Source organism: Cryobacterium zongtaii (assembly GCF_002909375.1).
GTDB lineage: Bacteria > Actinomycetota > Actinomycetes > Actinomycetales > Microbacteriaceae > Cryobacterium > Cryobacterium zongtaii.
The window spans coordinates 508,998-563,207 of the sequence record NZ_PPXD01000026.1 but is presented as its reverse complement, the minus strand read 5'-3'; the positions used below and the strand labels follow the sequence as shown (position 1 = coordinate 563,207).

The window sequence follows — 54,210 nt, the reverse complement described above, 5'->3', positions numbered from 1 at the left end:
TCCGCCCGCGCCCCGCGCGCTGCAGCGGACGCCGATGCCGCTGCCGCCGGCCGTCGCGCGCCCGCCGGCGCCCGCGGCCAGCGTTTCGAGCCCGTGCATTTCGTCGACGAGGCCCCCGTCGTCCAGCCCAGCCCATGGACCCCGCAGCCGCTGCCCAAGCCCCTGCACCTGTCGCCGGGCTCGATCGCCCAGGCCGCGATGGCGTCGGTGGATGCCGCCGCCCAACTGCGCCAGGCCGCCGCCGAAGCCGAACTGCAGCGTCGCGCGCTGGCCATGGCCGAGGCGATCGCCCCGTCCGAGGTCACCCCGATCACCCGCCCGGTGGTCGCCCGTGGCACCGCCCCCGCCGCCAAGACCGCCCCGCAAGCGGCGCCGAGCCGGTTCGCCAAGATGGGCATCATCGGTGACACCGAACCCGGCATGACCGACCTCGACGCGGTGCTCCGCCGCCGCCGCGCCGTCGGCTGACGGTTAGAAAGCGCCGCACTCGCGTGATATTGTAAATACGCAGTCTGGGGCTATGGCGCAGTTGGTAGCGCGTCTCGTTCGCAATGAGAAGGTCAGGAGTTCGAATCTCCTTAGCTCCACCACTGAAACAGAAGGACCGCGGCCCCCGGGCTGCGGTCCTTCTGTGTTGGTGTCAACATCCGCGGCAGTGTGCCGCGCCGGTAGAATTGGGCACTGCCGGGACCGGCCGAGCCGCAGGGGCCCGGCGGTTCCTGTGTCTGAGACGACCGGAGACGACCATGACAGCCGAGCAGGACCAGCCGGCAACAGTGCCGCCCGCGGCCGTCGTCGAGGGTGTCTTCGAACTCGCCAGGGACGGTCGCACCCGCCCGCTGGGCGAGATGCTCGACGCCGGCGTGCCGCTGGACCTCGTCAACGGTCGCGGCGACAGCCTGCTGATTGTGGCCGCATACGGGCAGCACCGCGAGACCGTCCAGGAGCTGCTGCGCCGCGGTGCCGACACCGCCATCGTGAACGGCATGGGTCAGACGGCCCTGGCCTGCGCCGTGTTCCGGAACAACGAGCCGATCCTCGTCGACCTGCTGACAGCGGGCGCCGACCCGGATCTCGGCAGCCATTCGGGCATCCAGATCGCCGACCAGTTCGCACTGCCGCGGATGCGCGCGGTCATCGAAGCGCACACCGGCGCCTGACTCGGCCCCCACGATCCCGCAACTCACCGCGCCCCTCGCCTGGGGAGGCGCCGCCGCTGTCGGTCGTCGTTGCTACCGTGACGGTCAACGACACGAGAGCGGAAGCCGGGCAACGGGATGAATGAGGAAGCGACACCGGCGGGAACCACCGTGCGGTTCCGCTGCGGGCACGGCGCGGATGCGGCCGAGGCGCGCGTCACCCTGCAGCGGCAGTGCCCGCTGTGCATGCTGCTCGCGGAGACCCGGCGCTCCCGGGACCAGCTGCTGCGCCGGGTGGCCCCGAACGGACGGGCCGCCCTGGCGCGGGAAACCCGCATCGGGGCAAGCTACGAGTGGATCTGCAGCCGCGGGCACTCCCGGTACCAGGCCAGCGTGCGGGAGACCCTGACCGGCCCTGGCTGCCCCAAGTGCGCCCGGAATGCGCGGGCCCCGGCGGCCCGGTTCGAGGGCGGCGTGCCGTTCATGAAGCCCGGCCTGAAGACTCGCACCTCGCAGGCCGAACAGAGGCTGCGGATGCTGCTGGGTGAGCGCATCGCTCTGCCGCACCGGGTGAACGCGATTCGGATCAACCGCACCTTCTACGGCAAGCCGGAGGTGTGGCCGGACATCATCATCCCCGCCGTCAATGTCGCGATCGAGTACGACTCACCCGGCCGCGACAAGACCGCGCACCGCGGCCTCAAAGAGGTCTCCGACCGGGAGAAGGACGCGGCCCTGGAGGAGGTGGGCTGGGCGGTGATCCGGGTGCGTGCCGACGGCCTGGAGTCGCTCGGCCCGCACAGCATTGTCACGGCGGGGGTGACTGACGCCCTCGTCGACGAGATCCTCACTATGGTCGCAGAGATCCGTGGGGCGGCGGCCGTGGCGGCGCTGCTGAACCGCGACCCGGGCGACTAGCCCAGACCGGTCTGGGCGGCCCAGTAGCCGTCGAGCTCCCCGATGAGGCGGGTGGTCTCTTGCGCCTCATTGGTCCTGGTCACCTCCAAGCGGTTCGACCCGGGGTCCGCCGTCACCGTGAAGTCAACGAAATCGCCGAGGACCGCGATTTTCGTACTCGTCGTCTTCCAGAGCCCCCCGGCGATGACGGCGTCAACGATCGCCCGCCCCGCCTCCTCGTCGTAATTCATCGGATTGAAGTCCAAGGTGCCATGAGGCCGAGAGCCGAATGAGATCTGGTGGTCGGCGGCTCGTGCGGCGTTTGAGGCGAGGATGGATTCGGCGGTGGTGAACTGGGCAGCCAACGTGCCGTCACCGTTCAGGTAGACCGACACCTGGGCGTGACTGACCAGGGTCTCAGAGATGAACGAGGGGAGGGGTGTCGCTTCGATCATTGCCGCCACCGAGCGGAAGAGTGCGGGGTCGGAGACCTCGACGCTGAGCACCCAGTCCGTGCGGGAGTAAGAGGCCACTCCGGGGGTGGAGTCCAGCACGGTGAAAAAAGCGTCCATCTGGGGAGTCTCAGCGGTGATCGAGTAGGGAACGCCCTCTTCGGTAGCGACGCTGAACTCGATCGCCGAGTACTCCGGATTGGACGCCAAGAGCTGAACCTGGGCGACCATCGGGTCAACACTCGGTTCGTCGGTGACGGTCACCGCGAGTCTCGTGCACAGATCCAGCCTCAGTGAAGTGACCGCTGGATCACGAAGGAGCCTGTCGAATTCGGCGATCAGCGACTCAGAGGTATCGCACCGGTCAGAGTCCGTGCTGAGTGAGAAAGTGGTGTCGTGGTTGTCGTCCCCACTGTCAGACAGGACGCTGAGCGCGAAATCTTCGGTGCCCCCGTACTCCTGGAACATCGTCACGAGGTCGGCCTCCGGCCCCCACACCTGGCGGCCTGATCCATACGCGGACGCCGAGGACACCCGGCTGTCAGAGTACGCCGTGAGTGCAAAGTCGACCAGGGTGGCGGTTTCATCCCGCGTCCCCCCGATTTCGAAGCTCACCTTCCCGTACGTCAGGGTCATGCCCACCTCGTCGCCCCCGTGCGAGGACAGGTAGTCCGTCGCGGCCTCGCTCAGGTCACGAACCTGGGCGGGGGTGGCGGATTCACGGATGGTGCCCGCAACCTCCGGATCACACATCAGGGAGCACCCGGTCAGGGCCATCTCCGTGCTGTCGACGATCTGGCTCCTGCCGAGCCAACCCTCGGCCGCGATGCCCTGCGAGGAGCATCCGGTGAGGCCGGCGGCGGTGAGCGCCACCAGAGCGACCGTGGTTGTGAGTGTGGTGCGATTTCGAGTGCGGATGGAGCCCCCTTGTTCATGCGCGCGAGTCAACGGTATCGCCAGCGAGCGCAGTCCGCTGACACCCTTATGGGAAGTCAACCGAGTGGTTAGAGTGGCCGGAGAAGAGGCTCACGGTCGAGCGGGGGCGGCACGTGGGCACCCGGATCAAAGGAGCCCATTCGTGCTGCACACCGACATACCCACCCGAGACGACGTCGACACCCTCGCAACGGTGCGCAAACATCCGTGCGTCTCGATCTACCTCAGCACCAGCCCGCTGCCCCAGGAGTCCGAAAAGGCCAGGATGGAGCTGAAAAACCGGCTGACGGAGGCCGTGCAACAGCTGCGCGATGCCGGCACCGACAAGGGACCCATCGAGGAACTGCAGGAAACCCTCGACGACCTCATCCAGGACTCGGATTTCTGGCGGTCACTGTCGTACAGCCTGGCGATCTTCGCCACACCGGACAGCGTGCGGACCTTCCGGCTGCCAAACCGGCTCGGCGGGGCGCTGGAGGTCTCGGACCGGTTCTACCTCAAGCCGCTGCTGCGCGCGGTCACGTTCCCCCAGGCCGCTTTTGTGCTCGCCCTCGCGCAGAACTCCGTACGGTTGCTGGAGATCAGCGCGGAAAGCCCGGTCTACGCGGTTTCGGTGCCCGGGCTGCCCAGCGACGTCGCCGACGCGGTCGGCTTGCCCTCGATCAACGGCCGCACCCAGGACAGCCACATCATGGGCGGACGCATCCAGGGCGCCGAAGGGCAGAAGGTGCGGATGCGCCAATACGCGCGGGCGATCGACCGGGCTCTGCGGCCGGTGCTCAGCGGCGTGGACCTGCCATTGATCCTCGCCGCCGCCGAACCCCTGGCCGGCATCTACCGCTCGGTGAACAGCTACCCCAACCTCACCGAGGCGATCATCCCCGGCAACCCCGAAGAGACCCCGGACGAGGAGCTGGGGCGGGCGGCGCGCGGCATCCTGGACGAGCTCTACGCGGCGGAGCTGGACGGACTCAAGGACCGCATGGCCCGCCGGGCCGCGCACGGCCGGGCCGTCACCGACCTCAGCGACGTGGCGCGAGCCGCCACCTACGGCGCGGTCGACACCCTGTTCGTGGACATCGACCAGAGCGTGCCGGGGCTGGTCGACGAGGAAACCGGGGCGGTCACCCTGAGCGCGGAGGACGACGCCATCACCTACGGTGTCGTCGACGAGATCCTGCGGCGGGCGCTGCTGTCGGGGGCGGAGATCTTCGCGGTGCGGGCCGATGACATGCCCGGCGGCGGTGCTGTCGCCGCGGGGGTGCGTTTCATGGTCTGACGCACACGAAACCGGTGCCGCCTGCAGGCAGGCGACACCGGTGAGGTTCGTGCGCCGGGCGCGTTGCGCCCGGCCGGAGACGAGTTAGCGCTTGCGGGCTTTTTCGGTCTCAGCGGACTTGAGCTGCTTGTCGGCGCGCTTTTCCTTCAGGGACTTGCCGGCGACCTTCTTGGTCGCATCCTTCTTGGGTGATTTGTCAGCCATGTGTACTCCTTCGACCTGAACCTGGGCGGCACGGATGATCTGACCCTACGCGGGTTCGGCACAAAGGGCATCTTGAGACGAGGGCGTGCCTGAACGCCGCCCCCGACACGGCCCGATTGGGGGCCTCTGCGGGGCCTGTGCCTTTGGAGGGTGTCGACGTAGGCTGTCTGCGATGAGGCTCCTCGTCGCTGGGACGAGAAGTCGTACGGAGAGCCGGGAGATCATGAGCGCACAGGAAACGTACAAAGCAGTGCTATTCGGTCCGAACGTGATCGGGTCCGGCACCGAGATTGAACTGCATTTTGCCAACGGGGGATACCAGGACGTGGTGGTGCTCGAAGCCGTCGAAAACGGCCAGACGATCACCCGCACCTACCGCAAGGGCCGGGAGACCGAGGAACCCATCCCGTACCGATTCGTCGACGAAGACGTGTCTGATGAGACCGCGGTGGGGGATGTGCCCAACTAGCCGGTCGGACCTGCACACCGGGGGCAGCGCGGGAAGCACTGCCGCCGGTGTGCCGGGCTAGATGCGGGCGCCCGGCTTGGAGCTGCGGCTCAGCCGCACGGGCAGTGCCATCAGCGGACCCACGAAACGACGTTGCAGGCTGCGGCCGGGGCCCCACACGTACTGCACGATCAGCTGAGCCAGGATGGCGCTGGCCGCCAGGGCGACCGCGATCGCACCGGCGGTGAGCAGGTTGAGCAGCCCGTTGATATCGCCGTCGGCCATCTGCAGCAGCCCGCGGAACAACGCCAGGCCCGGCACTAGGGGAACCAGGGCGCAGACGACGATCACCAGGGGAGGGGTGCGCACGAGGCGTGCGCCGACGGCCGCCAGGAGCCCGGCACCCATCGCCGCCGCGCCGGAGGACCAGACCAGGCCGAACCCGGCATTGCTGGCGGCCAGGTAAACCGCCTCGGCCACGGCGCCGAGCAGGCAGACGACCCAGAACGCCCGCCACGGCACCTGCGTACCCAGGGCGAAGCCCGCCACGATGACCACCGCGGCGACCAACTGGATTGCCACGACACCCAGGGAGGCGGGCACATCCGCGCTGATCCCCAGGTCGAGCCCGAACCGGGCCAGGACCAGCGAGGAGCCGGCCACACCGGCGACCAGACCACCGGTGATGAGGAGGGCCTCGATGAGCCGCGCCGTGCCGGTGAGGTAGAACCCCGACAGGGTGTCGTGCACCGCGCCGAAGGTGGTCACCCCGGCCAGGAGCATGATGATGGTGGCGACCACGACGAGGGACGGACTGGCGCCGGGATCGATCAGGGGCACGATTGCGGCGAAGATCGGACCGATGGCCCCGCCGACGACGGTTTGGTAGAACAACGGCACCCGCCGTTTGTCGAGCGCGGTGGTGAGGAAGTCGATCACGAATCCGGCGACGAACGCGGCAATGATCACGACCGGGCTGCCACCGAAGAGCGCGGCGGCGCCGGCGCCGACGAGGCTCCAGCCGATCCGACGGTACAGCAGCGTCACCTGCGGCTTCGACGAGACGATCGTGGCCAGGCGTTTGCGGGCCTCCGGCACATCCGTGGGCTCTTCGATCAGGTCGGCGATGAGCTCCGACGTGGCGGTGAGCTTGGCGTAGTTGAGGGTGCGGTACTTGACGTCACGGCTGCGGGAGATGGATTCGTGGGTGGACTGGTCTTCGTGGGTGAGCGTGATGATCGTGTGGGTGATGTTCGCCTCGGTGCCGCGCAGCCCGTACGCGCGAGTCAGCGCGAGCATGGCCGCCGTGGCGTCTTCCGCTCCGGCGCCGGAGGCGAAGATCACCTCGGCCAGCCGCATGGTGAGGTCGAGCACCGACCGAGTGTACGCGGCGATGTCGATGACCGGGACCGCGACGGTGGAGGTGCTCGGCGCATCCTCGTAGGCGCGCACGGCGGCGATGCCCGTGGCATCGGCGCGCAGGATCGGGATGCTGGTGGTGACCGGGCGGGGGGTGGTGGGGTGCGGCGCCCGGTAGGGCTGCTTGGGGATGGGTGCGGTCGTCGCGGCGACGGGCACCGGTTTGGTGTTCGTGGGGGGAGAGGAGGGGGGCACGGCAGTCAACTGGACAACTTCAACACTTCGAGGATCGGTGATGCGGGGAGGGAACGTGCGCGGCTGCTCAGTCATCGAGCGGGCCGAGCCAGGCGGTGGCAACGGTGGCGTGGGCGGAATCGGCGGTGGAGGGGTGGAACAGCCCGGCCAGCACGTCGCGGTACAGCCGGCCGAGTTCGTCGCCGGTGAAGTAGCTGGCGCCGCCGTTTACCCGCAGCATCAGGTCCACGACCTCCTTGGCGCTCTCCACACTGCGGTGCTTGAGGCCGGCCAGCCTGGCGAACCAGAACGGGCCGTGGTCGACGAGGGTGTCGACGTCGCGGGCCAGCGTCTGAATCTGCGGGTATACGGCATCCAGCAGCAGGGCCGCCTCGGCGATGCGGCGACGGATGTCCGGATCCTGCGCGAGAGCTCGACCGTCGTTCTTGGCCGAGCGGCGCCGTTTCGCGGCCGCAACCCCGAGTTCCAGCGCCCGATGGGCGATGCCGGTGTACACGCTCGAGAGCAGAATCTCGAAGGTGGCGAAGATACCGAAAATCAGCGGGTCGTTGACCGGTCCGGGCGGGAGGGTGCGCACCACCCGGTCGGCAGGGGCGGAAGCCCCGTCCAGCAGGGTGGTCTGGCTCTGGCTGCCGCGCATGCCGAGGGTGTCCCAGTCGTCCTTCCGGGTGATGCCGGGGTCGGCGCGGTCGAGGAACGCCCACACGATCAGCGGCCGGGCCGGATCGGAGCTGTCCAGGCCCATGGTGCCCAGCTGGGTCCAGACCGGGGAGAGGGAGGTGAAGATTTTGGTGCCGGTGAACCTGTAGCCACCGCCTTGCTGCGGTGCGGCATCCGTCGACGAGCCGAACAGCACCAGGTCGTTGCCGGGTTCGCTGACCCCGAAGCCGAAGATCGCGCCCTGCGCGGCCTCGGTGAGGACGAACTCGAGGGCGGTGTCGCCCCTGTCGTGCATGGCCTTGGCGACACCGGTCCAGACCAGGTGCATGTTCACCGCGAGGGCGGTGGCCGGGGCGTGCGCGGCCAGCCGGGACTGCTCGGCAGCCAGCTGCGGCAGGGTGAGGCCCAGGCCGCCGAAGCGGGTGGGCACCAGGGCACGCAGGTAGCCGGCGGCGGCGAGTTCGGCGACGTCGTCGAACGGGAAGGTGTTGGCGGCGTCGTGCGCTGCGGCACGGGAGCGGATGCGGCCGAGGAGGGCGTCGTCGAGCACCGCGCCGGAGGCGGGGGAGGTCGGTGCGGGGCGGGAAGATTCGGTCACACCTGCAAGCCTACGTAGCCTTTTCCTTTCGCGTGGCCAGACGCACGATGAGAAACACGATCCCGCCGGCCACCGCCAGGATGGCGAGCCAGGGCAGGGCGAATCCGACGCCGACGAGGAGGGCGCCGAGCGCCGTCACCAGGGTGTTCCAGCCGGCCACGACGCCGGTCCAGAAATTATCGGGGGCGCCGGGGGCGACGGTGCCGGTGGAGTACAGCTCGAGGCCGATGGTGGAGTACTCGATCTGGTCGGTGAGGTAGTCGCGCTGGGACTGCATGCCCTCCAGCTCGGCCTGGCGGGAGGAGAGTTCGCTCTCGATGGCGATCAGGTCGGTGGTGGTCGTCGCCTGCGACATGAGGGCCAGCAGCCTGTCGACGGAGGTGCGCAGCGCCGTGATCCGGGCGTCCAGATCCTGGCTCTGCTGGGTGACGTCGGAGGAATTCAGGGACACGTAGTTCACGGTGCCGAGGGCCCGGAGCGCGTCGAGGGTGCGGTCGAGGTCGCCGACGGGGATGCGCAGCGACAGGTTCGCGCTGGCGGACTGGTTCTCCGTTTCGGGGGTTTCGGTGCGGCTGTCGACGCGGCCGCCGGCCTCTTCGACGATCATCGCGGCGTTCTCGGCCGACCGGATCGGGTCGGCCACGGTGAGCGACACCGATCCCGTCGTGATCACCGAGCGATCGGCGGTGGTGGCCTCGCCCGCGGCATCCTCCGCGACATCCCCTGCGACGATCTCGCCCGGCGCGGGCAGCTGGCCGGGCACGGTGCCGGAATCCATCGACTCGGAGCGGTAGCCGGAGTCGCTGGCGCTCTGCGAACCGAGGGAGGTGCAGCCGGCCAGGAATAACCCGATGATGGCCAGGCCGCCGGTCACGCCGACCCATGTTCTCAGGCGGCGGGGCCGCCGTGCCTGGACGCCCTGCGCCACACCCTGGGTCTCCGTGCTGTTGCTCATGGGCCAACTGTAGGGTCGGGCCGTATCCGCTATCTGGATGGTTTCTGGGAGTCGGATCACAATCGAGTCTCGACCTTGGGCCGCGTCGTACGCTCGAAGTGGCGCCGGTTTCTGCGGCGCCGTTGTACGAAAAGACTGTTCAGTTCTCGCTCTAGGAGGAACCATGGGATTCGCAGACGACGCCAAAGACGCCCTCGCGGCCACCGGCCAGAAGATCGGACGCGCGGCGGAAGACACCAAGGAGCGCGTCTCAGACAAGCTCGACGAAGCCAAGGCCGACGCCGAGGTGAAGAAGGCCGAGGCCGAGGTCAAGCACGCCGAGGCCGAGCGGGACTCCACCAAGGCCAAGAACGACTACAAGGAAGGCCTGCGCTAGCCGCGGCCGCCGGGGGCGGCGCCGTGGCCGCGGGCCGCGGACGCTGGGCGGCGCTGACGGATGCGCTCCGTCGGCGCCGCGCTCCGCACCTGTTCATCCAGACGGACACCGGCACCGGACCCGTCGTGATCCTGGTGCACGGCATCGCGTCCACCGCGGTGACCTTCCGCAAAGTCGTGCCGATGCTGGCCCCCGGGCACCGGGTCATCGCCGTGGACATCCTCGGCCACGGCGCCTCGCCGGCACCGCCGGACTGCGAGTACACCCTCGACGACCATGTCGCGGCGCTCGCCGCGACCATCCGGGCGCTGAACCTGCGGGAGCCCTTCGTGCTGGTCGGGCATTCGCTCGGCAGCTTGATCGCCACCCGGTACGCCGCCGAGCACCGCTGGTACACCCGACCAGGCCTGCGGGTCTCCCGCCTGGTGCTCGTCGGGCCGCCGATTTATCTCTCGCCCGCCGACATCGGCGACCCGTGGGTGCGCGCCAGGGTCACCGCGTACCTCCGCGCCTACGAGTTCCTGCGGTCGAACAAGGACTTCACCCTCGCCAACGCGGCGGTGCTCGGCCGGCTGCTGCCCAAGGGCATCCTGGAACTCACCGAGGACACCTGGACCCCGTTCGTGAAGTCGCTGGAGCACTGCATCGAATCGCAGACCATGGTGAGCGACATCGCCGGCCTGCGCATCCCCGTCGACCTGATCTACGGAGCGCTGGACGCCTTCGTGGCGCCGGGCAGCCTGCGGGTGGTGGAGCGGATGCGGCACGTCACCACCCACCGCGTGGAGGCAAACGATCACATCGTGCGCCGCCGCATCGCGAAGGTGCTGGTGAGGGTGATCGACGGTTTCGGTGCACCCGCGGCGGAACCGGCAGCAACCAGAGTGACGCGCTGACTTGCGGCCTCCCGGCAACGCCGAAGCGCGTGGTTAGGCTTGACATATGGATACACGAACACTGGGCAGAACCGGCCGTACCGTCTCCGTCATCGGACTGGGCACCTGGCAGCTGGGCGCCGACTGGGGCGACGTCACCGAGGCCGACGCCACCGCCGTGCTCGCCGCCTCCGTTGAGGCCGGCGTCACCTTCTTCGACACCGCGGACGTCTATGGCGACGGCCGGAGCGAGCAGATCATCGGGCACTTCCTCGAGCACGGCGCCCCCGGCGTTGACATCACCGTGGCCACCAAGATGGGCCGTCGGGCCGAGCAGCTGCCGGAGAACTACGTGCTCGCGAACTTCCGCGAGTGGACCGAGCGGTCCCGCCGAAACCTCGGCACCGAGACCCTCGACCTGGTGCAGCTGCACTGTCCGCCGAGCGCGGTCGTCGAATCCGGCGAGGTTTACGACGCCCTGGACACCCTCGTCGACGAGGGCGTGATCGCCAACTACGGCGTGAGCGTGGAAACCTGCGAGCAGGCGCTCGCAGCCATCGCCCGGCCCGGCATCGCCACCGTGCAGATCATCCTCAACGCGTTCAGGCTCAAGCCTCTCGACGAGGTTGTGCCGGCCGCCCGCGCCGCCGGGGTGGGCATCATCGCCCGGGTGCCGCTGGCCAGCGGGCTGCTCACCGGCAAGTACACCCGGGAGACCACCTTCGCCGAGAACGACCACCGCAACTACAACCGCGACGGCAGCGCCTTCGACGTGGGCGAGACCTTCTCCGGCGTCGACTACGAGACCGGCCTGATCGCCGCGACCGAGTTCGCCGCGCTGGTGCCGGAGGGCCTTACGCCCGCTCAGGCCGCGCTGGCCTGGGTGGCGCAGATCGACGGGGTGTCCTCGGTGATCCCCGGTGCCCGGTCGGTGGCGCAGGCGCAGGGCAATGCGGCCGCCGGCGCCGTGCCGCAGCTGCCCGACGAGTTCATGGTCGGCGTGCAGTCCATCTACGACCGCCTCCTTCGCGAGTCCATCCACGAGCGCTGGTAGGTCCCGTCTGCGAACTGTGAGCTAAGCACCTTCCCACGCGCTGGGAGGGTGCTTTTCTCACAGTTCGCGGGCTTAGCCGAGGTCGTCGGGGTCTTTGCCGGTGCGTTCGCCCGCGTCCAGGGCCGCGATGGCGGCGTGGTCGGCGGCATCCAGGGTGAAATCGAAGACGTCGAGGTTCTCGCGAATGCGCGACGGGGTCACCGATTTGGGGATCACCACGTCGCCGAGGTCGAGGTGCCAGCGCAGCACCACCTGCGCGGCGGACTTGCCGTGCCTGGCGCCGATGGCGTCGAGGGTGTTGTTGCCGATCGCGCGACCGCGGGCCAACGGCGACCAGTCTTCGGTGAGGATGCCGTGCGCGGCGTTGTACGCGCGCACCTCGGTCTGCTGCAGCCACGGATGCAGCTCCACCTGATTGACGGCCGGCACGATGTCGGTCTCGGCCAACAATCGGTCCAGGTGGTGGGTGTGGAAGTTCGACACCCCGATCGAGCGGGCGCGACCGTCGGCCTTGATCGTCTCCAGGGCGCGGTAGGTGTCGACGTAGCGGTCCTGCCGCGGCGCCGGCCAGTGGATCAGGTACAGGTCGACATAGTCCAGGCCGAGCTTGGCCAGGCTTTCATCGAACGCGCGCAGGGTCTCGTCGTAGCCGTGCCGGTCGTTCCAGACCTTGGTGGTGACGAAGACCTCGGCGCGAGGGAGGGCGACGCGGGCCAGTCCCTCGCCGACGCCGCGTTCGTTCTCGTACAACGCCGCGGTGTCGACGTGCCGGTATCCCGCTTCCAATGCGATCTGCACGGTGCCCGCCGCGAGGGCATCCGGGATCTTGTAGACCCCGAGCCCGAGTTGGGGGATGGTGTGGCCGTCGTTCAGCAGAAGCGTGTGGTCCATGCCTTTCATTAAACCCCGTGGCCCGCCCGGCCCGCCCCTCGCGAATTGTGAGCCGAGCCTCGAAAGTCTCGGAAACGTGGTGCTGGCTCACGGTTCGCGGGCCGGCGGGGCCTAGTCTCGGGGGATGGAACCCGCACTGCACGGTAGGACGGCGCTTGTGACCGGGGTGTCCCGGCGCAAGGGCATCGGCTACGCGGTGGCGGTGCGGCTTGCCGAGCTGGGCGCCAGCGTCTTCGTGCAACACTTCGCCCCGCACGACGACGCGCAGCCCTGGGGCGGTGACGACCTCGACGCGGTGCGGGCCGGCATCCGTTCGGCGCTGACCGAGGGCGCCGTGTTCGGTGACGCGAGCGCCGACCTGGCCGAGCCGGATGCCGCGACGCTGGTCATGCGCGCGGCCGTCGGCCTCACCGGGCGGGTCGACATCCTCGTGGCCAACCACGCCCGCAGCGGCGGCGACGGCTCCATCTTCGATATGACCGCCACGATGCTCGACGGGCACTGGCAGGTCAACGCTCGCTCCACGCTGCTGCTCACCCGTGCCTTCGCCGAGCAGTTCGGCCTCGCGGCCCGCCCGGATGCGGCCGGCTCGGATGCGGCCGGCCCGGTCGGTGCGGCGCAGACGCCGCGGCGTCCCGGCGAACGCGGCGATCCGGCCGCCGCCGCCATCGACGAGTTCGCCACGGGGCGGGTGATCTGGCTGACCTCCGGTCAGATCCACGGGCCGATGCCAGGCGAAGTCGCGTACGCGGCCAGCAAGGCGGTTCTGGCCGGGCTCACTCCCACCGTGGCCAGCGAGCTGCTGGACCGCGGCATCCTGCTCAACACCGTCAATCCCGGTCCGGTGAACACCGGCTATCTCGATCCGGAGACCACCGACCGTCCCCTGGACGGCATGCTCGAGTACCTGCGCACCCTCCCGTTCGGCCGGTTCGGCGAGCCCACCGATCCCGCCCGCCTGATCGCGTGGTTGTGCACCACGGAGGCCCGCTGGCTGGTCGGCCAGGTTCTCACCAGCGATGGCGGTTTCAGCCTCGCGAACTGAGACAAAAGCCCCAGGAACTCGAGTTTTTAGGGCTCAAATCACAGTTCGCGAGGGAGGGAGATGGAGTCAGGAAACCTGGATGCTGATCGGTTCGGTGTCGGGGATCGGGCTCGCGTCGCGTCCGCGCAGGTCAGGGTGCCAGCGGCGGCCGAGCGCGGGGATGATCGTACCCAGCGCCGCGAACCCGGCGGCCACGTAGATGGCCGCAGCCGCCCCGGAGTGGTCGATCGCGAACCCGGCCAGGGCCGAGCCGAGTGCCGCGCCGATGAGCTGGCCGGTGCCGATCCAGCCGTACGCCTCGGCGGTGTCGCTGAACTTCACGCTCGCCGAGACGATGCCGAACAGCACCGCGAACGCGGGCGCGATGCCGATGCCGGCCAGGACGAGGGCCCCGGAGAGCCACCAGAAGTTCATCCACAGGCTGGCCAGGGCCAGGCCGCAGGTGACGATGAGCATCCGCGATGCCAGCGCCCACGGTCCGATCGGCAGGTGGCCCAGGGCGAGACCGCCGATGAGCGACCCGATGGCGAAGATGCCGAGCACCCAGCCGGCGTTGGCGCTGCCGTGGCCGAAAACGGCCACCACCCCCGCCTCCAGGGCGGAGCAGGCCGCGAGGAGCATGAAGCCGACGATGGTGCTCAGCAGCACCGCCGGCTTCTTGAGCACAACGCCGAGCTTGCGCCGGCTGCGGGGGATGCGCACCCGTCCGACCTCGGGCAGGACCACGAACCAGATGCCCCCGGCCACGAGGAAGAACGCGGCCAGCAGGATGCCCGCTGTGCTGCTGACCTGGATGGACACGAAGGTGGCGATGACGGGGCCGAGCACCCAGATGATCTCCTGCGCGGAAGCGTCCAGGGAGAACAGCGGCGTGAGCTGGCGGGAGTTGACCACCTTGGGATAGATGGTGCGCACGGCGGGTTGGATGGGTGGCATCGACAGCCCGGCGATGAAGCCGACGATCATCAGCCCCACCACGGGCAGTGGCACCAGGGCCATCGTGACGATCGCGGCGGTGCAGATCACCATGGTGGTGATCAGGACCGGGCGCATGCCCAGGCGGCCCATCAGCCGGGACGTGAGCGGGCCGGCGATGCCCTGGCCGATGCTCATGGCGGCCAGAACCAGGCCGGCGGCGGCGTAGGAGTCGAAGAGTTTTTCGATGTGGATGAGGAACGCTAGCGAGAGCATCCCGAACGGGAATCGGGCGGTGAGCTGGGCTGCGATGAGTCGGGCCACGCCGGGGGTTTTCAGAAGGGTCCAGTAGCTGCTCACAACCGTCTAGTCTATGGCCGAGGCGAGCTTCCCAGCGCAGCGGGGGTTACCCGCCCGGCTAACGTGAACGGGTGCACACATTGATTTCGGCGGCCGATCTGGCCGCGTTCCTCGTCGTCGGCCCGGCTCCACGCATCCTCGACGTGCGGTGGAAGCTCGGCGGCCCTCCAGGCCGTGCCGAGTTCCGCCGTGGGCACCTGCCCGGCGCCGTGTACGTGGACCTGGACTCCGAGTTGGCGGGACACGGCGAGCCGGCCGACGGCCGGCATCCGCTGCCCGCACCGGCCGACCTGCAGGCCGCCGCGCGCGGCTGGGGTCTGAACGACGGCGACACCGTCGTGGTGTACGACGACCTGGGCAACATGTCGGCCGCCCGCGCCTGGTGGCTGCTGCGCCACGCCGGGGTGCGTGACGTGCGTCTGCTCGACGGCGGCCTGGCCGCCTGGCGCGCCGCCGGGCTACCGGTGGTAGAGGGGGAGGAGCCGGTGCCGGCCGGTTCGGTGACACTGACCCTCGGCGCCCTGCCCGTGCTCGACGCCGATGCCGCGGCCGCGCTCGCGCAGGACGGCGTGCTGCTGGACGCCCGGGCCGCCGAACGCTACCGGGGCGACATCGAACCGATCGACCCGCGCGCCGGCCACATCCCGGGCGCGGTGAGCGCTCCGACGGGCGCCAACCTGGATGCTGAGGGGCGGTTTCTGCCGGCGGCGGAGCTGCGGGCCCGGTTCGAGGCGCTCGGGGTGCCCGGCCGGGAGGCTGGCGGTGGACCGGAGACGCCCGGCTACGACGTGGGCGTGTACTGCGGCTCCGGCGTGACGGCCGCGCACGAGGCGGTGGCGCTCACCCTCGCCGGGTTCACCCCGGCGCTCTACCCCGGCTCCTGGTCGCAGTGGTCGAACCTGCCCGGCCGGCCGGTTGCGACCGGGGACGCGCCCGGCGGGGCATCCGCCCGCGGGTAGATCCCTCTCGCCGGTTCGGCAGCGTCGCGGCCCGGTTTGGTCCTGGCGGCCCGCAGTACCTCCGGCGGCACGTGTTACACCGCGTGCCGCCGGGGCTCACGCGTGCCGCCGGTGCTGGCGCGTGCCGCGAGGGCTGGCGCGTGCCGGGGCTGTCCCGCCGCGCGGCTAGGCGATCTGGGTCGCGGTACCGCTCACCACGATGCCGCCGGCGACGGGCACGTCCACGAGCAGCAGGCTTGGCCGGTTCACGTGCCGGCCCTGGTGGATGACCACCCGCGCCGGCGGCATCACCAGCCCGAGCTCGCGCAGGTAGCCGCCCACCGCGGCGGCGGCCGAGCCGGTGGCCGGGTCTTCGCTGAGAGTGCCGACCGGGAACAGGTTGCGTGCCTCGAACTCGCCGACGCCCAGAACCGACAGGGTGGTGACGGTGCCCGCCCAGCCTTGGGCATCCATCAGACGGCGCATGGCCGCCGGGTCGAAGGTGAAGGCGTCGAACCCGGCCTGATCGGCGAAGACCAGCACCGGATGCCAGTTGCCCGCGAAGGCCTGCAACGGCGGGTACTCCGGGTGCAGCGCCGCAACCGAGACACCGAGCAGCCCGAGTAGTTCGGTCAGCACCTCGGGCGCGATGGCCCGCACCTCGGGCTCAACGCTGGTGAAGGATGCGGACAGGCCGGCATCCGTGGTGCGGGTCTCGATGATGATGGTGCCGACGCTGGTATCGAACGTGAACGGGCCGACACCGTCCCGGCCGGCCAGCGCCACGGCCGTGGCGATGGTGGCGTGCCCGCAGAACGGCACCTCGGCGACGGGGGAGAAGTAGCGCAGCCGGCTTCTGCGCGGATCACTGTCCACCCCCGGCACCGTGATGAACGCGGTTTCGGCGTAGCCGACCTCGGCGGCGGCGGCCTGCATCGCCGCGTCGTCGAGGCCGCTCGCGTCGAGCACGATGCCGGCCGGATTTCCCCCGACCGCCGCATCGGTGAGGGTCGGATCGGTGAAGGCGGCGAAACGCAGCACGGGCACGGTCATGGGTTCATACTGCCAGCGCCGGTGACTGCCCAGGTCGAGGCTGTCATACTTAGGTAATGCTTACCTCAACGGCTCCGGGGACGGGCGCGCCCGCCCGCGGCTCGGTCGTGCCCGCGGCCGGGAACGAGCTGCGGGTGCCCCGCCGCCGTCAGCTCGTCGGACTGGGCATTGCCGTGCTCCTGTTGGCACTCGCCGTGGCCGCCTCCCTCGTGGTGGGCAGCCGGTCGATCCCGCTGGGCACCGTGCTCGAGGCGCTGCTGCGCCCCGACCTCGGCATCACCGACCACACCGTGGTGCTCGACCTGCGGGTGCCACGCACCGCCATCGGCCTGCTCGCCGGCCTCGCACTGGGCCTGGCCGGCGCCCTCATGCAGGGCATCACCCGCAACCCGCTCGCCGACCCCGGTCTGCTCGGCGTCAACGCCGGCGCCTCGCTCTTCGTCGTCGCCGGAATCGCCTGGTTCGGCGTCACCTCGGCGCTCGGCTACGTCTGGTTCGCCTTCGCCGGCGCGTTCGTGGCCGCCGTGATCGTCTACGTGGTCGGCTCGCTCGGCCGCGAGGGCGCCACCCCGGTCAAACTCGCGCTGGCCGGCACCGCGCTCACAGCCTCACTCACCTCGCTGATCACCATCGTGCTGCTCAGCGACCCGGCCGCCTTCGACAAGTACCGGTTCTGGTCGGCCGGCTCCCTCGTGGCCCGCGACCTCGGCTCCACCCTGCAGTTGGCCCCGTTCATCGGCCTCGGGGTGCTGCTCTGCCTGCTGGCCGGGCGGATGCTCAACGCGCTCGCCCTGGGCGACGACCTGGCCCGCGGGCTCGGCCAGAACCTCGTGGCGGCCCGCATCGTCTGCGCCGTCGCCGTGGTGCTGCTTTGCGGCTCCGCCACCGCCATGGCCGGACCGATCGTGTTCGTGGGCCTGGCCGTGCCGCACATCGCCCGCCGTTTCACCGGCCCGGACTACCGCTGGATCCTGCTCTACTCCGCGGTGCTCGGCCCGGTGCTGTTGCTAGCCGCCGATGTTCTCGGCCGGGTCATCGCCCGGCCCGGCGAGATCGAGGCCGGCCTGGTGGTCGCGTTCCTCGGCGCCCCGATGCTCATCGCCCTGGTGCGCCGCGTGAAGCTGGCCGGCCTGTGAGCGCCACCGTGACGACATCCACCCGGGCCGTAGCGGATGCCGCCCCGCTCGCGCTGGCCCGCACCCTGCGGCACCGCCGGGAACGCCGCATCGTGCTGGTCCTGGCCGTGCTGGTACTGCTGGTCGCCGCGATGAGCCTGATGGTGGGCGCATACAACCTCAGCGTGCCCGACCTGCTGCGCACCCTAGTGGGTCAGGGGTCCAGCAGCGAGAACTTCATAGTGTTCAAGCTGCGGCTGCCTCGGCTGACCCTGGCGGTCCTCGTCGGCGTGGCCTTCGCGATCTCCGGCGGGCTGTTCCAGACGGTTCTGCGCAACCCCCTGGCCAGCCCCGACATCATCGGCGTCACCGGTGGTGCCAGCGCCGCGGCCGTGTTCGGCATGCTCGTGCTGGGCCTGGGCAGTGTCGCCACCTCGTTCATGGCCTTCGCCGGCGCCATGGTCGTGGCCGCCGCAATCTACCTGCTCGCCTGGCGCGGCGGCGTCGTCGGCTACAGGTTCGTGCTCATCGGTGTGGGCGTCGCATTCATGGTGCAGGGCCTGCTCGGCTACCTGCTCTCCCGAGCCGACCTCCGCAACGCGAAGGACGCCCTCACCTGGCTGGTCGGCAGCGTCAGCGGCGCCCGCTGGTCCGAGATCGCGGTCCTCGCCGGGTTCCTGGCGGTGCTGCTGCCGGCCATCGGGCTGCTCGCCGGGCGGATGCGGATGCTGCAGCTGGGCGACGACACCGCCAGCAGCCTCGGCGTGCGCGCCGAACGCTCCCGGCTGGCCCTGCTCGTAACGGCCGTGGCCCTCGCGGCCCTCGCCACCGCGTTCGTGGGTCCGCTCGCGTTCATCGCCTTCGTCTCGGCACCCATCGCCCGACGCGTCGTCGGCACCGGCAGTCTGGCCCTGCTACCGGCGGCCCTGATCGGCGTGCTGATCACCACCGTCGCGGACTTCACCGCCCAGCACCTGCTGCCGGGGTCACTCGAACTGCCGGCCGGCATCATCACCGGCGCGATCGGCGCCCCCTACCTGCTCTGGCTGCTCGCCACCCAGAACCGAATCGGAAAGGGCGCCTGATGCCCCAGCCCACCGGCCAGACCACCGCTCAGCCCGCCGCCGAGTCCGCCGCATCCGCTCGCCACGCCCTCACCGCCACCGGCCTCAGCCTCGGCTACGACGGCACCCGCATCGTCGACAACCTCGACCTCGCCATCGAACCCGGCGCGATCACCGTGATCGTCGGCGCCAACGCGTCCGGCAAGTCCACGCTGCTGCGCGGCCTCGCCCGGCTGCTGCCGCCGCAGGCCGGCACCGTCACCCTCGACGGCCGGAACATCGCCGGCCTGCCCAGCCGTCAGGTCGCCACCGTCGTGGGCCTGCTGCCCCAGCAGCCCATCGCCCCGGAGGGCATCGGCGTGGCCGACCTCGTCGGCCGCGGCCGATACCCGCACCAGGGCTGGTTCCGGCACTGGTCGAGCACCGACGACGCCATCGTCGCCCAGGCCATGGCCGCCACCCAGACCCTCGAGCTGGCCTCCCGGCGCATGGAGGAACTCTCCGGCGGCCAGCGTCAACGCGTCTGGATCGCCATGGCGCTCGCGCAGAAACCCGACATCCTGCTGCTGGACGAACCCACCACCTTCCTCGACGTCACCCACCAGGTGGAGGTGCTCGACCTGCTGCACGAGCTCAACCACGAGCAGGGCACCACGGTGGTGATGGTGCTGCACGATCTGAACCTGGCCGCCCGATACGCCGACAGGCTTGTCGTCATGCGGCACGGGCGCGTCATCGCCGAGGGCCCCCCGGCCGAGGTGCTCACCGAGGCGGTCGTGCTCGAGGCCTTCGGGCTCACCGCCCGCGTCATCGCCGACCCGGTCTGCGGCTCACCCCTGGTCGTGCCCATCGGACGGTTCCACGGAAGCCCCTGACCCGCTATATTAGGTGAGGCTACCCTAAACATCGGCGGTCGTTTCCGCCCCTCAGAACCGGAGTTACCTGTGCCCAGACGTCTGACCACCGTGCTCGCCGCCACCGCGGCCATCGCCGCCCTCACGCTCAGCGGATGCTCCGCCTCCGACTCCGACGGCGACGCCGGCTCGGATGCCGCGGCCGGCGGCGCGTTCCCCGTCACCATCGAGCACGCCTTCGGTGAGACCACCATCGACGCCGAGCCCACCCGCGTGGTCACCTGGGGCTGGGGCAGCGCCGACGACGCCATCGCCCTGGGCGTCGTGCCCGTCGCCATCCCCTTCCAGGCCTACGGCGGCGACGAGAACGGTGTGCTGCCGTGGATCGCGGAAGCCCTGGACGAGCAGGGCGCAGACGTGCCCACCGTGCTCTCCGACTCCACCGAACCCCCCTACGAGGAGATCGCGGCCGCCGCGCCCGACGTGATCCTCGCCGCGTACTCCGGTGTCACCGAGGAGCAGTACGAACTGCTCAGCGACATCGCCCCCGTCGTGGCGTACCCCGACGAGCCCTGGTCCACCGACTGGCGCGAGCTGATCGAGATCACCGGCACGGCCCTGGGCAAGTCCGACGAGGCCACCACCCTGCTCGCCGACATCGACGACACGATCGCCGAGAAGGCCGCGGCGCATCCGGAGTTCGACGGCAAGACCGTGGCCCTGACCTCCGACACCGCCGGCGTGTTCTACGTCTACACGGATGCTGACCCGCGCGTGACCTTCGCCACCGAGCTTGGCTTTGAGAGCGCCCCCAGCGTCGCCGAACTCGCCAATGGCGAGTCCGACTTCTTCTACACGATCAGCTACGAGCAGCTCGACAAGCTCACCAGCGACGTGATCGTCAACTTCGCCGCCACCCAGGAGGAATCCGACGCGTTCCTGAACGCCGGCTACGCGCAGGTCATGCCGCAGGTGCAGAACAATGCAGTGGCGTCGCCGGTCGGCGCGGCCTTCGTCGCCTCGGTCTCCCCGCCCACCGGTCTCTCGCTCACCTGGGGCATCGACGACTACGTCGCGCAGCTCTCGGTGGCCGCGTTGGCCGCCGACGCCGCGAAGTAATCGCGGCCTGAAGCGAGGGCGACCGGGAGCGAGGGCAGCCTGGAGCACGGGCTGCCCTGAGCACGGTAACCTTGACATGCCTCCGTTTCGACTGATTTCGAAGCCGAGATCGTACGAGCCGTACCCCAGCGCAGGGGTGTTTCAGGTTCACTCCAGTCGTACAATCCGCGGAGCGCTCAGTCGACTCGATCCTGTGAAGCGTCGAGACCCAGGAAAAGGTTGTGCCATGCGCGCTAGATACGTATTCCCCGCCCTCGCTGCCGTGGCGGCTCTGATGCTCACCGGATGCGTCGACAATTCGACTCCGGCGGAGTCAGGGTCGCCCGAGAGCAGTGCCGCTGCGATCACGAAAGACGACGCGGCAGCGGCACTGGTCCCGGCTGAGGTGGCTGATCGTGGCACCCTGCTCATCGGAACCGAACCGACCTACGCGCCGAATGAGTTCAAGAACGAGGCCGGCGACCCGATCGGCTGGGACATCGAGCTCGCCGCCGGCGTCGCCGCCAAGCTCGGCCTGGCGCCGACGTTCCAGGTCGCGAAGTTCGACAACATCATCCCGAGCGTGGCCGGCGGCAAGGCCGACATCGGAGCATCCTCGTTCACCTACACCCCGGAGCGCGCGGAGCAGGTCGACTTCGTCAACTACTACAACGCCGGCATCCAGTGGGCGTCGGTGACGGGCACCGACGTTGACCCTGACAACGCCTGCGGCCTGAAGGTCGCCGTGCAGACCGCCACCTTCGAGGACACCGACGAGGTGCCCGCCAAGAGCGACGCCTGCGTGGCCGCCGGCAAGCCCCCGATCGACAAGCTCAAGTTCGACACCCAGGCCGACGTCGCCAACGCTGTCGTGCTCGGCCAGGCCGACGCACTCAGCGCCGACTCCCCGGTCACCCTGTACGCGATCGCCCAGACCGGCGACAAGTTGCAGCCGGCCGGCGACACCTTCGACGAGGCCCCGTACGGCATGGTCGTCGCCAAGGGCTCCGAACTCACCGCCGCCGTGCAGGCCGCCCTGCAGTCCATGGTCGACGACGGCAGCTACACGGCCATCCTCGATGCCTGGGGTGTCACGGACGGTGGCGTGGACGAGATCACGATCAACGCAGCCGCGAACGGCTGATCCCCTAAGTTCTCGCTGACCTGGGGCATCGACGACTCCGCTGGAGTGCCACTGCGCAGGACCCACTAGCCTTGACAGGCGTCGTTTGGGCTGTTCCCGAACCGATATCGCCAGGCCGTTCCCCCAGCGCAGGGGTGTATTAGGCTCACAGCAGTCGTACCGTCCACTGCCATTCAGTCGATCCGACACCTCGACGCCCCAATGAAGAAGGTCGTGCCATGCGCGCTAGATACGTACTTCCCGCCCTCGCCGCCGCCGCCGCGCTGATGCTGACCGGCTGCGTTGACAACTCGACGCCCGCGACCAGCGGCTCCGACGCAAGCAGCGCTCCCACGCTCGAGGTCGACGACGCGGCCGCAGCCCTGGTGCCCGCCGAGGTCGCCGACACCGGCACCCTCGTCATCGGCACCGACCCGACCTACGCGCCGAACGAGTTCAAGAACGAGGCCGGCGAGCCGATCGGCTGGGGTGTGGAAATCGCCAGTGGCATCGCCGCCAAGCTCGGCCTCGAGCCGGAGTTCCAGGTCGCCAAGTTCGACAACATCATCCCGAGCGTCACCGGCGGCAAGGCCGACATCGGTTCGTCCTCGTTCACCGACACCGTCGAGCGGCAGCAGCAGGTCGACTTCGTCAACTACTACACCGCGGGCATCCAGTGGGCCTCTGCGGCGGGTACGGATGTCGACCCCAACAACGCCTGCGGCCTGAAGGTCGCCGTGCAGGCCACCACCTTCGAGGACACCGACGAGGTGCCCGCCAAGAGCGACGCCTGCGTGGCCGCCGGCAAGCCCCCGATCGACAAGCTCAAGTTCGACACCCAGGATGCCGCGACCAACGCGGTCGTGCTCGGCCAGGCCGACGCGCTCAGCGCCGACTCCCCGGTCACCCTGTACGCGATCGCCCAGACCGACGGCAAGCTGCAGCTGGCCGGCGAGACCTTCGATGTGGCCCCATACGGCATGGTCGTGGCCAAGGGCTCCGAGCTCACCGTGGCCGTGCAGGCCGCGCTGCAGTCCATGGTCGACGACGGCAGCTACCAGGCGATCCTCGACGAGTGGGGCGTTGCCGACGGCGGCATCGACGAAATCACAATCAACGCAGGCGCGAACGGATAACCCATGAGTACCACGCACCCGTCCGGCCCGGCGGCGGGCTCGACCCCGCCGCCGCGAGACGCCGTATCCACCTCGGAGCCGATCAAGGCCATCCGGCTGCGACACCCGTGGCGTGTGGTGTTCGCCGTGTTGCTTATGGCGATCTTCGCTCTGTTCGTCATCGACGCGGCCTTCCGCCCGGCGTACGACTGGCCGGCGGTGGGCAAGTACCTCTTCGACCGGCGTATCTCGATGGCCGCCCTGGTGACGATCCAGCTGACGGTGTTCTCGATGGTGATCGCGATCATCCTCGGCGTGATCCTGGCCGTGATGCGGCTCTCACCCAACCCGGTGGTCAAGAGCGTGGCCTGGTTCTACCTGTGGATCTTCCGCGGCACCCCGGTTTACGTGCAGCTGACCATCTGGGGCCTGATCTCGTTGATCTACACGAGCATCGATATCGGCATTCCCTTCATGGACCCCTGGGTCTCGTTCAGCACCAACGCAGCACTGAACACCTTCACCCTGGCCATCATCGGGCTGGCGTTGAACGAAGCCGCGTACATGGCCGAGATCGTGCGCGCCGGCCTGCTCTCGGTTGACAAGGGCCAGGAAGAGGCCTCGATCGCCCTCGGTATGAGCTGGTCGCAGACGATGACCAGGGTCATCCTGCCGCAGTCGATGCGGGTGATCATTCCGCCGACCGGCAACGAGGTGATCTCGATGCTGAAGACCACCTCCCTGGTCACCGCGGTGCCGTTCAGTCTGGAGCTGTTCACGAGGTCGCGAGACATCTCGGCGGAGACCTTCAACCCGATCCCGCTGCTGATCGTCGCATCGATCTGGTACCTGTTCTTCACCTCGATCCTCATGGTCGGCCAGTACTTCCTCGAGAAGCGCTTCTCCCGCGGCGTGGGTGACCGGCAGACCGACAAGAGCGACCCGGCGCCCAGCACGGGTGCGATCACCGGTGTGGTGCCCGTGATCGGGTCGGGCCAGCCCACCGTGGTGCTGCCGCCGAAGACGGATGCGCCGGGCACGACCGGCGACGGAGGAGCACGATGAGCGCGACGACAGTGGGGCCCGCGACAACCGTTGACGTGCCGATGGTGCTGGCCGAGCAAGTCACCAAGAGCTTCGGATCGAATGAGGTGCTCAAGGGCATCACCCTCGAGGTCAAGCGCGGCGAGGTGATGTGCCTGGTCGGGCCGAGTGGTTCGGGCAAGTCCACGTTCCTGCGCTGCATCAACCACCTCGAGGTGCTTTCGGCCGGGCGGCTGAGCGTGGACGGTGAGCTGATCGGCTACCGCGAGTCCAACGGCAAGCTTTACGAGATGGCGCCCAAGGAAGCCTCGAAGCAGCGCCGGGACATCGGCATGGTGTTCCAGCGGTTCAACCTGTTCCCGCACATGACCGCGCTGCAGAACGTGATGGAAGCGCCGCTGCGGGTCAAGGGACTGCCCAAGGCAAAGGTGGAGTCGACCGCCCGCGACCTGCTGGCCCGGGTGGGCCTGGCCGACCGCGCCGACTACTACCCCGCGCACCTCTCCGGTGGCCAGCAGCAGCGGGTGGCGATCGCCAGGGCGCTGGCGATGGAGCCCAAGCTGATGCTCTTCGACGAGCCCACCAGCGCGCTGGACCCGGAGCTCGTCGGCGAGGTGCTCGACGTGATGAAGGGCCTGGCCAAGGAGGGCATGACCATGATCGTGGTGACCCACGAGATGGGCTTTGCCCGCGAGGTCGCCGACTCCCTGGTCTTCATGGACGCCGGTGTTGTGGTCGAGTCCGGTCTCCCGTCGGAGGTCCTGGCCAACCCGCGGCACGCCCGCACCCAGGCGTTCCTCTCCAAGGTGCTCTAGCCCTCCCCGAACCGTGAGAAAGGCCCCAGGATCTCGACGATTCTGGGGCCTTTGTCACAGGTCGCGGGCTAAAAAGCGTAGGGGCCGAAGCGGGTGATGGCCACGACGAGAGCGAGGATGCCGAGGATCACGCTGGGCATGGTCTCCTTGGCGCCGTCGCCGGCACGCACATGCCAAACCACGGCACCGATCATGATCACGGTCAGGCCGGCCGCGGCGATCGGCACCAGGATCGGGGCGATGCCGGTGACCGCGGGCAGGATCAGGCCGAGGCCGCCGAGCAGCTCGGCGAGACCGACGAGCTTGACGCCGGCATCCGAGTAGTCGTTGGTCCACGCCATGCCGTTGGCGGCCAGCTTGGCACGCGGTTGTGCGACCTTCATGAGGCCGGCGCCGATGAAGGCGACGGCGATGAGGACGGTGATGATCCAGATGGCGATATTCATGGGAACTCCAGGGTTGGCGTCGGGCCGGAAGCGCCGAACGACGGTTGTTGCGGGGGAAGTAGTTGCTGTGTCAAATAAACTAGCGTGAACTACTTTCGGCGTCAAGTAAATCTGGGTAGAGTGGGCGGATGGACGAACCGGAATGGTTGAACGCTGAGGAGCTGACCGCGTGGAAGGCCCTGGCGGAGGTGCTCTTCCTGCTGCCCGCGGCTTTGGAATCGCAGCTCCAGCGGGATGCTGACCTCGCGATGGCGGACTACATGGTGCTGGTGATGCTCTCGGAACGGGACGACCACTGCATGCGCATGAGCGAGCTCGCGGCATCGGCCAGCACCTCGCAATCGCGGCTGTCGCGCATCGTGGCTCGCCTGGAGGCGGCGGAGTTTGTCACCCGCGAGATGGCGCCGGATGACCGCCGCGCCGTGCTGGCCACCCTGACGGAGTCGGGTCTGGCAAAACTCGTGGCGGCCGCGCCCGGCCACGTGGCCCAGGTGCGCCGCCTGGTCTTCGACCGGCTGACGCCTGCCCAGGTGCTTTCGCTCACCGACATCGCCCGAGCCCTCGCCCACCCCGACGACCACGCGGCTTGCGACGGCCCGCCTCGCTGAACGAGCCTGTCTGTGGAACGCCCCGCCTCGCTGATCGAGCTTGTCGAGATCCCGTGAGCTGGAGTCTGAACGCAGGTATTGTCACCAGGTCTCGACAAGCTCGACCGGCGGTGGGGTGCGACTGCGAGACGGCGTTAGGAGGCGAGGACCTTCTGGATGCGCTGGAGGGAGACCGACTCTGCCGCGCGCAGCTCCTGGGCGAAGAGACTGATGCGCAACTCCTCCATCATCCATCTCGCCCGAACCAGGTTGGCCGCTGAGTCGGCGGGCAACGGGATGCGTCCGCCTGCGTCCGCGAAGCGGGCCGTGGCGGACTGCACCTCGTTCATCCAGACCCTGTCGCGGTTGGGGTTGTCCAGCAGCTTGTCGATGCGCGCGCTGATGCCGCCGAGGTAGCGCGGCAGGTGCCGCAGCTGGGCCAGGCCGGTTGCGCTGACAAAACCGGGGTAGACCAGCCCGTTCAGCTGCTCGCGGGCATCCGTGAGCGCGGCAAGCAGGGCCATGCTGGTGGAGGCCTTGAGCGCTTTGTCCGCGGCGCGGGACGCCGTGAGGATGCGGGCGACGAGCCCGACGGTCTCGAACATCGAGTCCATCACCACGCCGGAGACCCTGTCGCGGATGGTGTCGAACTCGGCCTTCATGAATACCTGGCCGTCGGGCCGCACCCTGTAGAGCACGTCGTCGACGGCGGCCGCGAGGCAGTCGTCGAACAGGGCCTGGGTGGAGCGGTAGGGGCTGGTGGCCAGCGAGAGCTTCTCGCCGCCCTTGAGGTGCTGCTGCACGTACGCCACCGGCGACGCGGTCGCCAGCAGCAGCAGCCGGCGCACCCCGCCGGGCAGGGTGCGGGCCTGCTCCTCGGCGGTGCTCATCATGCGGATGCTCACTGACGTGCCGTCGTCGATCAGGGTGGGGTAGCCGCGGATGGTGTTGTCACCCTGCTTGGTGTCGATGAACCGGGGCAGTTCGATGAAGTCCCAGGTGGTGAGGCCGCTGCGTTCGATGGCGTTCTTGGGTGTGGCGGCCGAGGCCTTGGCCACGGACTCGCGCACCTTGTTGCCCAGACGCCGCTGGAGCTCGGTGAGGTCCTTGCCGGAGGCGACGGAGCGGCCGCGCTCGTCGACGACCCTGAAGGTCATCCGCAGGTGCGCGGGCACCCTGGAGAGGTCGAAGTCGCGCACCGTGACGGGCACGTAGGTGAGGCGCTGGATGAGGGCGGCGAGGGTTTCGGCGAAGGAGGGGTCGGCGTCCTGGTCGCGATTCGAGGTATGTCCCGGGGTCTCGACAAGCTCGACCGACGATCGAACCACGCCGGGGGCGGGGGGCAGCTCGGCGAGGAGGCGCACGGCCCAGTCGGCGGCGGGCACCACATTGCGGCGGATGGCCTTGGGCAGCGACTTGATCAGTGAGGTGACCAGGTCGGCGCGGAGGCCCGGCACCTGCCAGTCGAAGCCGGTGGGGGAGACCCGGGCGAGGAGCGCGAGGGGTACCTGCACGGTCACGCCGTCGTCCTCCTCGCCGGGCTCGAACCGGTAACTCAATGCAAAACGCTGGTCACGCTGCTGCCAGGCCGGCGGGAAGAGCGATTCGTCGATCTCCGGCGCATCCTCGGGTACGAGCGCCTCGGCGGTCATGGTGAGCAGGTCCGGCGTCTCGGCGCGGGCGACGCGCCACCAGGTTTCGAAGGTGCGGGTGCTGTGCACGTCGGCGGGGATGCGGCGGTGGTAGAACTCGAAGACGGCCTCGTCGTCGAAGAGGATGTCGCGGCGCCGGGTGCGCTCCTCGAGCTCGGCGAGCTCCTTGCGGAGCGCGGTGTTGGCGCGGTCGAACGCGGTGACCCGCTGGTCGACCCGGTCCAGGTCCCACTCGCCGTCGACGAGGGCGTGCCGGATGAACAGCTCGCGGGCGTAGGCCGGGTCCACGCGGGAGAACTGCACGCGGCGGCGCGGCACAATCGGCACCCCGTACAGGGTGACCCGCTCGTAGGCGACCACGGCGCCCTGCTTCTTCTCCCAGTGCGGCTCGGAGTAGCTGCGCTTGCAGAGGTCGCCGGCGAGCTGTTCCGCCCAGGCCGGGTCGACGACGGCGTTCATCCGGGCGAACAGGCGGCTGGTCTCCACCAGCTCGGCGCTCATCACGGCGTTGGGCTGCTTCTTGGCCAGCGCAGAGCCGGGGAACAGCACGAAGCGCTGCTGCCGGGCGCCGATGTAATCCTTTTTCGCCACATCCTTGAGGCCGATGTGCGAGAGCAGGCCGGAGAGCATCGACCGGTGGATACCGTCCGGGTTCACACTGGGGTCGCCGATGTGCAGGCCGAGCGGCTTGGCCAGCTGGCGGAGCTGCTTGTAGACGTCCTGCCACTCGCGCACCCGCAGGTAGTTGAGGTACTCGTTCTTGCACAAACGCCGAAAAGCGCTTGAGCCGAGCTCCTTCTGCTGGTTCTCCAGGTAGTTCCAGAGGTTCAGCAGCGACAGGAAATCGCTGGTGGGGTCCGCGAACCGTGCGTGCTTCTCGTCGGCGGACCCGCGGCGCTCCAGCGGTCGCTCGCGCACGTCCTGGATGGTGAGGCCGGCGACGATGGCCATCACCTCGCGGCTGGTGCCCTGCACCTTGGACTCGATCACCATGCGGCCGAACCGCGGGTCGATGGGCAGCTGGGCGAGCTGCTGGCCCACCCGGGTGAGGGTGTGCGTTCCGGCCGTGACGGCCATCCGCCCGCCCTGCGGCCCACGACCGCCGCGCCCGCGGCCACCATCGCGGCCACTGGAGCGGCCGCCGGCCTGGCTCGGGTCTTCGGTGGGGGTGCCCGTGGGCGCCACGGTGGCCTTGACCGCGCCGAGCTCGGTGAGCAGGTCGAGGCCGTCTTTGATGTTGCGGGAGTCCGGCGGCGTGAGGAACGGGAACTGCGCGATGTCGCCCAGGCCCAGCGAGATCATCTGCAGGATCACCGCGGCGAGGTTGGTGCGCAGGATCTCCGGCTCGGTGTACTCCGGGCGCCGGGTGAAGTCCTCTTCGCTGTACAGCCGGATGGCGATGCCGTCGCTGGTGCGGCCGCTGCGGCCCGACCGCTGATTGGCGGAGGCCTGCGCGATGGCCTCGATCGGCAGCCGCTGCACCTTCGAGCGCACGCTGTACCGGCTGATCCGGGCGGTGCCGGCGTCGATGACGTAGCGGATGCCCGGCACGGTGAGGCTGGTCTCGGCCACGTTGGTGGCCAGCACGATGCGGCGCCGCACGCCGGCCACTGTGGAGGGCTGGAACACCTTGTGCTGGTCGGCGGAGGAGAGCCGGCCGTACAGCGGCAGCACCTCGGTGGGGCTGGTGCGGTCGCGGGAAGCGAACTTGCCCTGCAGGGCGTCGGCCGCGTCGCGGATCTCGGTCTCGCCGGAGAGGAACACCAGCACGTCGCCGTTGGACTCCTGCTCGAGCTCGTCGAGCGCGGCGGAGATGCCCTCGATGTAGTCGCGGTCCACGCTGGGTGCGGCATCGGTGATCTCGTCGTCGTCGTCGATCGCGGCCTCGGCCACCAGCGGGCGATAGCGGATCTCGACAGGGTAGGTGCGGCCGGATACCTCGATGATGGGCGCCGGGGTGCCGTCGGCGGCCGCGAAATGCTTGGCGAAGCTGGCCGGGTCGATGGTGGCGCTGGTGATGATCAGCTTGAGCTCGGGGCGCTGGGGGAGCAGCTGCTGCAGATAGCCGAGCAGGAAGTCGATGTTGAGGCTGCGCTCGTGCGCCTCGTCGATGATGATGGTGTCGTACTTGCGCAGCATCCGGTCGCGGTGAATCTCGTTGAGCAGGATGCCGTCGGTCATCAGCTTGATGCGGGTGTCCGCGCCGACCCGGTCGGTGAACCGCACCTGGTAGCCGACGAGTTCGCCGACCTCCTGGCCGAGCTCCTCGGCGATGCGCTCGGCGATGGTGCGCGCGGCGAGCCGGCGCGGCTGGGTGTGGCCGATCGACTCCCGGCCCAGCTCCAGGCAGATCTTGGGCAGCTGGGTGGTCTTGCCCGATCCGGTCGACCCCGCCACGATCACGACCTGGTTGTCGCGGATGGCGCGCGAGATGTCGTCGCGGCGCTGGCTGATCGGCAACTCGGGCGGGAAGGTGATTTTCACGGGAATCATTAGCCCTCCATAGTATTGCGTCGCGGGGGTACCCCACTTCGGGTCGAACCGTTGTGGAGCAAACTACTTTGTGTTACAAAGTAGACATGGATGACAACAGGACGCCCGCCACCGCCCTCGATGAGCCCCTGGGGGACCCGCGCGAGATGCTCGCGATGCTCGAAGAACAACAGCGGCGGGTGGCGGATTCACAGATTGCGCCCGTCGTCTGGCTGTACTTCATCTGGGGGGTCGCCTGGTTCGTTGGCTTCCTTGCCCTCTGGTCGGGCGATGTGGATGGCAACCCGTGGTTCACGATTCCCGCGGGCGTGGCCACGCCGCTGTTCATCGTGCTGCTGGTGATCTCGATCGTGTCCTCCGCCGTGATCGGCCTGCGCATCAACCGCGGCGTTCGCGGCATGTCCAGCTTCTCCGGCGCCGTCTACGGGCTGTCCTGGTCGGTCTGCGGCACCGCCTTCGGGCTGCTCGGCACCGCCCTGATCAGCCACGGCATGTCCACCGACCTCGCCAACCTGTTCTTCCCGTCAGGCTTCGCGCTGATGTGCGGCACCATTTATCTCGGTGGCGCCGCGCTCTGGCGGGACAAATCGCAGCTGGTCCTCGGTCTGGTCATGCTGGTCGTCGGTGCGGCGGCCCCCTTCGCCGGGTCGCCCGGCAACGACCTGGTCTTCGCGCTCGTCGGTGGTGGCGCCTTCCTCGTCACGGCCGCCGTCATGGCCGCGCGCCTGCGCCGGAACCGCTGATGGACGAACTCGACCCGGTGATCCACGCATCCGCCCGGCTGAAGATCACCGCCACCCTGGCTACCCTCGAGGTGGGCGACCAGATCGCCTTTCCCCGGCTGCAGGAGCTGCTCGGTATGACCGCCGGCAACCTGTCCACCCACCTGCGGAAGCTCGAGGACGCGGGCTATGTTGACGTCGTCAAGTCTCACCAGGGCCGCAGCCCGGTCACCTACCTGGCCCTGTCGCGCACCGGCCGGCGCGCGTTCGAAGACTACCGAGAAGCCCTGCGCGGGCTGTTAGGGGAATCCTCATGAGCGTTCTCGCCCGGCTCGATCACGTGACGCGGCGTTTCGGCGACGTGCTCGCCGTCGACGACGTGAGCCTGGACATCCACTCGGGCAGCATCCTGGGCCTGCTCGGGCCCAATGGCGCCGGCAAATCCACCGTGCTCACCATGCTGCAGGGGCTGCGAAGGCCCAGCAGCGGCACGGTGTCGCTGTTCGGTGGGTCACCGGGCGACTACCGGATGCGCCAGAAGCTCGGTGGCACCCCGCAGGAGACCGCGCTGCCGCCCACGCTGCGGGTGGGTGAGGTGATCGACTTCGTGGGCCGGCACTTCGAGACCCCGCTGTCCACCGCGGCCGTGGCCGAGGAGTTCGGGTTGGCGGAGCTGCTGAAACGGCAGACCGGCGCCCTGTCCGGCGGCCAGAAGCGCCGGCTCAGTGTGGCCCTCGCGTTTGTGGGGCAGCCGCGCCTGGTGCTGCTGGACGAACCGACCACGGGCCTGGACGTGGATGCCCGCCGCACCCTGTGGGATGCCGTGCGACGTCAGCACGAGCGCGGCGCCACCGTGGTGGTGACCAGCCACTACCTCGAGGAGATCGAGGCGCTCGCCGAACGGGTGGTGGTGATGGGGCACGGCCGGGTGATCGCCGACGACACCGTGACCGCCGTGATCAACCAGGTCTCGCTGCGTCAGGTGCGCCTGGTCACCGACCAGCCAGACCGGGTCAACGGGCTGCCCGGAGTGGTGGGCCACGAGCAGGCCGACGACGGCGCGACCACCTTCTACGCCAGCGACAGCGACCGGCTGATCGGGGAACTCGTGCGCTCCGGCATTCCGTTCTCCGGCCTCACCGTTCGTGGCGCCACCCTCGAAGAGGCGTTCCTCACCCTCACCGGGGCGACGGATGCCCCCACCGCCCAGAAGGAGATGAACCGATGAGCACCCACATCCCCGCTCCGGTCGGCGCCGCTCCCGGCACGCCCGGCCGCACCCCGGTTCTGGGCGGCCGTACGGGCATCCTTGCCCTCACGCTGCTGCACGCCCGGATCATCCTCGTCGAGACGTTCCGCATCCCGGCCGCCCTGATCGGGTCACTCGTGTTTCCCGGGCTGTCGCTGCTGTTCTTCGTGGTGCCGCAACGCGCCATCGCCGACAACCCGGAATTCGCCACCCAGGCGGTGATCGCGCTGAGCGTGTTCGCCTTGATGTCGAACTCGCTCTTCAGCTTCGGCCTGAACATCTCGGCCAACCGGGAGCAGCCGTGGGACCCGTACCTGCGCGCCTTGCCGGTACCGGGCGTCTCCCGCGTGCTCGGGCAGATCTGCTCGACCGGGCTGATGGGCCTTGCGTCGATCCTGCCGGTGATCGCGATCGGCGCTCTGTTCACCGCGGCGGAGGCATCCGTACTGGGCGTTCTCGCGGGGATCGTGGCGCTGGGCATCTCGGCGCTGCCGTTCATGTTCATCGGCATCTCGATCGGCTACTCGATGTCGTCCAAGGCCGCAATCGCCGTGGTGCAGATCGTGATGTTCGGCCTGGCGTTCGCGGGTGGGTTGTTCCTGCCGCCGTACCTCTTCGCGGACTGGCTCGACACCCTGTCGATGTTCCTGCCGTCGCGGCAGGCCCGGGAGTTCGTGATCTGGGCCGTGCAGGGCGGCGAGCTGGAGCCGTGGGTGTGGATCGGCATCCTGGTCTGGACCGCGGGCACCTTCGCCCTGGCCCTGCTGCTCTTCCGCCGCGACGAAGGCCGCCGCTACCACTGAGTCAGTCAGCCCCGGAGAGCGCGCTGATTACGCTCTCGGCGTGCGTGACGTGCGCGGGCAGTGGCGGTTCCCTAGGCTCAGTGGATGACGAATTCCGTACCCACCATCACCCTGAACGACGGCCACACCATCCCGCAGCTCGGCTTCGGGGTCTTCAAGGTCGATCCGACCGAGACCACCCGCATCGTCACCGACGCCCTCGAGGTGGGCTACCGGCACATCGACACCGCCGCCGTCTACGGCAACGAGGAAGGTGTCGGGCAGGCGCTGGCGTCGTCTGGCATCGACCGTTCGGAACTGTTCGTGACCACGAAGCTGTGGAACGACAAGCAGGGCACCCAGTCGGCGCTGGATGCGTTCGATGAGAGCCTGGAGAAGCTCGGCCTGGACTACGTCGACCTGTACCTCATCCACTGGCCGGCACCGGCGAACGACAAGTTCGTGGAGAGCTGGAAGACGCTCGCGAAGATCCGCGAGTCCGGCCGGGCCCGCTCCATCGGCGTCTCGAACTTCCTCGTGCCGCACCTGGAGCGACTGCTCACCGAGACCGACGTCGTGCCGGCGGTCAACCAGATCGAGCTGCACCCCGCCTACCAGCAGACCGAGATCACGGCGTTCGCCCGCGAGCACGGCATCCACATCGAGGCCTGGGGCCCGCTCGGCCAGGGCAAGTACCCGTTGCTCGATGAGGGCGTGGTCACTACCGCGGCCGAGGCGCACGGCAAGACTCCCGCCCAGGTGATCATCCGCTGGCACCTGCAGACCGGCAACATCGTCTTCCCCAAGTCCAACCGCCGCGAGCGGATGGCGGAGAACTTCGACGTCTTCGACTTCGAACTCAGCCACACCGAGCTCGCCACCATCTCGGCGCTCGAGCGCGGCGGCCGCGTCAGCGCGCACCCCAACGAGGTCAACTAGCCTCACCGGGCTCCGCTGACGTGCCGCAAACGGCCCCTTCCGCTCGTCGGAGGGGGCCGTTTGCGGCCTCTCAGCGGATGACCCTGCGCCCACTTGCGAGAAAGTGCCCCTGTGCAGCGTCCGAAGGGGCACTTTGCGGCAACTCGGCACGCACGCGTTGCTTCGCGGGCGGCGGATGCGCACCGGCTCGCGTCTTACGCCGTGTGTCGGCGCGGCTGGCGGCATCCGGCGGCGGCATTTAGCGTCGGAACATGTCGTACACCTTGAACGTCGTCGCCGTTTCCGGCAGCCTGCACGCTCCCTCGAAGACCACCGCCCTGGTGCGGGCGATCCTCGACGCCCTCGAACGCGAGCTCTCGATCCACGTGCACCTGATCGAGCTGAGCCGGGTCGGCCGCGAGTTCAGCGGGGCGCTTCGCCGGGATGAGCTCTCCGCCGCGGCCGAGGACGACCTGCGACGCATCGAGGGCGCCGACCTGCTCATCGTGGCGTCGCCGGTGTACCGGGCCTCCTTCACCGGACTCTTCAAGCACGTCTTCGACTTCGTCGAGCAGTACTCGCTCGTGGACAAGCCGGTGCTGTTGGCCGCGACCGGTGGCAGCGACCGGCACGCGCTGATCCTCGAGCACCAGTTCCGGCCGTTGTTCAGCTTCTTCCAGGCGCTCACCCTGCCGTTGGGGGTGTACGCCAAGGACTCCGACTTCACCGACTACCGGGTGACCAACGCCGAGCTCAACGAGCGCATCGATCAGGCGATCCGCCGCGGGCTGCCGCTGGTGCGGGCCAGCCTGCCGGCCAACCTCTCGGCCGATTCGGCCGCCATCGTCTGGTGACGCTCCGGGCGGCCGCGGAATAGACCCGCGCGCAAACGCCTTACATTGGGACGTGCACGGATGCGACCCATCCGGGAGAGAAGTGTCCTGTGTCCCTGATCGATTGGCTCTTTGACGCCCAGCTGCAGATCGGCAGCCAGACCATTCTCTGGCGCGAGATCATCGGCAACGTCTTCGGCATCGCCAGTGCCGTCGGCGGGATGCGCCGCAAGATCTGGGCCTGGCCGGTGGGCATCGTCGGCAACGCCCTGCTGTTCACGGTGTTCCTCGGCGCCGTCTTCGGCACACCCAACCCGGTGAACTTGCTCGGTCAAGCCGGTCGGCAGGTGATGTTCATCATCGTCTCGATCTACGGCTGGGTGCAGTGGTCGCGCAGCCGCTCGGTCGGCACCGTCGCCGTCGCCCCGCACTGGGCCGGCACCCGGGCGCGGGTGGGCCTGGGCATCGGCCTCGTCGCCGGCACGCTGGTGCTCACCCCGATCTTCCGGGCGCTGGGCTCGTTCGAACCGGTCTGGGCCGACGCCTGGATCTTCACCGGCTCGCTGCTGGCCACCTACGGCATGGCCCGCGGTTGGACGGAATTCTGGCTGATCTGGGTGGCCGTGGACATCGTCGGCGTGCCCCTGCTGATCAGCGCCGGCTACTACGCCTCCGCGATCCTGTACCTCTTTTATGGCGCATTCACCATCACCGGCTTCGTGATCTGGACCCGGGTGCAACGCCGCCGCGCGCTCGTGGAGCGGGCCCTGGCCTGATCTCACCCTGCAGCGCCCGCGAGAGCGGCCCTGTGGTTGCCTGGATCGGCTGAGGTAGCCAGAACGCCGCTTTCGCGAGGTCGACCTTCCGCGAAAGCGGCCGTGTGGTTGCCTCGGCCGGAGCGAAGTGACCACGTGGCCGCTTTCGCGAGGTCGTCCTTCGAGCGCACGCGGGTGCTTGGGGGCCGTCGGGACGGTCAGCCGGCGGGGCGGGGCGGGGCAGACGACCGGCGCCGGAGCTGCTTGGGCCGGCCGAGGGCCACCAGGCCCAGCACCGGCGCGATGAGCAGCTGCAGCGCCACGAGGGGACCGAACGAGGCGAACACCACGGTGAGCACCGCCGTCGCGGTGCCCAGGATCAACACGATCACCAAAAAGACGGTGCGTCCGGTGCGGGCGAAGGCGACGGATGCCAGCCCCAGCGGCACCAACCGCAGCCACAGGTCCGCCTGGGATTGGGGCAGCGGCCCGCCGATGACCGAGATCGTGGCAGCCAGCGCGTACAGTGCCGTCCACACCCAGAACAGCCATGGACCGGCGGGCTGCACCGGCTGGTACGGCTCGTCGGCCGCCCAGCCCGGCGGCGTACCCGTGGCAGGTTCCCGGCCGGTCCCGGCCCACGGCCCGCCCGAGCCGAAACTCGAGCCGGAGCCCGCCCCTTCGCCGGTCGGCCGGGGTCCGGCGGATCCGGGGGAGCGGCGCATCCGCTCGGCCTCGACCTCACGCAGCACGGCCCGGGCCTGAGTGAACCTGTCGAACCGGGCGGCCGCGGCGGCCAACTCGGCGGGAGTTGCGGCGGTCAACCGGTCGGGATGCGAGCGCTGGGCCTGGTACCGGAACGCCCGCTCCACCTGCTCCAGCTCGGCATCGACCGCAACCTCGAGGAGTGCCGCCGCCTCGACGGGGGTCATCGTGCGTTCGGTCATGCGCACAGTCCGCTCACGCGGTCGAGTTTATCCCGACCGATCTGCATGCTGTCGAGACGTCGCAACAGCGGTTGCCGATGGAAGGTCGGTTGCCACATCCGCGAAGCCGGTCTGGTCGCGGTCCAGCACGACAGCGGGAGGCAGGCCGTCGGCGGTGGCGTGCATGCTCTCGGCGCCGCGCACCCGACCGAGGGTCAGGGTCACGGCGGGCTGGACCGGGTGGACCGAGGAGGCGGCCAGAAGGGCCATGAACTGCGGCCCGGGGATGGGACGGCTGAACAGGTAGCCCTGCGCCCCGTCGCACAGGTGTTCCTTGAGGAAGGCAAGCTCATCCACATTTTCGACGCCCTCGGCGATCACGCGCAGTTTGAGGCTGCGGGCCATGTGGATAACGGCGGTCACTAGGGTGGTGTCCCGGCCCTCCGTGGTGATCTGTCGAATGAAGGACTGGTCGATCTTCAGCGCGTCAACCGGGAACTTGCGCAGATAGCTCAGGCTGGAATAGCCGGTCCCGAAATCGTCGACCGCCACACGCACGCCACGCTCACGCAACGATTGGAGTACTTCGGCAGTGGCCTCGACGCGCCTCATGAGGACGCTCTCCGTCAGCTCGATCACGAGCCGACGGGGATCAAGCCCGGTGTCGGCCAGGATCCCCAGAACGCCCGTCAGGAAGCCGTGATCCTGGAACTCCATGGCCGAAACGTTCACGGCTATCGTGATCGGTCCGAGACCGGCATCGGTCCACCGCTGGGCCTCGCTGCACGCCTCTCGCATGACCCATCGTCCAATCGGGATGATGAGACCGCTGTCCTCGGCGATCGGGATGAAGTCGTCCGGGGCAATCGGGCCTCGCGCGGGATGCGTCCAGCGGGTGAGCGCCTCAGCGCCGGTGATTTCTCCCGTACGCACGTCGATCACCGGCTGGTAGTGCAACGACAGCTCATCCTTTGCGATGGCTCTGCGCAGGCCCTCCGCGATGAACTGTCGTTCGACGGCCCGGACGTTCATGGTCGGCGTGAAGAACTGGTAGCCCTGGCGTCCGTTCTCCTTGGCCTGATACATGGCGGTGTCGGCGTTTTTGATCAACGTCTCTGCATCCTGGCCGTCCTCGGGGTAGACGCTGATCCCGATGCTCGTCGTGATGTGGAGGTCCGTCCCGTCGATCGAGTGGGCGGCGGCGATCACGCGCAGCATGCGAGTGGCGCTGATCGCGGCCGCTTCCGCGCTGGAGATATCGGAGAGCAGAACGACGAACTCATCGCCACCCTGCCGGCTGACCGTGTCGGTGTCGCGGACGCATCCGTCGAGCCGGATCGCGACGGACTGGAGTACCCGGTCACCCGTCGAATGACCGAGCGAGTCGTTGATGTGTTTGAAACCATCGAGGTCGAGAAACAGCACCGCGACGCGACTCTCGTGGCGGGCAGCGATGGCCAGGGCCTGGGTGATCCGTTCGGTGAGCAGGCCCCGGTTCGGGAGTTGGGTCAGGAAGTCATGCTGGGCGGCGCGGGCCATTTCCTGGCTCATGGCGCGGGCAGTCGTGACATCGCGGAACACCACGACGGCGCCGGCCGGGTGGCCCATCCGATCATGAATGACTGCGGCGGATCCCTCGATGGGCATCTCCAGCCCGTCGCGGCGGACGAGGATGCCTAGGCGGGGCAAGACCGAGGGATCCGTCGGCAGCTGGAAGTGGGTGAGCAGCGGTTGGCGGGTGGACGCATCGAGAATCGGGAGAACCTCGTGAAGGGGTCGCCCGGCAGCCTGCGGGAGCGGCCATCCGGTCATCGTCTCGGCGACGAGGTTGAGGAACGTGATGTTCCCCTGCGTGTCCGTGCACACCACGCCCTCACCGATCGATTTGAGCGACACCAGCGCCCGCTCCTTCTCGGTGAATAGCGCCTCCTCCATCGCGTTGCGCTCGATGGCATAGCGCAGGGCACGGAGCAGGCTCTTCGCGTCGATCTCGCCCTTGATCAGATAGTCCTGGGCGCCCTCCTTGAGTGCCAGCGCCGCCAGCGCTTCGTCGTCGAAGCCCGTGAGCACCACGAGCGGCACGCGCGGCGCGGCGGAGCGGACACGTCGGAGGGCGTCCAGGCCCTGGGCGTCGGGGAGCCCGAGGTCGAGGAGGATGACATCGACCCCGTGCGCGGCCAGGTGGGCCTCTGCCTCCCGCGCTGTGCCAACCTGGCTGAGTGAGCGGTCCGAGGGCTTCTCGTTGAACATCTCCCGCAGGAGCCGGGCATCACCGGGATTGTCCTCGATCACGAGGATCCGGGTGAGGTCCGCACCGCTCATTCGGTGTCCCGCTGATTCGGGAGTTTGGCCTTCGTCAGCCAGAAGTCATTGATGCTCTTCACGAGGGTCTCGAAGCGATCCAGCTGCACGGGCTTGCTCAGGTAGCTGTTGGCCTGCAGCTGATAGCTCGTCACGATGTCGTCCTCCGCCTCTGAGGTGGTGAGGATGATCGTGGGGATCGTTTTCAGATCCGGGTCCGCCTTGATCCAGGCGAGCACTTCCCGTCCGTCCATGCGCGGGAGGTTGAGGTCGAGGAGGATCAAGTCCGGGCGCGGGGCGCCGGCGTAGGCATCCTCGCGCCGGAGAAACGCGAGCGCCTCGACGCCGTCGGAGGCGACGTGGAGCTGGATGGCGACGTTCGCGTCGTGGAGAGCCTCGCGGGTGAGCCGGACGTCGCCAGGGCTGTCCTCCACGAGTAGTACCTGGATATTCATGTGCGGCCTTCTTGTAACAGGGCGGGGGGCCCAGTGGCGCCCCCCGCTGGGAGGTCAAAGCGGAAAGTGGAGCCCTGTCCGGGCTCCGACTCAACTGAAATCGTGCCGCCGTGACGTTCGACGATCTTTTTGCAGATGGCCAGGCCGATGCCGGTGCCGGCGTATTCGTCACGTCCGTGCAGTCGCTGGAACATGCCGAAGATGCGGTCAAAGTACTGGGACTCGATCCCGATCCCGTTGTCGCGCACCGAGAATTCCCACCGGTCCTGGTGGGTTCGCGTGCAACCCAGGTGAATCCGAGCCACGGTGTCGCCCTGCTGGTAGCGGATGCTGTTGCCGATGAGGTTCTGGAAGAGCTGGACGAGTTGGACCTCGTCGGCGACGACCACGGGAAGCGGGTCGGAGGTCACCGTCGCGCCGGATTCCTCGATGGCAGCCTGCAAGTTCACCAGGGCCCGGTCCAGCGCGCGCCCGCTCGGGGTCTCGGTGACGTTGTTGGCCTTGGTGCCCACCCGCGAGTACGCGAGGAGGTCCTGGATGAGTTGCTGCATTCGTGTGGCGCCGTCCACCGCGAACCGGATGAAATCATCCGCGTCGGAATCGAGCTTGCCCACGTACCGGCGCGCCAGGAGCTGGGTGTAGCTGGAGACCATCCGCAGCGGTTCCTGTAGATCGTGGGAGGCCACGTACGCGAAATGCTCCAACTCCTGGTTGGAGCGGCGGAGTTCATCCAGGGTGGTGGCGAGCTGCAGCGCCGCGGCGTTGCGCACGCTGATGTCACGGATGGCGGCGGTGATCAGGATTCCCTCGCTGCTCTCCAACGGGCTGAGCATGATCTCGATCGCGAAGTCGGTGCCGTCCTTGCGGCGTGCGACGAGTTCGATGCCGGTGCCGATCTGCTGTGCCAGCGCGTCGGCGGCCGAGCGGGCGCCGTCGGCGATCAGGCGTTCGGCGAAGCCTTCCGGGATGATGTTGGTGACCGGTTGGCCGATCAGCTCGTCCCGCCGGTAGCCCAGCTGCTTTTCCGCCCGCACGTTGAGCAGCACGATGTCGCCGGCCTCATTGACGACGACCATCGCATCCGGCGCCGCCTCCAGCAGGCCCCGGTAGCGCGCCTCCAGCTGGACCAGCTGCAGCGCCGCGGCGTTGCGCACGCTGATGTCACGGATGGCGGCGGTGATGAGGGTGCCCTCGCTGCTCTCCAAGGGGCTGAGCATGATCTCGATCGCGAAGTCGGTGCCGTCCTTGCGTCGTGCGACGAGTTCGATGCCGGTGCCGATCTGCTGTGCCAGCGCATCAGCGGCCGAGCGGGTGCCGTCGGCGATCAGGCGTTCGGCGAAGCCTTCCGGGATGATGTTGGTGACCGGTTGGCCGATCAGCTCGTCTCGCCGGTAGCCCAGCTGTTTTTCCGCTTGCACGTTGAGCAGCACGATGTCGCCGGCCTCGTTGACGACCACCATCGCGTCCGGCGCCGCCTCCAGCAGCCCCCGGTAGCGGACCTCCGACGCGCGGCTCTCGGTCAGGTCGTGGCTGAACTCCGCGAACCCTCGCAGTGTGCCGTCGGTGTTCCGCAGGGCAGTGAAGGTGAGGTCGGCGAGGAACTGCGAACCCCCCTGGCGAACGCGCATGCTCTGTTCCCGATGGAGGCCCGTCTGAGCCGCCAGCCGGAGGATCTCCGCGGGCCGGCCGGCCGCGATCGCCGCCTCCGGAAAAAAGCAAGAGAAGTTGCGACCGATGATCTCGTCGGCGGCGTAGCCCGTGTGCCGCTGGGCCCCGGCATTCCAGGTGGCGACTTTGCCCTGCGGGTCGATCAGGTAGATCGCATAGTTGTCGACAGCGTCGACCAACGACCGGTAGTCTGCCTCGCTGTCGGCCAGGGCTCGCTCGGCGAGGCCGGGAGTGGAGACATCGCTGGTGGCTGCCGTTGTCACGCGGACTGAACGGTGCACACAGAGTGCGTGGCCGCGGCCGGAGTCGCCAGGGACTGAAGCGGAACGGTCAGTGCGGTCATGATCGAAGATTACCGCACGCTCCCCAGCCGTCCAACGAAACCGCCCACGCACTTCTGCGTCAACCGAGGCTGCGGCCGGTTGCCGGGTCACAATGGAGCCATGCCGAATCGCCTCGCCGACGCCATCAGCCCGTATCTGCGCTCGCACGCCGAGAACCCGGTCGACTGGCACCCGTGGGGTGCGGCCGCCTTCGCCGAGGCCCGCCGGCGCGACGTGCCGGTCCTGGTGTCGATCGGCTACGCCACTTGCCACTGGTGCCATGTGATGGCCCGCGAGAGCTTCAGCGATCCGGCGCTGGCCGCCTATCTCAACGAGCAATTCGTGAGCGTCAAGGTCGACCGGGAGGAGCATCCGGATGTCGATGCCAGCTACCTCGCCGCGGCCGGCGCGTTCACCCAGAACCTCGGCTGGCCGCTGAATGTGTTCGTCACCCCGGCCGGCCGGCCCTTCTTCGCCGGCACCTATTCGCCGCCCACGCCGATGCCAGGGCATCCGGCGTTCCGTGAGGTGCTGAACGCCGTCACGGATGCCTGGACCAACCGCCGGGCCGCCGTCGAAGACAGTGCAGCGGGCCTGGCCGAGGCGCTCGCCCAGGCGGCGCCCGCGGCGGTGGGGGAGTTGCCGGACCAGTCCAGACTCGCCGACACCGTCGCCCGGCTGGCCACGGCGGAGGATCCCGTCTACGGCGGTTTCGGCGGTGCCCCCAAGTTTCCCGCCGCGCCGACCCTGGGCCTGCTGCTCGACCGGGCCGACGGCCGGGAGCTGGCGCTGCGCACCCTCAAGCGGATGGGTGCGTCGCCGCTCCGCGACCCCGTCGAAGGCGGTTTCTTCCGCTACGCCGTCAACCGCGATTGGAGCGACCCGCACTACGAACGGATGCTTTACGACAACGCGCAACTTCTCGAGCTGTACTCCCGGGCGTGGATGCTCACCGGTGAACGCTGGGCCCGCATCGTGGCCGAGGGCCTCGTCGGGTTTCTCGGCGCGGTGCTGCAGCTGCCCGACGGCGGTTTCGCCAGCGCCCAGGACTCGGAGAGCACCGTCGACGGGGTGCGGGTGGAGGGCGGCTACTACGCCCTCGACGAAGACGCCCGCCGCGTCCAGGCCCCGCCGGCCCTGGACGCCAAGGTGCTCACCGGCTGGAACGGCCTGGCGATCGGGGCTCTCGCCCTGGCCGGGCACGCGTTCGCCGACGATGCCGCGCTGCATCTGGCCCGCCGTGCGGCCGACAGGCTGCTCCAGGCGCACCGCCGCGCCGACGGCGCCCTGGTGCGGGCCTCCATCGACGGTCGTCTCTCGGCCGCGGTCGCGACACTGGAGGACTACGGCATGTTCGCCGGCGGCCTGCTCGAGCTCGCCACCGCCACCGGAGAGGTGCGGTACGCGGTCGTGGCCCGGGAACTCATCGACAGGGCCATGCCCGGCGACGGTTCGACGGCCGGCCGTGAGCCCGGAATGACCTTCGCAGCCCCGGAGGGCGCCGATCCGGTGCTCACGGCGCAGGGACTCGACCTCGCCACCGACCCCTCCGAGGGCGCCTACCCGTCCGGACTCACGGCCATCGCCAGCGCGGCCTGGCGGCTGCACCTGCTCACCGGCGCCGGCCGCTACCGCGACGCGGCCACGGCCGGGATGGTGCGGCTGGTCGGATCCGGCGACATCAACCCGCTCGCGTTCGGCGCCGCTCTTCGGCTGGTCAACGGGCTCACCACGCCGGTGGAGCAACTCGTCGTCGTCACCCCTGACGGAGCCTCGGGACGGCCCGTCGCCGCCATGGCCGGTTCGGCTCTGTTGGACGCGGCCCGGCGTCGCACCGGGGTCGTCGCCGTGGTCACCGAACGGCAGGGCGCCGCCTTCGCCGCCGCCGGCTTCGAGCTGTTCGCCGACCGCACCACCCGCGACGGCCTGCCCACCGCATACCTCTGCCGCGACTTCGTCTGCCGCCTGCCCAGCACGGATGCCGCCGCGCTCGGCTGACCCGCCCCATCCGCCGCCCCGCCCCGTGCAACTGTTGCCCGTGCGGACAACTGCGCCCGGCGCACCGGGCACTGTTGTCCGGAACGGGAATAGTTGCCGGCCGGGCGGGCACACCGACGAGACCAGGCAAGCCGGTGCCACCCTGGCCACCGCTTCCCGGATGATCACCCACGACGCGTTCGATCGCCGGCACTACGGCCTGACCACGCCGCCGCCGTCCGGGGCGCCGGTCACGCCCCGGCCGCCCCGGCAACGTACACTAGAGCAACGTCACTGTTCCCAGCGGGCCTCTTGCCCGGCCTGGACCGGTGCGTGGATGCCCGGGAGACCCGGGCGCATACTCCGGGGCCTGGCGCATCGATGCCCGCCCTGAGCAGATCGCCCGTCGCTTTTCCCGCACAACCGCTTGGCACCCCGCAGTCAGCCCTGCATCCGTTACCGCTCCACGTATTTTTCTCCAAGGAGGACCATGGCACGCTTTGACCGCACCGATTCCACCCGACACTCTCACATCGCTGCCGGAACTGGCTTCTCTGAGGCCCCGGCGAACCCGGTCGATGAACCGGCTCCGGACACCGCGTCCATTCCCCTCCTCTCGCTGAGCAGCGAACCCGAGCTGGTGCTGCGCACCCTCGACGACCGCACCCGCCGTTTCGACCGCGAAGACGTTGTCGTGCGGAAGGGTGAGATCGCCCTGATCAACGGGCACTTCACCCCGCACGAGTCCAGGGTCAGCGACCTGCTCGCCCTGGCCGACGCCCTCGACACCGCCGGGATCGACTATCTGCTGGTGCGCGGCGACCACGACCGTCCGGTCATCGCCGTGAACCGAAAGCGTCGCAAGAAGATCAGCCGCGTCCTGGCCCAGGCCTTCGCGAACACGCCCTTCTACCTCAAGCCCCTCGACGGCGACCTCGGCCGCCCGGCTCTCGCCGCCGACGGCGCCCTCGCCGCCCTGGGCACCTCGGACGTCTTCAGGGTCTACCAGCCGCGCATCGAACCCATCGGCCGGCTCCGCTACGGTGCGGAGACCGCGTTCCAGCTCGAGCTGTGGCGGTTCGGCGAAGACGAGATCGTCGCTCCCGTCGAGAATGCCCTCATGCGCCGCCGGCTGCCCCGGTCCGAGGCCCGCGAGACCACCGTCGAGCTCTTCGGCCGCACCTGGCGCACCCTGCAGAACATGTTCGACGACCTCGTCAGCGACATCAGCTTCGACATCGACCTGGTCTTCTCCTGGGTTGACGGGTCCTCCAGCGACTTCCAGAAGGCCCGCGCCCTGCGCATGAACGGTTACGTCGCCGGCGCCGGCGACGATTCGGATGCCCGTTTCCGGCAGATCGATGAACTCAAGTACGCGTTGCGGAGTGTCTACATGTTCGCGCCGTGGGTGCGCCGCATCTTCATCGCCACCGACTCGCCCGCTCCCGAATGGCTGGTGGACCACCCGCGGGTGACCATCATGAACAGCGAGGACTTCTTCCCCGACGTCTCCGTGCTGCCCACCCACAACTCGCACGCCGTGGAGAGCCAGCTGCACCACATCCCGGGTATCGCCGAGCACTTCATCTACTCGAACGACGACATGTTCTTCGGCCGTCCGGTGGGACCTGAGCTGTTCTACTCACCCGGCGGAATCACCAAGTTCGTCGAGGCGGCGACCCGGATCGGCCTGGGCGACAACGACCCCAGCCGAAGCGGGTTCGAAAACGCCGCGCGGGTGAACCGGGCGCTGCTGCGCGAACGGTTCGGCAAGGTCACCACCCGGCACCTCGAGCACACCCCGGCACCGCTGCGCAAGAGCGTCATGGCCGAGCTCGAGGCCGAATTCCCCGAGGACTTCCGACGCACCATGGCCAGCCGGTTCCGCTCGGCCACCGACATCTCGGTCACCAACTCGCTGTACCACTACTACGCGCTGGCCACCGGCCGGGCCGTCGAGCAGACCCAGGTTCGGTCGCTGTATGTCGAAACGACGCTCAAGCTGGCGCTGCGCCAGATGAACAAGCTGCTCAAGCGCCGCGACCAGGACATGTTCTGCCTCAACGACGGCAGCTTTCCCGAGATCAGCGACGAGGTGCGCACCGAGGCAGTCACCGACTTCCTCGAGCGCTACTTCCCGATCGTGGCCCCGTGGGAACGCGAAAGCGTCATCGCGGCCAGCCAGCACGGCGAGGACACCCTCATCGAGAGTGCCCTGGGCCTGGGAAACGGCGACGTCAGCGCAGAACCTGGATCGGCCTGGTCATTGGCGGCTCCCGGTATGCGGGCAGACTCCCCGCAGGCATGATCTCGATGCCGGAGGCGGCCAGGCGGCGGGCGCTTTCGGCGGCGTCGATGTAGTCCAGCGGCTCGAAGTCGCCCAGCGGTACCACCGAGTGCAGCACGGTGTCGGCGTAGACGTGCACGAGGTTGAACGCTCGCGCGCCGTCGCGGCCACGGGTGCCGCCGACGGGAACGTTGAGGTCCTGGGTGTAGCAGGTGGCCGACGCCACCGACACCGGGATGCCGGCGAACGTGGCGGTGGACGAGTAGTGCAGGTGCCCGGCCAGGATGCTGCGCACATCCGTGCCGCGCAGCACTTGAGCGAGGCTGGCCTGATCGCGCAGCTCCACCGCAACCGACAGGTCGAGCATGCTCGGCACCGGCGGGTGGTGCATGGCCAGGATGGTGCCGTCCGGCGCGGGGACGCTCAACTGCAGGCTGAGCCACTCGAGCTGATTCTCGGTGATCTCGCCGTAGTGGCTGCCGGGCACCGAGGTGTCCAGGGTGATGATGCGCAGCCCGCCGATGAAGTCGACGTGGTCGATCGGCGCCTGACTGGGTTCCTCACCGAGCAGCTCGGTACGGAAGTTCGCCCGATTGTCGTGGTTCCCCATCACCCAGATGACCCTGGCGCCGAGGCGCTCCGCGGCGGGTTCGACGATGCCGCGCAGCTGCGCGTAGGCGTGCGGCTCACCCTTGTCGGCGAGGTCACCGGTGATGATGATCGCATCGGGTCTGCCGCCGGATGCCTCGACATCCGCGACCAACCGCTGCACGTGTGCGGCACTGTCCACGCTGCCGTAGAGACGATTGCCGTCTGCGAGCAGGTGCGTGTCGCTGAGGTGGAGAAGGAAATAATCCGGCCTCGGGTATTCGGCCGTTCGAACGCTCACGGAGCTTCCATTCGTTTGGTACTTAGGCACTTTACGGGGATTACGCTGCGGATGCTACAAGACCAGTCGATCAGAGAATCATGAACATAGCGTGTCCAACACGCGAAAAGACGGGACCCTGAGGATAAATCCTCAGGATCCCGTCTCGTGACCTGTCTCAGGGATGCGTGAGCCCGGGCTCCGTGACCGGCAGCACCGCTACGGCGCCCTCGTCGTGCTCGTACGGTTCGATGGTGTCGTGGTCCGCGGCCGCCGCCCGGCGCCGCTCCGACTCGAAGTCGCCCTCCAGGCCCGGGTACCCACCGCGGTCGAGTGAGCGATCCGCGCCGCGCGTGGACCGTTCCCGCCTTGTCTGCCTACCGAACATAGTTCGACGCTACGCCGCAGAATCACCATGTCAAGAGGCAACCTGAGCGTGTCTCAGCACCTGACGCACATGTGTTGTGCACCAGGCTTTCACGGTTCACCCATGCTGCCGTGGGAAGCTAGAGAGTGCCCTCGATCTCCCGCCTCACCCCCACCCGTTACATCGGCGCCGCGTTGCTCTGCGTCGTCGCGTTTGTGGCGTTGTACCTCTTTTTCGTGCGGGATGTCGCCGGGCAGGCCATCGATCAGCTGGCCTTCAACGGGGCCGAGGACGGTTCAACGGGCACCACGGTCACCCGGCAGCTGCTCGACCTGATCCCCTCGGTGATGGTCGCCATCGGAGCCATCGTGAGCCTGATCATCGCGACGGTGCGACGCGCCTGGTTCCCGCTCGTGGTCGCCGTGAGCGCCGCGATGGCGGCCGTCGTGACCACTCAGCTGCTCAAGAACGTGATCCTCACCCGCCCGGAGCTCGGTGTGGACGGCTACGTCCCCAACTCATTCCCCTCCGGGCATACAACGGTGGCGGCGGCATCCGCGTTGGTGGTGTTCCTCGTCGCCAGCCCGCACACACGGTGGCTGGCCGGCACCATCGGGGCGGCATTCGCGGTCGCGGCGGGGGTATCCACGCTGGTGAGCCTGTGGCACCGGCCGAGCGACGTGATCGCGGCGCTGCTCGTCGTGGCGTTCTGGGGCTGCGTCGCCGGGGCCGTGCTCACCCGGTCCGGCGGCCGACAGCGCACCGCACGCACCCCCACCCCGGCCAGGGTGGGCCTGAAGCTGCAGACCGGGATCGCGGTGCTCGCCGGCATCGTCACCGCGGTGGCCGCGGGTATCGGCGCCACCGGGGCGTTCGGCATCTCGGATGCGCCGGTGGCCTATCTCGGCGCGGTCACCGCGATCGTCGCGGTCGGTTTTGTGCTGGCCATCACCGCCACCCGCCTCTTCGACCGCCTGCCGTAGCGGTCGCGGGCGGGAGCCCACGGCCGGGAGCCCATCTGCCGCCGCATCCGCCGTGCGCCTCGCCGCGCAGGGGGATGTGCCTACGGCGCGGTGCGTGTAACACTGGGGCATGGCCGTCACGCTGAGAGCGCTCCAGACCGTTGTTCCGCCCACCGTCCTTGTGCAGGAGCAGGTCAGGGACATCTTCGCCGCCCAACCTGGCCTCAGCCGGCTGGCGCAGCGGTTGGTGACCGCATCCTTCAACCTGTCGGGGATCGACACCCGGCATACCGTGATCGAGGAACTCACCCTCGACTCGCAGGCGCCCGAGCCGCAGTTCTTCGACGCCACCACCCAGCGGCTGCTCGTGCCCGGCACCCGGGTGCGCAACGAGCTGTACATCGAGCAGGCCACGAAGCTGTTCGTGGAGGCCGGCCGGCGTGCGCTGGCCGCCTGCCCGGGGCTGGACGCCAGTGACATCACCCACGTCGTGACGGTCTCCTGCACGGGCTTCTACGCGCCGGGCCCTGACTACATGCTGGTGCGCGAGTTGGGCCTGGCGCCGTCCACCCAGCGGTACCACCTCGGATTCATGGGCTGCTACGCGGCCATGCCGGCGCTGCGCACCGCGAAGCAGTTCGTGCTGGCCGATCCGTCCGCCGTGGTGCTCGTGGTCAGCGCCGAGCTGTGCTCGCTGCACCTGCGCACCTCCAGCGACCCCGACACCATCGTGGCGTCGTCGCTGTTCTCGGATGGCGCGGCCGCCGGCATCGTGAGCAGCCGTGCGCCGGTCGCCGGCGAGACCGCCCTCAACCTGGACCACTTCGAGACCGTGATCACGCCCGTCGGCGAGGGCGACATGGCTTGGAAGATCGGCGACGAGGGCTTCGAGATGGTTTTGAGCTCGTACGTGCCGCACATCATCGACGAGCACATCGAGTCGGCCCTGGCGCCGCTGTTCGGCCGGGACGAGTCGCTGACCCTGGCGCTGGCGGCGGGTGTGGTGGCCGAGGCCGACGCCGTGACCGTGCAGGCACAGGAGCAGCAATCGCAGTCGGTGGACGGCGGGGGGAGTCCCGGCCAGGTGCTCACGGCCGCGACCCCCGGTTCGGCTCTGAGCACCGCCATCGCGCACTGGGCGATCCACCCCGGCGGGCGCAGCATCCTCGATAAAACCGAGGCCAAACTCGGCCTCACCGAGGCGCAGCTGGTGCCGTCGCGGGAAACCCTGCGCACCAACGGCAACATGTCCAGCGCCACCATCCTCTTCGTCATGAAGGAGATCCTCGAGGGCGCGGCCACCGCCGACGGGGACAGGGTCTGCGCGATGGCGTTCGGGCCGGGTCTGACCGTGGAGTCGGGCCTGATGACAGTGCAGCGCGGCTGACCCGTGCTCCCGAGGCTCCGCGAACGGGCGGTCGACGCCGTCGAGATCATGGACGATCCGCACTGCGACGCCGAGACGCTGCGGCGCACCTACGCGAACTTCCGGTACGTCAACGCCGTCGTCTCCGGGCTTCGGCACACCTACCGCCGCGACATCCGACCGCGCCTGTCGGCCGGCACCGAGACCAGCCTGCTCGACATCGGCTCCGGCGGCGGCGATGTGGCCCGGTCACTGGCCCGCTGGGCCGTGCGCGACGGGCTGCGCCTGAGTGTGACCGCGATCGACCCGGATGCCCGCGCGCACGCCTACGCGGCCGGCCGGCCGCCGTTGCCCGGGCTGGAGTTTCGCCGGGCGCTCAGCAGCGACCTCGTGGCAGCGGGGGAGCGGTTCGACATCGTGCTCTCCAACCACGTGCTGCACCACCTCAATGGCGTCGAGCTCGGCGCGTTGCTCGTGGACTCGGAACGGCTCAGCCGCGGCCTGGTCCTGCACGGCGACATCGAGCGCTCCCCGCTGGCCTACCTCGGCTTCGGGCTGGGCACGTGGCCGTTCTTTCGCCGCTCCTACATTCGCGCCGACGGCCTCACCTCGATCCGGCGCAGCTTCACCTGGCGCGAGCTGGCGGCCGTGGCGCCGCCGGGCTGGAGCGTGCGCCGGGAGGTGCCGTACCGGCTGATGCTGCGTTGGCAGGCCCCCGCGGTGACCGAACCGCGGCGGGCCGTTTCGACTGATTCGGCCGCACCGGCGGCTGGAAGGCGGGCGAATGCGTGACGTGATCGTGGTCGGCGGCGGCCCGGTGGGTATCCTGCTGGCCTGTCTGCTGGCCGAGCGCGGCGTGGACGTGGAGGTGCTCGAACGGCGTACCGAGCCGTCGATGCTCGCGCGGGCCATCGGCATCCACCCGCCGTCGATGCGGGTCCTGCGCCAGGCCGGCGTGGCCGAGGAGGTGCTGGCCCGGGCAGTGCGCATCGAGACCGGCAGCGTGCAGAGCGGCGGCCGCACGCTGGGGCGGCTGTCGTTCGCGCAGACGACGGGGCGGTTCCCGTTTGTCGTGGCGCTGCCGCAGTACGAAACCGAAGCTGTGCTGCGGGCGCGATTCCGACAGTTGCGGCCGGACGGTCTGCGCTCCGGCGTGGCTGTGGGCATGCTGCACGATCGCGGCTACCACGTGGACCTGATCGCCGAGCCGAGTGCCGACAGGGCCGGGGATACCGGCGACAACGGGCTCGAGATCGTGGGGACGGCGCGGTACGTGGTGGTGGCCGACGGCGCCCGCGGACAGCTGCGCGACGCCGTCGGCATCGCCTCCCGGCCGCTGGGCGGCGGGGAAACCTACCTGATGGCCGACTATCCGGACACCGGCGAACACGGCAGCGAGGCCGTTTTGTTCTTCGAACGGGGCGGCGTCGTCGAGTCGTTCCCACTGCCGGGCGGCCGGCGCCGCTGGGTGGCGCTGACGCCGACCCTGATGGAGGATGCCTCGCTCGAGGATCTGACGGCCCTGGTCCTCGGTCGCACCGGGGTGCTGCTGCCGGCCTCCGACGCCGTGCCGAGCTCGTTCTCGGTGCGGCAGCGGCTGGCCGCCACGATGGTGCAGGGCCGGGTGCTGCTGGTGGGGGATGCGGCGCACGAGATCAGCCCGATCGGCGGGCAGGGAATGAACCTGGGGTGGCTCGACGCGGTGGCGTTAGCGCCTGCGCTCACGCACGCTCTCGCGCAGCCGATCGAGGCCCGGGTGACGCTCGCCGGCTACGACCGCCGCCGGCGGCGCAGCGCCCGCATTGCCGCCAGGCAGGCCGGCTTCAACATGGCCATGGGCCGTCCGGCGCGCGGACTGCGGCTGCGGCTGCGCAACGTGATCGTGCGAGTCCTGGCGACACCGCCGTTGAACGGCCTGCTCACGCGGGCGTTCACGATGCGCTGGCTCTAGCCGGCCTCCCCGTCCAAGGGTCGCGTCCACGTCGTTGGTCGAGCTTGTCGAGACCTGGTGACCCGATCCCTGGGTCGCGCCCACGGTTGGTTGCGTCGCGTAGGCCGGGCCCGGCGTGCAGTTGAATAGAGGGGTGACTGCACCTCTGATCGACCTGCTCCGCGCCGACCTCGGCGCCGCCAACTTCTCGGTGACCGCCCTGACCGGGCTGTGGGGCATCGAAGCGGATGCCGCCCTGCGCCGCAATCAGCGGGTGCCGGCCCTGCGGGCGCTCGCCAAGCTGCGCGCCACCCTCTCCGTGCCCGAACCCAACGTGGTGCTCGCCCAGATCTTCGTGCTCGGGCTACCCGTCGAACGGGCCGAGCTCGCGGCGGCCCTGCCGTCCCTCGGCGTGGACGGCGCCGAGCAGCTCGGCCTTGTCGCCGCCCGCCCCGACGAGGCCGCAACGCAGCCAGGCCCCCTCGCCGACCGCGCCGCCCCGGCGGACCCGGCACAGGTGGCGCCGCTGGTGGACCTGCGGCCGTACAGCTTCGTGGACGCGCACGGCGCCGGCAGCTGGTGGATCACCTCGGACCTGGGCGAACTGGCGCTGGGCCATCCGCTCGGCGAAGACCACGTGCTCGGCGTCGGCGGCGCGTCGCTCACCCTGAGCGCCCTGATGATCCCCACCGCGGTCGACAGCGCGCTGGACCTCGGCACCGGCTGCGGCATCCAGGCCCTGCACGCCGCCAGACACGCCACCCGGGTGGTGGCCACCGACATCTCCGAGCGCGCCCTCGAGCTCGCGGCGCTCAACGCCCGGCTGAACGGCGTCGAGAACATCGAGTTCCGGCTCGGCAGCCTGTTCGACCCCGTCGCGGGGGAGCGGTTCGACCACATCATCTCCAACCCGCCGTTCGTCATCACCCCACGGGTGGAGGGTGTGCCCAGCTACGAGTACCGCGACGGCGGCATGGTCGGCGACGCCCTCGTGGAGGCCGTGGTGCGTGGCGCCGCCGACCACCTCACCCCCGGCGGGGTGGCCCAGCTGCTCGGCAACTGGGAGTATCACGACGACGACGCCTTCCACAGGCTCACCGGCTGGCTGGAGAGCCCGGCGGAGACCGCTCTGGACGCCTGGATCATCGAGCGCGAGGTGCAGCCGCCCACGGGCTACGCCGAAACCTGGATCCGCGACGGCGGCACCCGCCCGGACACCCCCGACTTCGACCGGCTCTACGGTGCCTGGCTCGACGACTTCGAGGCCCGCGGGGTGCGTCAGGTGGGGTTCGGCTACATGCTGCTGCGCCGCCCGACGGATGGCCGACGCCGGCCCGCCGCGCCTGCCCGCCCCCGCCTGCTCCGGCTCGAACGCCTGCCGGAGGCCCTGGGGCACAACCCGGCCGGCATCGGCCACCACCTTGCCGAGTGCCTGGCCGCGCACGACTGGCAAGCCGGGCTGGATGACGACGCGCTGTCCCGCAGCACGCTCACCGTGGCATCCGACGTCACCGAGGAACGGCACTTCTGGCCCGGCCAGGAGGATCCGACGCTGATGACCCTGCACCAGGGCGGCGGCTTCGGCCGGTCGGTGCCGCTGGATACCGCCCAGGCCGCCCTGATCGGCGCCTGCGACGGCGAGCTTCCGGTGGGGGCCATCATCGACGCGATCGCCCAGCTGCTCGACGCCGACGCGGCCGCCTTGCGGGCCGAGCTGCTGCCCCGGGTGCGCGGCCTGCTCGACGACGCCTTCCTCCAGCCGCCCGCCGCCTAGCCACGGGCGCCCGCCGGCCCCGCCGCGCCCGGCCACAGCTGCCCGCCCCAGCGGCGCTAACTGTTGCCGAAGCGGACATTTGCGCCCGGTGCGCCGGGACCATTTGTCCGGAACGGGAACAGTTGCTGCCGAGGGGCCCCACCCGGCGCGCCCGACCGCGGCCGAACCGGGCGGCCACGGCCTGAGGTAGCGTGAGGGGTACCACTTCGAGGGGCCGAGAGGAGTGCGTCACCTGACGCGAACACAGCGATGCAACGTCGGACCTTCCTGATCAGCTCCCTTTCCGGGCTCTCCCTGCTCGCGCTCAGCGGATGCGTGCCGCCCAAGCCCACGCCGACGGGCTCGCCCACTCCCTCCGCCACGCCGGCGCCGTCCCTGGTGCCGCAGCCCCAGGACATGCTGCGCAGCTCCTGGTCCGATGACCCGTTCGCCCGCGGCTCCTACAGCTTCGCGGCGGTCTCCTCAACGCCTCAGCAGCGCGAGGACCTGGCCGAACCCATCCTCGACAGGCTCTTCCTCGCAGGGGAGGCGCTCTCAGACACCGCCCCCGGCACCGTGCAGGGCGCCCGCGGCTCCGGCCAGCGCGCCGCCAGGGCCCTGGCGGACGTCGCCGAACCCGGCGAGCGGGTGGCCGTGATCGGCGCCGGAGCTGCCGGCGTCGCCGCCGCCCGGCTGCTCACCGACGCCGGTTTCACCGTGCTCGTGATCGAGGCCCGCGACAGGCTCGGCGGCCGCATCCACACCGTCGCCAGTGACTCCTGGCCGATGCCCGTCGAACTCGGCCCGTCGTTCATCGTCGCCGGCAGCACCAACTCCCTCGACGAGGAGTTCACCGGCCTCGAGGTCTCGCACGCGCCCTTCACGCCGACCCCGGAGGCGCGCACCCCGGCCGGCACCGTCACCCCGGTCTCTCCGGTCGGCGCCGACGCCGTCACCGCGGCGCTGGCCTGGGCCGCCGCGCAGGCCGAAGACACCTCCCTGGCCAAGGCCCTCATCGCCAACGGCTCCGCCACACTGTCGATGGCGGATGGCGAAGCCGGGGTCTCCGACGCCGACTGGCTGGACTACCAGCTCGCCACCTCCACCACCCTGGAGTCCGGTGCCCCGGCCGAGGAGATGTCCGGCTGGTATGCCCCCACCCCGGCGACGACCGCCGCGGACGACATCCGCATCGTGCTCGGCGGCTACGGCGCGCTGCTCGACGAAGACGCGGCCGACCTGGACGTGCTCTTCTCCAGCGTGGTGACCCGGGTGGCGTACACCGACACCTCCGTCAGCCTGCGCCTGGGCACCGGCGAGTCGCTCACCGTGGACCGCGCGATCGTGACCGTGCCGCTGGGCGTGCTCAAGAGCGATGTCATCGAATTCGACCCGCCCCTGCCGTTCGCGCACCGGGGCGCGATCGCCGCGCTCGGGATGGGCGCTCTCGACAAGATCTGGCTTCGCTTCGAGGAGCCGTTCTGGGACACCGACGCCGCCCTGTGGACCACCGTCGGAGACGACACCCTCGACTTCAGGGTCTGGGTGAACATGATGCCGATTACCAACGAGCCGATCCTGGTGGGTTTTGTCAGCGGCGAGCGCGCGTTGGGGCTCGCGAAGTCCGACAACACGGAGTTCACCGACGCCGCGTTGCGCAGCCTCGAGCCGTT

The 54,210-nt window shown here is 69.4% G+C and carries 48 protein-coding genes, 1 tRNA gene and 1 pseudogene (1 of these 50 cut by a window edge); 35 read left to right on the top strand and 15 right to left on the bottom strand.

All coding sequences use genetic code 11. The annotated features are described in order from the left end of the window. The 4 genes and pseudogenes from C3B61_RS19805 to C3B61_RS19800 all read left to right on the top strand — a co-directional run. Nucleotides 1–468 (top strand): annotated as a pseudogene (locus C3B61_RS19805) (hypothetical protein); the annotation flags it as partial. A gap of 46 nt (nt 469–514) precedes the next feature. Further along, nucleotides 515–590 (top strand) — tRNA-Ala (locus C3B61_RS18035). A gap of 156 nt (nt 591–746) precedes the next feature. Beyond that, entirely contained in the window at nt 747–1,160 is a 414-nt protein-coding gene (locus tag C3B61_RS18030; RefSeq protein ID WP_103461835.1) for an ankyrin repeat domain-containing protein, read from the top strand. A gap of 117 nt (nt 1,161–1,277) precedes the next feature. Beyond that, nucleotides 1,278–2,057 carry a zinc-ribbon domain-containing protein gene (locus tag C3B61_RS19800; protein WP_165791217.1) on the top strand — a complete coding sequence of 260 codons (780 nt, stop codon included), beginning with the start codon at nt 1,278–1,280 and terminating at the stop codon, nt 2,055–2,057. Here the strand turns inward: C3B61_RS19800 and C3B61_RS18015 are convergent. Next, a complete protein-coding gene (locus C3B61_RS18015; RefSeq protein WP_103461832.1) occupies nt 2,054–3,361 on the bottom strand; it encodes a hypothetical protein in 1,308 nt (435 codons plus the stop codon). The genes C3B61_RS19800 and C3B61_RS18015 overlap by 4 nt on opposite strands. A gap of 205 nt (nt 3,362–3,566) precedes the next feature. On the opposite strand from C3B61_RS18015, the gene C3B61_RS18010 reads away from it, so the two are divergent. Together C3B61_RS18010 and C3B61_RS18005 are read left to right on the top strand one after the other, a co-directional pair. Then, nucleotides 3,567–4,703 (top strand): baeRF11 domain-containing protein, encoded by a 1,137-nt coding sequence (locus C3B61_RS18010; protein ID WP_103461831.1) that lies wholly within the window; start codon nt 3,567–3,569, stop codon nt 4,701–4,703. Between the two features lie 427 nt (nt 4,704–5,130). Beyond that, a complete protein-coding gene (locus C3B61_RS18005; protein ID WP_133159699.1) occupies nt 5,131–5,376 on the top strand; it encodes a hypothetical protein in 246 nt (81 codons plus the stop codon). Between the two features lie 57 nt (nt 5,377–5,433). Here C3B61_RS18005 and C3B61_RS18000 read toward each other — a convergent pair whose 3' ends face one another. From C3B61_RS18000 to C3B61_RS17990, 3 genes are all read right to left on the bottom strand, one after another. Further along, nucleotides 5,434–6,969, bottom strand: a complete 1,536-nt coding sequence (locus C3B61_RS18000; protein WP_133160357.1) for a threonine/serine exporter family protein — start codon at nt 6,967–6,969, stop codon at nt 5,434–5,436. 67 nt (nt 6,970–7,036) lie between these two features. After that, a complete protein-coding gene (locus C3B61_RS17995; protein WP_103461830.1) occupies nt 7,037–8,227 on the bottom strand; it encodes an acyl-CoA dehydrogenase family protein in 1,191 nt (396 codons plus the stop codon). A 10-nt stretch (nt 8,228–8,237) separates the two neighbouring features. Beyond that, nucleotides 8,238–9,182, bottom strand: coding sequence for a DUF4349 domain-containing protein (locus C3B61_RS17990; RefSeq protein WP_165791216.1), 945 nt, complete (start codon nt 9,180–9,182; stop codon nt 8,238–8,240). A 163-nt stretch (nt 9,183–9,345) separates the two neighbouring features. On the opposite strand from C3B61_RS17990, the gene C3B61_RS17985 reads away from it, so the two are divergent. From C3B61_RS17985 to C3B61_RS17975, 3 genes are read left to right on the top strand one after another with little or no spacing between them, the layout of a single operon-like run. After that, complete coding sequence (locus C3B61_RS17985) at nt 9,346–9,558, top strand: hypothetical protein (RefSeq protein ID WP_088456986.1); 213 nt, start codon at nt 9,346–9,348, stop codon at nt 9,556–9,558. 23 nt (nt 9,559–9,581) lie between these two features. Beyond that, nucleotides 9,582–10,454 (top strand): alpha/beta fold hydrolase, encoded by an 873-nt coding sequence (locus C3B61_RS17980; RefSeq protein WP_198416843.1) that lies wholly within the window; start codon nt 9,582–9,584, stop codon nt 10,452–10,454. A gap of 46 nt (nt 10,455–10,500) precedes the next feature. Then, complete coding sequence (locus C3B61_RS17975; protein ID WP_103461828.1) at nt 10,501–11,487, top strand: aldo/keto reductase; 987 nt, start codon at nt 10,501–10,503, stop codon at nt 11,485–11,487. Nucleotides 11,488–11,559: 72 nt separating this feature from the next. On the opposite strand, the gene C3B61_RS17970 is transcribed toward C3B61_RS17975, so the two are convergent. Further along, on the bottom strand, nt 11,560–12,378 hold the full coding sequence (locus tag C3B61_RS17970; protein WP_279628330.1) for an aldo/keto reductase: 819 nt from the start codon (nt 12,376–12,378) through the stop codon (nt 11,560–11,562). Between the two features lie 124 nt (nt 12,379–12,502). Between C3B61_RS17970 and C3B61_RS17965 the strand changes: the two genes are divergently transcribed. Further along, nucleotides 12,503–13,423, top strand: a complete 921-nt coding sequence (locus tag C3B61_RS17965; RefSeq protein WP_103461826.1) for an SDR family oxidoreductase — start codon at nt 12,503–12,505, stop codon at nt 13,421–13,423. 66 nt (nt 13,424–13,489) lie between these two features. Here C3B61_RS17965 and C3B61_RS17960 read toward each other — a convergent pair whose 3' ends face one another. After that, entirely contained in the window at nt 13,490–14,698 is a 1,209-nt protein-coding gene (locus tag C3B61_RS17960) for an MFS transporter (RefSeq protein ID WP_088456982.1), read from the bottom strand. A 71-nt stretch (nt 14,699–14,769) separates the two neighbouring features. Between C3B61_RS17960 and C3B61_RS17955 the strand changes: the two genes are divergently transcribed. After that, entirely contained in the window at nt 14,770–15,657 is an 888-nt protein-coding gene (locus C3B61_RS17955) for a sulfurtransferase (RefSeq protein ID WP_103461825.1), read from the top strand. Between the two features lie 165 nt (nt 15,658–15,822). Here C3B61_RS17955 and C3B61_RS17950 read toward each other — a convergent pair whose 3' ends face one another. After that, nucleotides 15,823–16,689, bottom strand: coding sequence for a PhzF family phenazine biosynthesis protein (locus C3B61_RS17950; RefSeq protein WP_103461824.1), 867 nt, complete (start codon nt 16,687–16,689; stop codon nt 15,823–15,825). Nucleotides 16,690–16,745: 56 nt separating this feature from the next. On the opposite strand from C3B61_RS17950, the gene C3B61_RS17945 reads away from it, so the two are divergent. The 8 genes from C3B61_RS17945 to C3B61_RS17910 all read left to right on the top strand — a co-directional run bounded on the left by C3B61_RS17945 (nt 16,746) and on the right by C3B61_RS17910 (nt 24,917). Continuing rightward, entirely contained in the window at nt 16,746–17,825 is a 1,080-nt protein-coding gene (locus tag C3B61_RS17945; RefSeq protein WP_103461823.1) for a FecCD family ABC transporter permease, read from the top strand. After that, complete coding sequence (locus C3B61_RS17940; RefSeq protein WP_244285996.1) at nt 17,822–18,889, top strand: FecCD family ABC transporter permease; 1,068 nt, start codon at nt 17,822–17,824, stop codon at nt 18,887–18,889. The genes C3B61_RS17945 and C3B61_RS17940 overlap by 4 nt, the downstream gene beginning before the upstream one ends. Beyond that, the gene (locus C3B61_RS17935) at nt 18,889–19,743 is read left to right on the top strand and encodes an ABC transporter ATP-binding protein (RefSeq protein WP_103461822.1); all 855 of its coding nucleotides are present in this window, start codon (nt 18,889–18,891) and stop codon (nt 19,741–19,743) included. The genes C3B61_RS17940 and C3B61_RS17935 overlap by 1 nt, the downstream gene beginning before the upstream one ends. A gap of 69 nt (nt 19,744–19,812) precedes the next feature. Next, nucleotides 19,813–20,841, top strand: a complete 1,029-nt coding sequence (locus C3B61_RS17930; RefSeq protein WP_103461821.1) for an iron-siderophore ABC transporter substrate-binding protein — start codon at nt 19,813–19,815, stop codon at nt 20,839–20,841. 226 nt (nt 20,842–21,067) lie between these two features. Then, nucleotides 21,068–21,964: an ABC transporter substrate-binding protein gene (locus tag C3B61_RS17925; RefSeq protein ID WP_103461820.1), complete on the top strand. Its 897-nt coding sequence runs from the start codon at nt 21,068–21,070 to the stop codon at nt 21,962–21,964. 218 nt (nt 21,965–22,182) lie between these two features. Next, nucleotides 22,183–23,079 (top strand): ABC transporter substrate-binding protein, encoded by an 897-nt coding sequence (locus C3B61_RS17920; protein ID WP_103461819.1) that lies wholly within the window; start codon nt 22,183–22,185, stop codon nt 23,077–23,079. Between the two features lie 3 nt (nt 23,080–23,082). Further along, nucleotides 23,083–24,123 carry an amino acid ABC transporter permease gene (locus C3B61_RS17915; RefSeq protein WP_103461818.1) on the top strand — a complete coding sequence of 347 codons (1,041 nt, stop codon included), beginning with the start codon at nt 23,083–23,085 and terminating at the stop codon, nt 24,121–24,123. 41 nt (nt 24,124–24,164) lie between these two features. Further along, the gene (locus C3B61_RS17910) at nt 24,165–24,917 is read left to right on the top strand and encodes an amino acid ABC transporter ATP-binding protein (RefSeq protein ID WP_133159708.1); all 753 of its coding nucleotides are present in this window, start codon (nt 24,165–24,167) and stop codon (nt 24,915–24,917) included. 68 nt (nt 24,918–24,985) lie between these two features. Here C3B61_RS17910 and C3B61_RS17905 read toward each other — a convergent pair whose 3' ends face one another. Beyond that, entirely contained in the window at nt 24,986–25,363 is a 378-nt protein-coding gene (locus tag C3B61_RS17905) for a DoxX family protein (RefSeq protein ID WP_103461817.1), read from the bottom strand. 128 nt (nt 25,364–25,491) lie between these two features. Between C3B61_RS17905 and C3B61_RS17900 the strand changes: the two genes are divergently transcribed. Continuing rightward, nucleotides 25,492–25,971 (top strand): MarR family winged helix-turn-helix transcriptional regulator, encoded by a 480-nt coding sequence (locus C3B61_RS17900; protein WP_103461816.1) that lies wholly within the window; start codon nt 25,492–25,494, stop codon nt 25,969–25,971. Nucleotides 25,972–26,105: 134 nt separating this feature from the next. Here C3B61_RS17900 and hrpA read toward each other — a convergent pair whose 3' ends face one another. Then, a complete protein-coding gene (gene hrpA, locus C3B61_RS17895; protein ID WP_103461815.1) occupies nt 26,106–30,095 on the bottom strand; it encodes an ATP-dependent RNA helicase HrpA in 3,990 nt (1,329 codons plus the stop codon). An 86-nt stretch (nt 30,096–30,181) separates the two neighbouring features. On the opposite strand from hrpA, the gene C3B61_RS17890 reads away from it, so the two are divergent. The 7 genes from C3B61_RS17890 (at nt 30,182) to pnuC (ending at nt 35,375) form a co-directional block, all read left to right on the top strand. Next, complete coding sequence (locus tag C3B61_RS17890; protein WP_103461814.1) at nt 30,182–30,838, top strand: hypothetical protein; 657 nt, start codon at nt 30,182–30,184, stop codon at nt 30,836–30,838. Further along, the gene (locus C3B61_RS17885; RefSeq protein WP_088456968.1) at nt 30,838–31,134 is read left to right on the top strand and encodes a transcriptional regulator; all 297 of its coding nucleotides are present in this window, start codon (nt 30,838–30,840) and stop codon (nt 31,132–31,134) included. Before C3B61_RS17890 ends, C3B61_RS17885 begins: the two co-directional genes overlap by 1 nt. Then, nucleotides 31,131–32,045, top strand: coding sequence for an ABC transporter ATP-binding protein (locus tag C3B61_RS17880; protein ID WP_103461813.1), 915 nt, complete (start codon nt 31,131–31,133; stop codon nt 32,043–32,045). Before C3B61_RS17885 ends, C3B61_RS17880 begins: the two co-directional genes overlap by 4 nt. After that, nucleotides 32,042–32,869, top strand: coding sequence for an ABC transporter permease (locus C3B61_RS17875; RefSeq protein ID WP_244285995.1), 828 nt, complete (start codon nt 32,042–32,044; stop codon nt 32,867–32,869). The genes C3B61_RS17880 and C3B61_RS17875 overlap by 4 nt, the downstream gene beginning before the upstream one ends. An 84-nt stretch (nt 32,870–32,953) precedes the next feature. Beyond that, entirely contained in the window at nt 32,954–33,787 is an 834-nt protein-coding gene (locus C3B61_RS17870) for an aldo/keto reductase (RefSeq protein WP_103461812.1), read from the top strand. A 251-nt stretch (nt 33,788–34,038) separates the two neighbouring features. Further along, a complete protein-coding gene (gene msuE, locus C3B61_RS17865) occupies nt 34,039–34,620 on the top strand; it encodes an FMN reductase (protein ID WP_103461811.1) in 582 nt (193 codons plus the stop codon). Between the two features lie 89 nt (nt 34,621–34,709). Next, on the top strand, nt 34,710–35,375 hold the full coding sequence (gene pnuC / locus C3B61_RS17860; protein ID WP_088456964.1) for a nicotinamide riboside transporter PnuC: 666 nt from the start codon (nt 34,710–34,712) through the stop codon (nt 35,373–35,375). Nucleotides 35,376–35,572: 197 nt separating this feature from the next. On the opposite strand, the gene C3B61_RS17855 is transcribed toward pnuC, so the two are convergent. Genes C3B61_RS17855 through C3B61_RS17840 form a run of 4 tightly spaced genes read right to left on the bottom strand, consistent with a single transcriptional unit; the run spans nt 35,573 to nt 40,967 of the window. Further along, nucleotides 35,573–36,301, bottom strand: a complete 729-nt coding sequence (locus C3B61_RS17855) for a hypothetical protein (protein ID WP_103461810.1) — start codon at nt 36,299–36,301, stop codon at nt 35,573–35,575. A gap of 27 nt (nt 36,302–36,328) precedes the next feature. Beyond that, nucleotides 36,329–38,602: an EAL domain-containing response regulator gene (locus tag C3B61_RS17850; RefSeq protein ID WP_103461809.1), complete on the bottom strand. Its 2,274-nt coding sequence runs from the start codon at nt 38,600–38,602 to the stop codon at nt 36,329–36,331. Beyond that, nucleotides 38,599–39,036 (bottom strand): response regulator, encoded by a 438-nt coding sequence (locus C3B61_RS17845; RefSeq protein ID WP_103461808.1) that lies wholly within the window; start codon nt 39,034–39,036, stop codon nt 38,599–38,601. Before C3B61_RS17845 ends, C3B61_RS17850 begins: the two co-directional genes overlap by 4 nt. Then, nucleotides 39,033–40,967 carry a PAS domain S-box protein gene (locus C3B61_RS17840; protein ID WP_165787858.1) on the bottom strand — a complete coding sequence of 645 codons (1,935 nt, stop codon included), beginning with the start codon at nt 40,965–40,967 and terminating at the stop codon, nt 39,033–39,035. Before C3B61_RS17840 ends, C3B61_RS17845 begins: the two co-directional genes overlap by 4 nt. Nucleotides 40,968–41,147: 180 nt before the next feature. On the opposite strand from C3B61_RS17840, the gene C3B61_RS17835 reads away from it, so the two are divergent. Together C3B61_RS17835 and C3B61_RS17830 are read left to right on the top strand one after the other, a co-directional pair. Then, entirely contained in the window at nt 41,148–43,025 is a 1,878-nt protein-coding gene (locus tag C3B61_RS17835) for a thioredoxin domain-containing protein (protein WP_103461806.1), read from the top strand. 469 nt (nt 43,026–43,494) lie between these two features. Further along, entirely contained in the window at nt 43,495–45,312 is a 1,818-nt protein-coding gene (locus tag C3B61_RS17830; protein ID WP_103461805.1) for a stealth family protein, read from the top strand. Here the strand turns inward: C3B61_RS17830 and C3B61_RS17825 are convergent. Both C3B61_RS17825 and C3B61_RS19585 read right to left on the bottom strand, forming a co-directional pair. Further along, nucleotides 45,242–46,180: a phosphodiesterase gene (locus tag C3B61_RS17825; protein ID WP_103461804.1), complete on the bottom strand. Its 939-nt coding sequence runs from the start codon at nt 46,178–46,180 to the stop codon at nt 45,242–45,244. The genes C3B61_RS17830 and C3B61_RS17825 overlap by 71 nt on opposite strands. A 157-nt stretch (nt 46,181–46,337) precedes the next feature. After that, nucleotides 46,338–46,547: a hypothetical protein gene (locus C3B61_RS19585; RefSeq protein ID WP_088456958.1), complete on the bottom strand. Its 210-nt coding sequence runs from the start codon at nt 46,545–46,547 to the stop codon at nt 46,338–46,340. Nucleotides 46,548–46,672: 125 nt separating this feature from the next. Between C3B61_RS19585 and C3B61_RS17820 the strand changes: the two genes are divergently transcribed. From C3B61_RS17820 to C3B61_RS17795, 6 genes are all read left to right on the top strand, one after another. Further along, a complete protein-coding gene (locus tag C3B61_RS17820; RefSeq protein ID WP_103461803.1) occupies nt 46,673–47,509 on the top strand; it encodes a phosphatase PAP2 family protein in 837 nt (278 codons plus the stop codon). A 109-nt stretch (nt 47,510–47,618) separates the two neighbouring features. Then, the gene (locus tag C3B61_RS17815; RefSeq protein ID WP_244285994.1) at nt 47,619–48,875 is read left to right on the top strand and encodes a type III polyketide synthase; all 1,257 of its coding nucleotides are present in this window, start codon (nt 47,619–47,621) and stop codon (nt 48,873–48,875) included. 3 nt (nt 48,876–48,878) lie between these two features. After that, entirely contained in the window at nt 48,879–49,646 is a 768-nt protein-coding gene (locus tag C3B61_RS17810) for a class I SAM-dependent methyltransferase (RefSeq protein ID WP_244285993.1), read from the top strand. After that, complete coding sequence (locus tag C3B61_RS17805; protein ID WP_103461802.1) at nt 49,639–50,805, top strand: FAD-dependent oxidoreductase; 1,167 nt, start codon at nt 49,639–49,641, stop codon at nt 50,803–50,805. The genes C3B61_RS17810 and C3B61_RS17805 overlap by 8 nt, the downstream gene beginning before the upstream one ends. A 133-nt stretch (nt 50,806–50,938) precedes the next feature. Then, nucleotides 50,939–52,558 (top strand): class I SAM-dependent methyltransferase, encoded by a 1,620-nt coding sequence (locus C3B61_RS17800; RefSeq protein ID WP_244285992.1) that lies wholly within the window; start codon nt 50,939–50,941, stop codon nt 52,556–52,558. A 249-nt stretch (nt 52,559–52,807) separates the two neighbouring features. After that, nucleotides 52,808–54,210: the 5' portion of a flavin monoamine oxidase family protein gene (locus tag C3B61_RS17795; RefSeq protein WP_103461801.1), read on the top strand. Its footprint extends 34 nt past the window's final position; 1,403 of the gene's 1,437 nt are visible here — the first part of the coding sequence; the start codon lies at nt 52,808–52,810; the stop codon falls past the right edge of the window.

Excerpts from the sequence above, each read along its gene's own strand:
- C3B61_RS18005 (WP_133159699.1), top strand. The coding sequence starts at position 5,131 with ATGAGCGCACAGGAAACGTACAAAGCAGTGCTATTCGGTCCGAACGTG.
- C3B61_RS17910 (WP_133159708.1), top strand. The coding sequence starts at position 24,165 with ATGGTGCTGGCCGAGCAAGTCACCAAGAGCTTCGGATCGAATGAGGTG.
- C3B61_RS17945 (WP_103461823.1), top strand. The coding sequence starts at position 16,746 with ATGCTTACCTCAACGGCTCCGGGGACGGGCGCGCCCGCCCGCGGCTCG.
- C3B61_RS17870 (WP_103461812.1), top strand. The coding sequence starts at position 32,954 with ATGACGAATTCCGTACCCACCATCACCCTGAACGACGGCCACACCATC.
- C3B61_RS17830 (WP_103461805.1), top strand. The coding sequence starts at position 43,495 with ATGGCACGCTTTGACCGCACCGATTCCACCCGACACTCTCACATCGCT.
- C3B61_RS17890 (WP_103461814.1), top strand. The coding sequence starts at position 30,182 with ATGGATGACAACAGGACGCCCGCCACCGCCCTCGATGAGCCCCTGGGG.
- C3B61_RS17935 (WP_103461822.1), top strand. The coding sequence starts at position 18,889 with ATGCCCCAGCCCACCGGCCAGACCACCGCTCAGCCCGCCGCCGAGTCC.
- C3B61_RS17975 (WP_103461828.1), top strand. The coding sequence starts at position 10,501 with ATGGATACACGAACACTGGGCAGAACCGGCCGTACCGTCTCCGTCATC.
- C3B61_RS17915 (WP_103461818.1), top strand. The coding sequence starts at position 23,083 with ATGAGTACCACGCACCCGTCCGGCCCGGCGGCGGGCTCGACCCCGCCG.
- hrpA (WP_103461815.1), bottom strand. The coding sequence starts at position 30,095 with ATGATTCCCGTGAAAATCACCTTCCCGCCCGAGTTGCCGATCAGCCAG.
- C3B61_RS17805 (WP_103461802.1), top strand. The coding sequence starts at position 49,639 with ATGCGTGACGTGATCGTGGTCGGCGGCGGCCCGGTGGGTATCCTGCTG.
- C3B61_RS17880 (WP_103461813.1), top strand. The coding sequence starts at position 31,131 with ATGAGCGTTCTCGCCCGGCTCGATCACGTGACGCGGCGTTTCGGCGAC.
- C3B61_RS17965 (WP_103461826.1), top strand. The coding sequence starts at position 12,503 with ATGGAACCCGCACTGCACGGTAGGACGGCGCTTGTGACCGGGGTGTCC.
- C3B61_RS17920 (WP_103461819.1), top strand. The coding sequence starts at position 22,183 with ATGCGCGCTAGATACGTACTTCCCGCCCTCGCCGCCGCCGCCGCGCTG.
- C3B61_RS17900 (WP_103461816.1), top strand. The coding sequence starts at position 25,492 with ATGGACGAACCGGAATGGTTGAACGCTGAGGAGCTGACCGCGTGGAAG.
- C3B61_RS17845 (WP_103461808.1), bottom strand. The coding sequence starts at position 39,036 with ATGAATATCCAGGTACTACTCGTGGAGGACAGCCCTGGCGACGTCCGG.
- C3B61_RS17925 (WP_103461820.1), top strand. The coding sequence starts at position 21,068 with ATGCGCGCTAGATACGTATTCCCCGCCCTCGCTGCCGTGGCGGCTCTG.
- C3B61_RS17850 (WP_103461809.1), bottom strand. The coding sequence starts at position 38,602 with ATGAGCGGTGCGGACCTCACCCGGATCCTCGTGATCGAGGACAATCCC.
- C3B61_RS17885 (WP_088456968.1), top strand. The coding sequence starts at position 30,838 with ATGGACGAACTCGACCCGGTGATCCACGCATCCGCCCGGCTGAAGATC.
- C3B61_RS17905 (WP_103461817.1), bottom strand. The coding sequence starts at position 25,363 with ATGAATATCGCCATCTGGATCATCACCGTCCTCATCGCCGTCGCCTTC.
- C3B61_RS19800 (WP_165791217.1), top strand. The coding sequence starts at position 1,278 with ATGAATGAGGAAGCGACACCGGCGGGAACCACCGTGCGGTTCCGCTGC.
- msuE (WP_103461811.1), top strand. The coding sequence starts at position 34,039 with ATGTCGTACACCTTGAACGTCGTCGCCGTTTCCGGCAGCCTGCACGCT.
- C3B61_RS17950 (WP_103461824.1), bottom strand. The coding sequence starts at position 16,689 with ATGACCGTGCCCGTGCTGCGTTTCGCCGCCTTCACCGATCCGACCCTC.
- C3B61_RS17815 (WP_244285994.1), top strand. The coding sequence starts at position 47,619 with ATGGCCGTCACGCTGAGAGCGCTCCAGACCGTTGTTCCGCCCACCGTC.
- C3B61_RS18030 (WP_103461835.1), top strand. The coding sequence starts at position 747 with ATGACAGCCGAGCAGGACCAGCCGGCAACAGTGCCGCCCGCGGCCGTC.
- C3B61_RS17875 (WP_244285995.1), top strand. The coding sequence starts at position 32,042 with ATGAGCACCCACATCCCCGCTCCGGTCGGCGCCGCTCCCGGCACGCCC.
- C3B61_RS17855 (WP_103461810.1), bottom strand. The coding sequence starts at position 36,301 with ATGACCGAACGCACGATGACCCCCGTCGAGGCGGCGGCACTCCTCGAG.
- C3B61_RS17970 (WP_279628330.1), bottom strand. The coding sequence starts at position 12,378 with ATGGACCACACGCTTCTGCTGAACGACGGCCACACCATCCCCCAACTC.
- C3B61_RS17985 (WP_088456986.1), top strand. The coding sequence starts at position 9,346 with ATGGGATTCGCAGACGACGCCAAAGACGCCCTCGCGGCCACCGGCCAG.
- C3B61_RS19585 (WP_088456958.1), bottom strand. The coding sequence starts at position 46,547 with ATGTTCGGTAGGCAGACAAGGCGGGAACGGTCCACGCGCGGCGCGGAT.
- C3B61_RS17990 (WP_165791216.1), bottom strand. The coding sequence starts at position 9,182 with ATGAGCAACAGCACGGAGACCCAGGGTGTGGCGCAGGGCGTCCAGGCA.
- C3B61_RS17835 (WP_103461806.1), top strand. The coding sequence starts at position 41,148 with ATGCCGAATCGCCTCGCCGACGCCATCAGCCCGTATCTGCGCTCGCAC.